This is a genomic window from [Leptolyngbya] sp. PCC 7376 (assembly GCF_000316605.1).
GTDB lineage: Bacteria > Cyanobacteriota > Cyanobacteriia > Cyanobacteriales > MRBY01 > MRBY01.
This window is the reverse complement of the sequence record NC_019683.1, coordinates 807,402-865,072: the sequence shown is the minus strand read 5'-3', so window position 1 is coordinate 865,072 and position 57,671 is coordinate 807,402. Positions and strand designations below refer to the sequence as shown.

Genomic DNA, 57,671 nt, shown 5'->3' with positions numbered 1-57,671 from the left:
TCTGGGACGCTTTGTGCGTATTGAATCAAAAACCAAAATTAACGAATGTCTTTTCTTTCTCCTCAAATAAATGCTGGGTTGATTATCCTAAGTCTGTCAGTGTTAACCCTTGGCTATAATGAACCCGCAACATCAACCGATATACAAGACTTGTCTCAAGGTGCGGCGACAGAAGAACTTGTAATGGCGGTGATCGCCACAGAAGAATTCCCTGCCGAGATGGATTCCACTTCTTCAGAGTCACCACCATCACAAACTTCCTCCTCTGAGCCAAAAGAGCAGCCCACAGAACTAGAGATAGAAGCTGCAATTGAGCAGCCTGCTGAAACTACTCCGATTACCATGGAGATTGATGAAGTTGGCATGATGCGTGATGAAGCCCTCAAAACCGCGATTAGCGACAACAATCTCACTCCTCTCACCGATTACTGTTACGAAGGGTTCTGTACTGAAATTTTTTATACGTTTGTTTCCCTTGAGCGAACAGTGCGAGAAGAGCGTCTTTACGATTTAGAAGTGGTTAAAAAAGTATTTCCTGAAGATGATCCGGCCGCTCTTCGCTGGGAAACAAACTTAAACCCAACTAAAGTGCTCTGCTCAACGGAAAGACCTCTCGTAATTGAGAAATCTGGTGAATATTTCTTACATCACATCAGTGGCGGTTCACCGCAAATCTCTGCTGCCACTGGTTTAGAAGAATCTGATGCTCTGTACTGGGATATTTGTCATGATCTGCAAAATCCAGATTCTGCCGAAATTCGTGCCCAAGCAGAACAGCTAGGATATGACTTAGAGCGTGAACCTTCTGGCAATCGTTCAAGTTTTATTGAACTTTTTGAAGAATAAATCTCGTACTAAAAAAGTTTGCGGATTTTCTCCAAATATTATGGTTGTTCACTCTTCTCTCATATCGATGCTAATTTTGGGAGTGCATGAGTCGCAATCACAATAAGCGTCTCAAGATCTTCGTTATTGCAAAAATCCCTTTTATTAATCCTCTCTACTTTTAATTCAGTCACCCTTTTTGTATTTGCTCTATGGATAAGTTTCGCGTTGAAGTCCTCCGGTCTACCCCGAACCCTCAACAAACGATTTGGAGCGCGATGCACCAAGACTATTGTGAAGAATTCGTTTGGGAACAACGGAATACTTTTCCTGATGAAAAAAAGGCTGGAGAGCTAGTAATTAAGCATCTTTTAGCTGGTGGAAGAGGCCATTATGGCCCAATTGAACATCCTCAAATTGTATTTAACGTGGGTTATTTTCCCCATTCTCTGATGCAGCAAATCCGCACCCATCGGGTCGGAGTGAGTTTTGATGTGCAGTGTTTAGCTGGGGAAACGGCGATCGCCCTGAAACATACAGAGAAAGGATTGCCTACGAGCCGCAGTATCAAAGCCTTATATGAGCTGGGCGCTGCAGACCCAGATATTTTTAAAACCCTTGAGATTATTGTTTTTGACGAAACACAGCAAGCTTTTACCACCGGCAAAATCCAGAGCGTTATTTGCAGTGGCGCCCAGCCGGTTTACCGTTTAACTCTGAGTAATGGCAGTTATCTTGATTGCACCACAGAACACCGAATTCTCACCACTGAAGGCTGGCACACAATGGCTGCAGCAGTGGGATTAGAAGGCTCTAGTCAAGCTAATAATGCCCAAGTCAAGATGACAAAATCTTGCCAGGTTATCATTTGTGATAAAACCCAGACAGCTTCGATCGCAACTGTTGAAGATGTGCAGTATTTGACCCAAGTGCTTACCTATGACATCGAAATGCAGGGACCTTGGCATAATTTTGTGGCGAATGGCACTGTTGTCCATAATTCCTTCCGGTACACTGGGCAACGCATTATTGATGCCGCTGAAGGGAAACGAGATGTCGAAGATGTCTTTTACTTGAGGCCTGTCGGTAACTACGATAATCGTCAAGGGAAAAAATATCTCTATTCTGAGAAGCAGCGTAATGAGGATAAAAAATGGTGTCTGGATGCCTGTGAGAGATATCGTCAGCGTATTGATGAAGGCCTAGCAGAAGAGCATGCTCGCAGCTTAATTCCTTTTGATGCACGGCAACATTTTGTGATGAGCTGTAATGTTCGCTCACTGATGCATCTACTTGATCTACGGTGGAAGAGAGACGCACAACTCGAAGCTCAAAAACTCTGTGAGCTGCTATATCAACATTTTGAGGCTTGGTGTCCAGAAATTTCAGCGTGGTACACAAAAAATAGAGCGAAGAAAGCGCGCCTTTCACCTTAAAAAAAACTAAAGATTCAAGCGGCTACCTGAGAGAGATTACACAAAAGTTAATATTCCTTCTCGTTTTGTGATTCTTTGCTTAATAGTCTGTGATGACCTAAAACCGTGGAAAATAGCTGATTTTAGTCGAATTTCATGGGTTTGTCTGGTCTTTTGCCAAAGTTTTTTGCGGGCAAGGCGTAACTTCCCCAATATTTACTTCTAAGATGGAGTGAGTAGCTTGGGTTTGGTGGTAATGCCTCGAATTTTAATTATTGATGATGATCCGGCGATCGCAGAATTAGTTGCGATTAATCTGGAGTTGGCAGGATATGACGTAAACCGTGCCGAGGATGGTCTGAAAGGGCAAGCTTTGGCTGTTCAATTGCAACCAGATTTGGTGATGTTGGATTTAATGTTGCCAAAAGTAGATGGTTTCACTGTCTGCCAACGTATTCGTCGTGATGAGCGAATTTCTGATATCCCAGTTTTGATGTTGACAGCATTGGGCCAGACTCAAGACAAAGTTGATGGCTTTAACGCAGGCGCAGATGACTATCTGACAAAGCCTTTCGAAGTAGAGGAAATGTTGGTGAGAGTGCGTGCTCTACTTCGTCGGAGTGATCGCATTCCCCAAGCTGCAAAACATTCAGAAATTTTAAATTATGGCCCTTTGACTCTTATCCCGGAACGGTTTGAGGTGATCTGGTTTGATGACACAGTCAAACTTACGCATTTAGAATTTGAGCTGCTGCACTGTTTATTGCAGCGTCACGGTCAGACAATTTCTCCCAGCGAAATTCTGAAAGAAGTGTGGGGCTACGATCCTTCGGATGATATTGAGACGATCCGTGTACATATTCGCCATCTCCGTACGAAGCTAGAACCCGACCCACGTCACCCGAAATTTATTAAAACGGTTTATGGTGCAGGTTACTGTTTAGAGCTACCATCTCGAGTCACTGTCTAGATTTAGTATCTATAGCAAGCAAGGAGTGGGTTAAGACACAGAGCGAAAAGCGACTCTGATGGCATCGAACAAATCCTCAGTCTCCTTGACGAGCTTACTTACCTCCTTCTTCTTCAATCTCCCCCAAAACTTCTCTATCTTGTTCAGGTGTGGTGAGTAGGGTGGCAAAAACATCACTTCACATCCTGCCTTCGCCACCAACGTTTGTATTCTTTCCTTTGGATGAACACTGGCATTATCCAGAATAATAATTTGACCCGGAATCAACTCTGGCACTAAGCAATCCTCTACCCATTGGCAAACTAAGGCGCTGTTGGCATAGCCCTCAAATACCATCGGTGCTATCTGCTCTCCCTCTCGCCATCCTCCAATCACGCTAACTCGTTCTGTACGATGACCTAACTTCTCTGCGATAAACCTCTCTGACTTATGGCAGTAGCCATACCCATAATCTAAGGTATTATCAAATCCACTTTCATCGATATATACGAGTCGTTCTTGGCCATACTGCTTCAGTTGTGCCACAAATGCTTTTTCTAATTCTTTATCTCTCTCTTGATATCGATAGGTCTTTTTTTTCGAGTAAATTCAATTTTCCGTAGAGCTTCACGTCTGGATGCATCACTAATAGACTCTGGCCATTTCTCCGCCATTTCCTTCTGGGTTAGATGCCCATATTCCTCTGCAAAAGCACGAAAAGCATCTAGATCATTAATCTTCGGTTGAGGGCCTCGACGGTAATCTGTCTTCGGAGCGACTGAACCGATTTTCTCTCGTCGTTTCAGCCACAGGTCTAGCGTATTTCGGCTAATACCAAAGAAGCGACAGATATCACTTTTTCGTTCACCTTTATCGAAGGCGGCAACAGCTTTTAGGCGTAAATCAAGACTATGGGGAGCAGGCATGGCATCTATGTTTATTGCTTCTATCCTATTCTGTCTTAACCCACTCCTTGCCTGCTATAGTTTGTACTTAGCTGCTAGCTAAGGTTCGGCGAATTTAGCCGATAAATATTTACCAGCAAATCAAATTCATCATTCTTAGAGCTGTGATATTGTCTTTGACTTTTAAAGTCGACGGAGATATCGCAGCCCTTTTTGTTGTTTGTGGCGATCGCCTGCCAAATGACCCCAGAGCATTTGCTTCACTAATAAACCTTGGATTTGCAGTAGTGAATGGCGAAGTAGCTTATCGAAAAGCCATTTTAAGATGCCAATGGCTAGCAATAGCGGTAAGAGCAATAGTGGCTGACTTAAGACTGTACCTGCATTAAGGAGTGCAAGAATGACAATCAAGGTGATCGCCGCCGACCAAGCTGCTGCATTAATCCATCGACCACGCGGACGACGTAGACCGAGTTTTCCGAGGAGCTGATCCATCATCCAAAGATGTACTTCTCTGAGCTGTTGATACAGAACTGGATGAGGCAAAATATCTGCGCAGATCTGATTTACGATTTCACCATCACGAGTGACTAATGTTTGTAATACGCCCTGTGATTCATAAGTCAAGGTAAAAGACCAAGCACGCTGCAAAACTCCAGAATTCTCTTGAAAAAGCGCATATTGTTGCCACGCTAGAACAAAGTTTCGCGAAAATTTTAACCGTCTTCCAACCGCTTTAATCTCTAATAACCTTGGTAAGGAATGTTGTGTCAAGTCAAACGCCACACCATAGACTAAATGATCGCCTTGCTCGCTCTCCTCGGACTCCAAAGAGATGTAGTTTTGGGCGAGAAAGTCAGACTGTTTAACTGGCATTAGCGGTGGCAAAGACTAGGAAAAATAGTGTGGCGATAGAAAAATAAAAATATTAAAGATGAGTTAGAGCAATGAAATGGCTACTTGTTTTTCTTTCGTGCTCGCCGTTTTTGACTACCGAGATTGCCCCGATTAATCGTGGACTGGATAATTTCAATAATAAAACCCATTAGTCCCCGCCATTGTTTTTCGCTGGTTTCAAGGCTAGCACGGTGAATTTCTAAAATGCTTTCTTTATAGGGATGACGGAATAATTCTTCGGCGTAGCGATTAACGATGTCACCATCGAGCTGGATAACAGTTTGGGCATAGATGACATCATTTAAAACAGTTTCAGTGCTTGTGGGATTGATGTCATCTTCAGCTTGGGAGGATGGGGTATTCGTTAGGGAAATAGCTTGGCGAATAAGACGACGATTACGATTGTCGAGAGCGGCTTTTAGTTCACTGATTTTGCGGAGGTGACAGAGAAAACTACCACTATTGAGCAGTTGGCGAACGCGTGTAACTTCTGCTGCATCGGTGGGATTAATCGGGTCGGGTAATCTCGTCGGCAAATCCATTGAGTCAATGGTCGGATCCGTCAGAATCGGCGACATTTCGCGGATATTTTCCAACACACTGGGGTCATAAAAAGCAGAACTTGGATCGGTCAGTAACAGGGAATATTGCAGTTCGAGTTGCGATCGCAGATCAAGATATGGCTTGTGAAGCGTTGGGTGATAACCTTGCTGTTCTAGATAAACGCGAGAAATGGGATAAATATCACGATAAACTTCCCAGGGAATAAATTTGTTGCCATTAATCTGTTCAACCACCATGGTGTTGACTTCGAGAGCCGAGACGTCAGCCAATACACTGCCGAGCGATCGCACAAACTCGTGGAGTTGTTGGGGTAACTGACGCGGGCTGGACTCAATGGAGCCTGAAGGCTTATTGGTTTGGGTTTGTAATCTTTCGAAGGCGGTAGTCATGGCAGGTATTTAGACAGGGAGTGACGCGGATATTTTAGGAGTTTTGATTATCTAAGAACGGGTTTAGGTCAGTGCCATCATCCTTATCATCTCCAAATAAGCTAAAGTCGCTGTCATCATCGCTGAGTTCTAGGGCATCAATGTTAAAGTTTCCGAGATTATCGAGATCATTATCGCTAAGATTTTCTAGATTATCGAGTCCTCCGATTTCCCAGTCTTTATCCTCTGATGTTGTTGTGTTATCTAGGGATTCTTCCGCTGCAGAGAGGGCTTCAACATCAAAGTTTTCGAGTCCACTAAGGTCGTTGTCGTTCAGATTTTCTAGGCCATCTAGCCCGGCGATCGCCCAATCATCAGATTTTTCTGTTGCTGTTTCAGATACTGCACCCGTCGCTAAACTTTCCCAGCCTGTTTCTTGAGTGCTGAGTCCGGCTGGAGAAGCCTGGTCATCAAGGTCTAGCTGTTGCCAATCTTCGGTTTCTACATCCATCCCTGCGAGAGGAGCTCCGTCGTCGGATGTCGAAATATCAGCATTTAGACCACCGAGATCAAATTCCAGGTCGATTGGCGTGTCTTCTAAATCATTGAGGTCGGTATTTGGTGCTTCTGCTAAGGTCCCATCTAACCCAATATCTAAATTTAGTTCTGCCCAATCGAGATCTGTGGATGGAGTTTCGAGAGAATCGTCTGTGGTTGTGGCGCTATCTTCCTGAAGACTAGAAAGAGCATCTGTTGTCTCTAAATCTAAGCCTAAATCTCCCCAATCACCTGAGTCTGTGAGTTCATTTTCAAGCCCACCCATATCAGCCATAGCCAAAGGATCGAGATTTAATTCCTCTTCGAGATTATCTGAGGGAGATACTATCGGAGCTTCACCTAAAATATCGTCATCATTTTGGCCACCAAAGTCGTCGAGTAAATTCCCTGAGTCTAAATTCGCTGTGGATTGATCCAGCTCTGCTAATGACTGGAGAACTTCTGAGTCTAATAGATCTGCCTCTGCTGTGATGGCGTCACTATCATCGGGCATGGATTCTAGAGCATCAATGTCGAGTAAACCCTCAAGTTCTAAGTCATCTGGGGAGGCGATCGCCTGCATCGGTTCATCACCTAGCCCTAAATCCTGTGCTGTATCTTCTAGGGAGAGTTCATCTAAATCTGCTGTACTCATCTCTAGGGAAAGGTCATCGCTGAGGTCTAGATTCTCTAAATCTAAATCCGTATCTAATAAGCTGGCGGCTTCTTCATCGTCTACGGCGAAGGGATCTTCAATTGTGCCTAAGTCGATATTTTCTAAGTCTGCTGTACCTAAATCATCTTCGCCCACATTAAGAGCTGCAAAGGGATCAGTCTCGATATCCATGGCGATCGCCGCATCGGATGGATCCATCTCAAGATCAACGCTACCAATTGAATCATCTCCCAAGCCAAACGGACTTGGACTTGCCAATTCACCTAGGCTACCAACGGATAGATCGAGGCTATCTTCTCCTAAACCTAGCTCTACATCATTCTCTAAATCATCCAAGTCTAGAGATGCTAAGTCTGATGATGTCAATGGATCAAAGTCTGAGTCTATGCCACTATCATCACTGACTTCACCAAAGGGGTCGGAGATAGTTTCAGCTGTAAAGTCTAGGTTTGTGATTGCTTCGTCGCTCAGCTCAGACAATGTTGAGGCATCCATGTCGGCGATCGCGGCCTCTTCTTCTTGGCTGTCACTAAGCGTTGCAAACTCTGTAATTTCATCAAGTGCTGCGGATTGAGCTTCCAGCTCAGCTAAAGAAGTATCTGTCTCTAAATCCAAATCCGCTATTTCTGATGGCCGATTAATACCAATATCTGCGGACATGTCCTCAAGATTAATATCATTGCCAGCATCTTTAGTTTCTCGCTCTAGATCCGTATCTATTTCGGGAATGTCTAAAGCTTCAGGACTTGCTGAAATCTCTTCCGAACCCAAATCCGCTATGGCTTCTGACGGTAAATTTGTCTCAAGATCTGCTGCGACATCTTCCAAATCAATGGCATCGATAGGATTCTCAATATCTAGCTCAGCTTCTATTTCTGGGATTTCTATGTCACTGAGAGCTGGGGAAACTGACTCTAAACTCTCTGCTGCTTCAGACACGAGTTCATCAGAAATATCTTCTTGAGTATCAGTTGCAAAGGGATCGATAATCTCAGATCCAGCCTCTGGCTCATCCATCTCTGGTACATCATCGAGACTTTCTGGCTCTATTGCAATCTCCTCAGTTTCTGTCGGAGGAGCTGCTACTTCGACAGTCTCTTCTTCTTCTTCTGCTTCTACTAGGGGAGTTTCTGGGGCGATCGCCTCGTCTTCTATTTCTTGTATTGGTAGAGGATCAAGAGCACTTTCACCTAAATCCAGATCGCCTAAATACACATCAATGGGTGAGAGTTCACTCGTTGCTGTTCCTGAATCAGTATTGGGAGTAACCTCCGCAATACTGCCCACTGCTTCCCAATTATCAAGACCTGAGGAATGTGCAACTTCTTCTCTTGCGTCACTATTGGGAGTAGCTCCCGAAGGTACTACTGATTGCTCGTCCTCATTGAGGATTAAGTCAAAGCTTTCTAAATTCTGAGTATGACTACTATCTATATTTAAAGGCTCCCAATCGTCGTCGATTGCAGAAGACAGTAAATCGATATCTTCATCAATATCTTCAAGTGCTTCTAATTCTTCCTCTGATAGAGGCTTCACCAAGACTGGCCCATCTTCTGGCATGTCGTCTAAAGAACTAATCTCAGCAACATCAGGGTGGAATTGCCAATCTTCACCGATGAAATTTAAGAGTTCCTCATCGTCAATTGGCTTCGCTGCAACTTGTGCGGCCTCTGCTTCTTGGACTGATGCGGTCTCTAGTTCTTTTTCTGGTTCAGTGTCAGTTGGTGCTTCAAGAGTTTCTTCTAAAAGTTTCTCTGTAACCTCTGGAGTAACGGCTGTTGCTGCTTCTAATAACTCATCAACTGGTGGTGCTTGGGGTTCTAAGGCGATCGCCTCATGAGACATTGTGTTGTCTTGGGGGATAGTTGCCGAAGAGCCTTCACTTTCCTCCTCTTCCGCGTCGGATTCTAAGGCAATGGCTGCCTCTTCTGGGATGTTGATATCACTTAAATCTACTGCCTCCGAGGTAGCTTCAATGTTTAGTTTCTCAGTGGACTCTACATCCGAAATATCATTTAACTCGCCTTCTTCCTCTATAGGCATATCCATTACTGGATCTGTATCGGGCAATAGATCATCTAAATCTTCAGCATCAGTATCTGGTGACTCGGAGAGTATGGATTTTGGCCCAAGAGAAATAGCTGTGATTTCACCATCTGGCTCTTCGGGCTCGTGGAGTAGATCGCCGAGGACTTCTTCTGGTAGATCCTCTTCAGAGATAGCCGCAAATTCATCAAACTCGACACTTGCTTCTTCCGACTCTGTAATCGCTTCGTTTTCGGCGATCGCCGCATCATCATTGTCATCAGCCAAAAGCTCATCAGGCTCAAGACTCTTTTCTTCTTCTAGTGCTACCGGGTCAACATCATTTTCTAACAGATCGTCTAAACCATCATCAAGTAAATCATCGAGTTCGTCAGTTGCCCCTTCATCATCCCGCTCAAAATCAGATAACGTCGGAATATAGGTTTCACTACTAGCGGCTTGGGAGAGACGCTGAGCAGGGCTCATTTCCTGTGGGGTTTCCCAGTCATCGATTTCGACATCGGAAAAGGGTGCAGGTGCGTCGTCTAAATCTAATGCGGCAAAACTATCGAGGAAATCTAAGGTTTCTCCATCGTCAGCATCTGCTTTTTTTGCACTAGAATCAATTGCTTGTTTCACTGCGGCAGCTGTTCCTGCAACACCCGTGGTGATCGCCGCATTTCTAAGCAGATTATTTTCTTCACTCTCTGGAGCTTCGCTAGCTTGTTCTGGAGTCGTAGGGCTCGTCGCTACTACTGACTCATGAGTCGTACTGGGTACTTGTTCTAGAGTCGTCGGTGCTACTTCCAGTTCTGATTTTGATTCTGGTGTCGCTACGGGAGGAGTTTCAGTTCTTACTGTGGTTGTCGTAGATTTCTCTTGAATTGTTTCGAGGATAGAAACTTGTTCTTGCAGCGTTGTGATTACCTTTTCGGGTGGCAATTGATATCGTGGCGCTTCAAGGAAAGTCAGATCTAGAGGCTGCTCAGCATTTGTGAGGCGGTTATATTGCTGAAGGGTAACGAGGAGTCGAAAGAGTTCCTGTAGACTTTGGAAATTTTCTTGGATTTTACGATTACCGAGGGCCACCTGCTGCTGGTGAAACTCCTGTAACTCGATATATTTGCCATTGCCAACAAATTCTTCGCCAACCAAATTTTCGATAGTGCCATTGAGGATATCGAGGCGTGTTTCTAAACATTGGGCAGGGTCGTAATCTTCGACAACGCTGCCATCAGCTTTCACAACTTTGGTTGTAATGTTTAGCTCGGTTGCTTTCCCCATCGCCATTACAAAAGCTTCGGGGAGATCTCCTGAACGCAAGGCTTTTTTAAATTCGTTGCTAGCAGGCATGTACTGTAATTCTCCTCTTGTTCACCTGAAAATCCTCAGTTGGAGTCAGTTTCAGGGGGACACCATTTTGATATTTCTCTTGTGGGTTGGCGATTTCTCTTCAGAGTAGCCCAAAAAAAAGGATCCTTCAGAAAAGTCGCAGTAAATGTAAACACTGATTTGGTGTTCAGCTCCATAGCTTGCTGATATCATGCCCTAATTCCACAAACATTTTGCGGAGTAGTGGCAGACTTAGGCCAATTACGTTGCTGTGACAGCCTTCTAGTTTTTCAATGAATAAACCACCTTTCCCTTCTAGGGCAAAGCAGCCAGCGCATTGAAGGGGTTCTTCACTCGCGACGTAAGCCTTAATGGTGGCATCATCGATCTTTGCAAAATGAACTTTAGTCATGCCATGACGAACGAGGGTCCGCTGTTGGTTTTGATCGACTAAAGCATGACCAGTATAGAGGACACCATAACTGCCACGCATGGACTGCCAACGGGCGATCGCCTCTGCGGGAGACTCTGGTTTCCCAAGAATCTCGCCTTGCACCAGTAATACAGAGTCACAGCCCAAAATCAGGGCATTTTGCCGTTGTTTGGCCACGGTTTCCGCTTTTGCTAGGGCTAAGGCTTCTACAAGTCGGGCGGGGTCAGACTCTTTAATTTGGTCTTCATCGAAGTTACTGACATGCACAATTGGATTAATACCGATTCCCTGCAATAGGCGACGGCGGGCCGGAGAGGCTGAGGCGAGGACTAATTCCATTGCTCTTTTCTAAATGTTTTCGTTAGCAGAGGGAGAGGTTGAGAAAGAAAAAGTGGGAGTAGTTTGCGAAAGCTGTTTACCTAATGGTTTGTCGCTGTTGGTTATAGATAATGTCAGATTCAATGGATATTAGAGTTTGAAGGATTTGATGATTGTATTAAACAGCCCATCTACGTCATCCCAACGTTCTTGTAAGGTCGAAAGATTAAAGCTATAGAGTTTGCCAAATTTTACGGCAACGGTGGCAAGGTCATGGCGGATTTGACCATTGGGTAGGGCAACTTGATATTCGAGGATGTAATAGGTTTGTCCCGCATCATCGGAACGTTCTTCCGCACGGATAAGTTCAGGTTGGCGATCGCTATTCTGACTCGCTTCTTGCATAAAGCGATAACCAACATCGGTAGGACTGCCCAGATCTGTGAGATTTTTTTCGACAGGTACATCACTAATAATGACGCTGAGATTTTCGGAATATTCGATTAAATCTCGAAATACAACGTCAACGCCCGTCTTTGCATTTTCGACATTGACTGGAATCCAACCATTGGGATACAAAAACTCATAGCCATAGGTTTCACTGCTATAGCTCTGTAAACTCCCTATGCCATCACCACAAGCGATTAGGCCTAAGCTACAACACAGCACTAATACTGCGGCGATCGCCTGTTTTCCGATTTGTCTCAAACGAGCTACTAACATTAACCACTCTCCGATTCACAATAAAAAAGCTGGAGCTTCCGTAGAATATGCTACCGAAAACCCCTAGCCTAATAAACCTTTCAATCCTGAAAATTCGGCGTGACTGTGCCCTTAAATGGGTCTAAACAGCCTCTTCTGTTTCGAGATTAAAGAGCATTTGGAGCGAATTCATACAAACCCGACGCGCCTCAATATCCTTCTGGGCACGGAGTTGAACCATCGGCTCGTGGAGAATTTTGTTGACGATACCGCGAGTCAAAGTTTCAATAACTTCTTGGTGCTTCTCTTCAAACTCAGACCCTAAGCGAGACAATGCTTTTTCGAGTTCCTGCTCTCGAATGCTCTCAACCTTACTGCGCAAAGAACTAATGGTTGGTACTGTTTCGAGAGATTGCCACCAGCTCATGTATTTCGAGACTTCTTCTTCAAGGAGAGTTTCTGCTTCTTCTGCCATTTTGCGGCGGGAGGCTTGGTTTTGCGCAACTACTTCTTTGAGCGCATCTACATTAAAGAGTTGTACTGTTTCTAACTCTTCAACGTCTGCTGCCACATTAAGCGGTACAGAAATATCGATGAGCATTAATTTTTCGAGGTCAAGAGTTTCCAGCTTTGCTTTATCGATAATGGGCTGAGTTGCACCTGTACTAGTAAAGACAATGTCAGATTTTTCAGTGATATTGAGCATTTCGGGGAGTAGCTCTAACTGAAGACTCGCGTTGGGGAATTTCTTCGCTAATTCTTTCGCGCCGCGCTCGGAACGGTTCACGATGGTGATATCCTCAGCACCTTTAGACAGGAGGTGCTGTACCAAAAGACGAGACATTTTACCTGCACCAACAATGGCAATCTTTTGAGTGGATAGATCTGGCACTTTCATTTGCGCCAACTCAACTGCTGCAGAACTGATTGAAACGGCACCTGTACCGATATTGGTTTCGCTGCGTACTCGCTTTCCAGCAGTGATGGACTGTTTAAACATCTTGTCGAGGAGCCGCCCTAGACCTTTGTGCTTTTGGCCAAGTTTATGGGCTTTTTTGACCTGCGCCAAAATTTGACCTTCGCCAAGTACAAGACTTTCTAGACCCGCAGCCACACGCATCAAGTGACGAATCGCGTCTTGGTGTAAGAGGGTGAATAGATAGGGACGGAGGTGATTGAGACGAAGTTGCCCTTGCTCGGCTAAAAATTGGCACACTTCCCGGATGCCCTGCTCAGTTTCCTGTACAACCGCGTAAATCTCTAGACGGTTACAGGTGCTAATAACTGAGATTTCTTCGACGTGGGGATAGGACTTCAGATGGGCGATCGCCTCGTCTATTTTGGCTTCTTGAATACTGAGCTTTTCTCTGATTTCAACGGGGGCTGTCTTGTGACTTAGACCAACAACAACAATATTCATGGGGAGTTCTCTAAAAAAAGTTGAGTCTCTGTGGTGCTTCAACTGCTGTGGGAAGCCAAGAGAGTTTTATTAAAAAAGTTTTTTATGTTCCTATGCAATGTAGTGCTCGGACAATTCGCAACAAAAGGTTTTGTAAAGAAAATTTATTTAACTTTATGACAATAGAAAAAGGCGATCGCCATTGGCGATCGCCTTTCTGATATCTAGTGAAATTGACTTTAAAATAATTCCGCTAGCTTATTTTCTAACTCACGATGATTTAGTGAAGTTCGATTTTCTGAGGCTCTTCCCACATGTGAACTGTGTCGACAAAGCGAGCAGTCATGGATTGGCTGGAGATAATGAGGGATTGGGTACGTGCACCACCATGGAACAAACGTACACCGTTCATCAAAGTACCGGGAGTGATACCACAACCAGCGAAGAGAACTTCCTCACCAGAAGCAAGCTCATCAGCTTCGTAGACCTTGTCAGGATCTGCAACGCCCATTTCCTTAAGACGAGCAGCGTTACCTTCTTTAGTCCATTTCTCACTTTCGGGAGTGTTAACTTCAGCAGGATCGTAGATGAGGCGACCTTGGAAGTGACCACCGAGACAACGCATTGCCGCTGCGGAGATAACACCTTCAGGAGCTGCACCAACACCCATAAGAGCGTGGATGTTAGTTCCTTCAAATGCACAACAGATAGCCGCAGAAACGTCACCATCGCTGATGAGACGAACGCGTGCGCCAGTTGCACGAATTTCTTTGATCAAGTCAGCGTGGCGAGGACGATCCATCACAACGATAACGAGTTCTTGAGGAGTACGGTTGAGGCACTCACAAAGAATTTTGATGTTTTCGGTCGCAGATTTACGGATATCTACTTTGCCCTTTGCCGCTGGGGGAGCTGCAAGCTTCTGCATGTAGAAGTCAGGCGCGTGGAAAAGTCCACCTTTCTCGGAAATAGCGAGAACAGCCATGGAACCGGGTTGACCGTTTGCAACGAGGTTAGTACCTTCGCAAGGGTCAACAGCGATGTCGATTTCGATGAGTTCTTCGAGGGTGCAAACTTCAGATGCATTCTCTTGAGTACAAATACCAACTTCTTCACCGATGTAAAGCATAGGCGCTTCGTCACGCTCACCTTCACCAATTACGATGCGACCACGCATGTGGATTTTGTTCATGCGCTCACGCATTGCTTCTACTGCTACTTCATCCGCAGTATCCTTTTCGCCTAAACCCATCCACTTGGATGATGCGATCGCCGCCTGTTCAACGACTTCAATGATTTCTAAACCGAGGGTGCTATCCACGCGTTAAATCCTCCAGATTGCTAACGTTCTGATTTATATCAGGTGTTAAGTTTTGTTGTAATCTCCCAAAGTCTATCAGACAAGGGCGATCGCCTTAGAGGATCTCTTCGAAAAACATCAGGTTTACTCATTGGGCAGATGGTCATCTATTGCCATAGGCATATATTTCTATTCTGAAAGTTAGAGAAATAAGCGGTATCAAACGCTAGCCTGCTTGCCACTAGATCATGAGCGTGTGTTGTAAGAAGTTGCGCATTGAAACCATTGCAGCTGTGGGAATTTCGTGACCACCCATAAATTCAAAGTACTCAGTTTCTACACCGATCTGAGTGAGTTCTTTTTTTGCTTTTTTCGCGGCGGTCAAGGGCACAACTGTATCTTGGGTACCGTGAATGAGAAGAGTTGGCGGAAAATTACCGCTACGTTCTAAGGGGTTGTAATGCAAATAACCACTGCAACTACAAACGGCAGCGAAATTGAACATTAAACCGACATCTAAGGTCATGGCCCCACCTTGGGAAAATCCCACCATTGCGGTGCGTTCTGGCGGAATACCGGTGAGAGCTGGGAGGGAGTCTAGCCATTTGCTAAGGCGATCACGACTTTCTTCAATACCCTGAAAATCCTGTCGCTCTAAGGCATACCATGCTCGCCCTGTTGGCATTTGAAAATGTTCAAAGGGGGCATTGGGAAAGAGAAAACGGCAATTCGGTAGATCTAAAACTTCCGCTAAAGGCTGTAAATCGTTATAGTTTGCGCCCCAGCCGTGCAACATTAACACCAGATATTCTACTGATGAGGTTTTAACCGCCTGATAGGACAAAGAATCGAGATAGGTGCTTTTCATCTCAGAACCCCCAATTGACAAAAATGCTTGCTGTTTAGCGTAGCGGTTTTGCCAAAGGTTTATTCAAGATTTTGGGGTTTGAATTTATTTTTCTGGTCAAAGCTACGGTCTAAATATTCACTGATGTTGAGCTGGAAAGCATCAAGGAAATGCACAATCCACTGGGATTTTGGGTTTTTGAGTTTGGCGTAATAGTTTTTCAACGCGGCGATCGCATCGGCAAAACATTGATAGCTTGGGCGACTCAGTAGCATTAACCGCAAAAGCATTAGACCAAAAACGTCGTATTGTTCCTGTACCGCCAGCATCGTAAACATTGGAGAAGGATAGGGATAGCCTTGGGTTGTCAGCAGGCTAATCAAACGATTACAAGTTCTCAGTTTGAGACGGAGATCAACTTTCTTTTTATCTTGTTCAACCCATAGTTGATTGAGGGTTTCTTCCATTCGCTGCTTGAGGGAGTCTAAGCCTGGCTCCTCGGCGATCGCCGTCCACAGATAGCGCATGAGAGCTTTTTTGTAGTCAGCGTATGTGACAGTCTCGGTTTGCTGTAAAAAAATATTCGCTAAATTCGCTGGTGCAAATGTGCCACGGCGTGACCAAATCTCCAGCATCACATCGAGAATACTCGCATCCAGCTCACTCAGTTTTTTGGATTTACTCAGGCGCTGTTGCGCACCTTTGAGACCCATCTGAGTCGCTTGTTGCTTTGCTTGGTGTAGTGCCCAATGATGCTTCAACTGAGTTTGGCGTTGCTGAAGCTGGCGCTTTTTTTTCTCGCGCTGCCGCCGAACCGAGCTGATTTGCGAATTACTCATAGCTCAAAAAATAGGTGGAACCCTAATCATTAATATTCCCGATTCATAGACGCACTACCACTACTATAGGGAATCTTGTTACGCATTAGTATCGCAAATAACACAAATGCACAAATGTGTACGTACGTATAGAAAGACTTGTCGTAACTTCATCCCCCTAAATAGCTCAGTGATTGCGATGTAGCAATGGGATGGTATTTCAACAAAAAAGGAGAGCTAAACAATTGAACTCTCCCACCCTGTTGGATTTTTTAGTTGAATTTAGATTGTTGGTGATCGCCTCACTCCCTTCGCTCTATAGAAAGCAAAAGAAGAGAAACTAGAAACAAGCTGAAATTATCGGTCTACAGAACCCATAATCACGTCGATACTACCCAGAATCGCCATAATGTCCGCAACCTTCACGCCCTTCAAGATGTGAGGCAAGATTTGGAGGTTGTTAAAATCGGCAGAACGAATCTTCCAGCGCCAAGGGAATACATCATTTGTTCCTTGAATGAAGATGCCGATTTCGCCTTTGCCGCTCTCCATCCGAACGTAATGTTCGCCTTCAGGAATTTTGAAAGTTGGTGCCACTTTCTTAGCGATGTACTGATAATCAAAGCCATTCCACTCAGATTTTTTGCCTTCGAGCATCCGCTTGGCTTCAAGGTTTTCGTAAGCTCCACCAGGCATTCCCTTGAGAGCTTGGCGAATAATTTTGACAGATTCGCGCATCTCACGAATACGGACGAGGTAACGGGCAAAACAGTCACCTGCTGTTTCCCACTGAACATCCCAATCAAAGTCGTCATAACATTCGTAGTGATCGACTTTGCGGAGATCCCACTTCACACCGGAACCTCGGAGCATCGGGCCTGATAAACCCCAATTGATCGCTTCATCACGGGTAACAGTGCCCACGCCTTCTACGCGGCGGCGGAAAATAGGGTTGTTGGTGATGAGTTTTTCGTACTCATCGATTTTCGGATCAAAATAATCACAGAAATCTAGACATTTATCATTCCAACCGTAGGGAAGATCAACTGCAACACCACCAATACGAAAATAGTTGTTATTGATCAAACGCATGCCGGAAGCGGCTTCCCATAAGTCATAAATCATCTCCCGCTCACGGAAGATGTAGAAAAATGGAGTTTGGGCACCAACGTCTGCGAGGAACGGGCCAAGCCATAGTAAATGGTTTGCAATACGGTTCAGTTCGAGCATCACCACACGAATATACTGAGCACGTTTGGGAACGGTGATGTCAGCAAGTTTTTCCGGTGCATTAACGGTGATCGCTTCGTTAAACATTCCTGCTGCATAATCCCAACGACTGACGTAGGGAACATACATGATGTTTGTACGGTTTTCGGCGATCTTTTCCATGCCCCGGTGCAGATAACCGATGACGGGTTCACAATCAACCACGTCTTCTCCATCTAGGGTGACAATCAGGCGTAAGACGCCGTGCATGGAGGGGTGGTGAGGCCCCATGTTGAGCACCATGGGTTCGGTTCTAGTTTCAATTTTTGACATTGATCCGCAGTGTTTCCCTTAGGCTTTTATATATTCTGGCGATGTGATGGATTTAGAACCCTATCTTTTGGCGATCGCCCCCGTAACGCGACTTGACGGTAAAAGTTGTCAGAGTGGTTGCTATGGGGAAACTGATACGCTAGGTTTATTTCCTTCTGAACATTATAAAGTTTAGGTTAACCATGACAAGCTTGCCGCGGTTCCGGGATGAAGGTCTGCTGACCCAAGCCCTGACCCATAGCTCTTATTGCAACGAACATCCTGAGGTGAAACAAGACAATGAACGGCTGGAATTTCTTGGGGATGCTGTTCTAAAGTTTGTGATGGGAAAGCTTTTGTATGAGCAGTTTCCGGAACTTCAGGAAGGGGAACTGAGCCGTCTGCGGGCAGGTTTAGAAAATAATCGTCATCAGTTAGCGACCTTTGCGATGGATCTGGGTTTGGATAGTCTATTGCGACTAGGTAAAGGGACAGAAAATATTGGGGCCAGGCAAAATCCAGAAATTCTTAGTGATGCTTTTGAGGCAATTGTCGGAGCTTATTTCCTAGATGCAGGTATCGATTTGGCGATCGCCTTTGTTGAGGAATTGGTTTTACCTATTGCAGTGAAGCTGGCTGCCCAGCCGGAATTAGTCACTGCTCAGAATGTCAAAGGCGCTTTACAGGAATGGGCTTTGGCAGAAATTGGGGCGCTCCCACAATATAAAACTCTTGCGGAATCGGGTGCTGATCATGTGAAGACTTTTACTGTGGCTGTCTATGTCAAAGACCATGAATATGGCAGAGGCACCGCAAAATCGAAAAAATTGGCTCAAAAAAAAGCTGCTCAAGCTGCTCTCAAGGCAATTAATCAAGACAACGATAAATCAAAGTCTCCTAACATTACTGCTGGCTCACCAGAAGGCGATCGCCTAACCCTTCTACAACAGTTAGCCCAGCAAAATAGCCTACAGAGCTGATATCGAGATAAATCCAAAATCAGCAGAGAATCTTAAACTTCGGTGGGGAAACTTAGTGATTCTGAAAAGTCCGATACAATATAGCTTGACTTTAGTTTACAAAAGCCAATATTTGTTTACGGTGAGATGCCTGTGACCCAGTATTCCTCTGTTTCTCCCGACTATCGACTCGGATCTACAACCCTCAAGCGATATGACCATCAGGCGATCGCCCACTACTATTTTTGGCGACCTTGGAAAGCATTATGGCGAACCTTCATTATAGTTTGGCTTTTCGGTGGATTTGCCCTGAGACTATGGCTAGATAAACGAAACGGAGAAACAGAACAAAGTCGCAACCGCCGTGCGAACGAATTACGAGAAATTCTGACTCGCTTAGGCCCTACATTCATTAAAGTCGGACAGGCACTCTCTACACGCCCTGATTTGATTAAAGTAGATTTCCTTGAAGAGTTGATCAAACTCCAAGACCAACTTCCTTCTTTTAGTAATGCGATCGCCTTTGCCATTATCGAAAAAGATTTAGGCTGTAGCATTAGCGATGTCTACAGCGAAATTTCTCCAGAACCTGTCGCTGCCGCAAGTCTAGCTCAGGTTTATCGTGCCCGTCTTTATAGCGGTGAAGAGGTTGCCGTTAAAGTACAGCGTCCCAAACTTCTACCGATTTTGACCCTCGATTTATATCTGATGCGGATTGGTGCGACTTTTCTTGCGCCTTATCTACCTCTCAATCTTGGTCATGATCTGACGCTGATTGTGGATGAATTTGGCCTTAAGCTTTTTGAGGAAATCGACTACATCAATGAAGGTCGTAACGCTGAAAAGTTTGCCACTAACTTTGCTGATGATCCACGCGTTAAAGTTCCCTCTATTTATTGGGATTACACCAGCTCTCGCTTGCTGACCCTTGAATGGATTAATGGTTACAAACTCAGTGAGTTAGATCGAATGCGCGCTGCTGGTTTAAACCCCGATGAAATTATTGAAATTGGTGTTACAACTGGACTTCGACAGCTACTAGAACATGGATTTTTTCATGCTGATCCCCACCCCGGCAATCTGTTTGCGACGTTTGACGGGAAGATGGCTTATATCGATTTTGGCATGATGGATCAGCTCGATAACAAGACAAAAGAAACCATTGCCAGCTCTGTCGTTCAGCTCATTAATCAAGACTATGAAGCCCTTGCGAGAGATTTTGTTGAACTCGGTTTCTTAGCGCCTCACACGGATATCCGCCCGATTATCCCTGCTCTGGAGAAAGTCTTGGGGAATGCCGTTGGTGAGAGCGTTGGGGACTTTAACTTTAAGACAATCACCGATGACTTTTCAGAGCTGATGTATGAGTATCCGTTCCGGGTGCCTGCTAAGTTTGCGTTGATTATTCGTTCTCTGGTTACCCAAGAAGGTTTGGCATTAAGTCTGAATCCGGATTTCAAAATTGTTGAGATTTCCTACCCTTACGTTTCGCGCCGTCTGCTCACTGCTGAAACGCCTGAGCTACGCCGTAAGCTTCTTGAAATACTCTTCAAAGATGGGAAATTTCAGTGGCAACGTCTTGAAAATATGTTGGCGATCGCCAGTGCGGATAGAAGCTTTGATATTTTGCCAACCGCGCAAATGGGCTTTCAATATTTAATGTCTGAGGAAGGGGGAGAAATCCGCCGGATGTTAATTCTTGCCTTGATCGAAGATGATCGTTTACATACTGCAGAAGTACAGCGTTTGTGGGATTTATTGAAGGATGAATTCCAGCCTCAAAAACTTTTAGGCATTGCATGGTCAGGTCTGCGGACTCTCTCTACCAATAGAATTGCTGCCGTCTTGCCAAGTTTCGCCCAAACTCGGTCATAATTGAAATCAATAAAATTTAAGATTTGTAAATACAGATGATGGAAGATTATTATTATTTCTATATGACGCAGCCACCTTTGGTGATGGTTGCACTCGGTTTCTTTATTGCTGTGACAAGTGGTGCAGCTTTTCAGGGCACGCTCAAGCTCAAAGCTCGTGAAATCGTCGCTAATGAAAATAGTATTCGTGAGCAGCTGTCTGTGATTGGCTTGCAACTGCCTCTGTTTGGTATCGGCACAGGCATGAGTATTTTCCTGGCGAGCGGCTTGCAAATCTTTTTTATTCCTGCATGGTTCGCTTATTCTTTGTCTTTACCTTTAACCCTCGCAACCGTCGGTTTGCTATGGAAGCAGTTAGGCCGTGTGATTCAGATTTTGCGTGAAGGTGGTTCTGCTGCTCTTGAAGAGGATTCTTTCAGTATTTTGTAAGCAGGTAGTTTTTCACACAACCAAATTTTTAAAGCGGGCTTGATTTTATTCAAGTCTCTTTTTTTGTGTGAATGAGCTTAAAGGTTTCGGATTGACCCAAAATTTCAAACTCAGGGAAATGCTGTTGGTTTGCTTCGAATGCGCCATGATCTACTAACCAATATTGTTCTGTTTGAATGTCATCTAGGTTTGCTGGGAGAATTTGGCGATCTCCATAAAAATCTAAACTCGGGCGACTATAGCCAAAGGTGGTAAAAAGTTTAGTGGTTTCAGGTGTTTGAGTCCGAATAATTTCGCCAGTTTGTTTTACGGGAAATGCCTCATTGACTTCCCAAAGCCACGACGTTGAGCAAAATAAAAGCCCAAGAGTTGCATACATTCCCACAATAAAAGTGGTTATAAAATTCTGGCTTTTGCGCTGCCAATACCAACCCGCAATACCAAACATCGCAGCGATCGCCAAAGACATGAGAATCAAGCTTGTCTGAGGATCGGTGAAGACAAAATAGATGGCACTAAGGGCAGTGAGAATTGAGAGGAAATAAAAGCAATACTGAAATGGGAAACGATAGTATTTTGTGGATCTTAGTTCGTCAAATCCTGAGAGATAATAGCCCACAGCTAAAGCCATAAAAGGATAAATCGGCATAATATACCATGGTAATTTTGTCCCCATCGTGGAGATGAGAAACCCATAAAACATGGATCCACCGAGGATTAATTGGCCATGCTTTTCATATTGTTCTTGCCAAATTAAGCGATAGCTCTGGGGCAAAAAAAATAGCCAAGGCGCAGTATATTTAGCGATTTCGAGAATATAAAACCATGGTGGATGTTGATGATTTTCTACAGTGTCAGAGACGCGATCAATGCCCTGTGATAGAAAATGCACATCGATAAATATTTGGCCGTAGTGATTAATTTGAGACCAGTACCACCAAATTACTGGTAGGAAGCCAATTAGACATCCCAACCAAAGGTAAAAGTTTTTGATGATCTGCCAACGCTTATCGCGCAAGCTAAATAACAAGGCGATCGCCACAATGGGAAGCACTAATAGTCCTTTCGTGAAGGTGATGATCCCGAAACCAACCCCAATCCCTAAGCCAAAAACTTTTTGTTTTTCCGCCTTGAGAAAACACCAAAAGCTCAAGATCATGGCAGTCAGCACTAAGCCATCCAACATAAGAAGGCGTCCATGGCGCACCACAGGCAAAAGCGTCAAATAAACCGAGGCACTCAGTAGGGCCGCCCGAATTGATTGTTGTTTTTCAGCAAACAGCTCTTTACCCAAGCAATACAGCAGAGGTACGCCCAGAGCACTGGCGATCGCCCCCGGTAAACGACTTGTCCATTCATTCACCCCACCGAGGCGGTAACTCAAAGTCACTAACCAATCCATGAGCGGTGGCTTATTTAGATATGGCTCTCCAAATTGAGTCGGATGGAGCCAATTACCTGTCCGAAAAATTTCCCGCGCGACTAAAGCTCTCGTCCCTTCATCCCAATCCCTGAGTGGCACATTGCCGAGATTGAAACAAAACAGACAGAGAGCCACGACCGTCAACCCCAAAATAATTTGGCGATCACCCCAGCCTTTGAATGTAGGCATCAAGATTATTCGTCGCTAGCAGCAGCTTTTTTCTTGGTAGTTGTTTTTTTCTTCGCTGTGGTGGTTTTCTTTTTAGCTGTAGTGGTCTTTTTCTTTGCCGTTGTTTTCTTTTTAGTGGTGGTCTTTTTCTTTGTGGTTTTCTTCTTGCCCTTAGATGCAGCCTTTTCGTCGATGAGTTCGAGTGCCTTGGCGAGAGTTATTGTTTCCACCGTTTCGCCTTCTGGCAAACCAGCATTGGTTTTCAGGTGATTCACATAAATGCCATAGGGGCCTTCGTAAACATTGACAGGCTCATTATCTGCTGGGTGCTTACCAAGCTCCTTGAGAGGTGTTTTTGTTTTGCCGCGACCACGACTCCGTTTCGGTTGCGCCAATAGTTCCATTGCGCGCTCGAAGCTAATGGTAAACAGATCATCTTCCTTTTTCAGGGAACGATAATCCTTGCCTTCTTTCCCTTGATCATGAACCACATAGGGGCCAAACCGACCTAAGCCAACTTTAACTGGCTTGCTCGACTCAGGATGTTCTCCCAATAAGCGCGGTAGTGACAAAAGCTGAATTGCCATCTCAAAGGTGAGATCCTCTGGCTTGACGTTTTTGGGAAGGGAAGCTCGTTTGGGTTTTTTCTTTTCCTCAGTTACCTGACCAAGTTGCACATAAGGCCCATAACTGCCGACAAGTAGATAAATTGGATCTCCCGTTTCGGGATGTTCACCCAATTGCTCTGGCCCTTCAGTTTTTTGCTTGAGGATGGTCTCCACTTGAGCAGGATCAAGATCCGATGGAGTGAGATCGGCAGGCAATGAAGCCGTAATTTTCTCTTCGCCTTGCTCTGACTCGATGTAAGGGCCAAATCGTCCAATTTTTACCTTGACCGGTAAATTTTCGATGGCGATCGCCTTAGCGACAGACGGATCAATATTCTCTTCTTGAACTTTAACCTGAGTGCCGAGACCTTCATCACCAAGGTAGAAATTTTTCAGATAGGGGAGCCATTGCGCTTTCCCTGTCGCAATCTCATCAAGAGTATGCTCCATGTGGGAAGTGAAATCAGTGTCCACCAAATTGGGGAAATGCTCTTCCAATAATGCCGTTACGGCGAAGGCTGTAAAGGTTGGTGTGAGGGCTTTATCTCGGATTTGTACATAGCCACGGTCAACAATGGTGCCGATAATTGTTGCATAGGTACTAGGACGACCGATACCTTTACCTTCAAGGCCTTTAACAAGACTTGCTTCGGTATAGCGAGCAGGAGGTTTTGTATTGTGCTCAATTTCATCGAGCTGTTTGCAGGTGGGCTTGTCGCCTTCTTTTAGATCGGGCAGTACAACCTCTTGATTTTCGAGCGCTGCATCGGGATCATCCGAACCCTCTACATATGCACGGAAGAAACCAGGGAAATCAATGCGCTTACCTGAAGACCGGAATTCGGCATCATCAACTTTCAAAGTGAGGGAGAGCTGAGTCAACTTTGCGTCAGCCATCTGACAGGCAACAGTACGTTTCCAAATCAATTCGTAAAGTTTGAACTCACGACCGCTTAAGCCCGTTTCCTTTGGTGTACGGAAACTGCTACCTGCCGGACGAATTGCTTCGTGGGCTTCCTGAGCACCTTTACTCTTTGTTTTGTAACGGCGTACTTGAGGGCTGAGGTAATCCTTCCCATATTTTTCTTCGACACAGCTACGGGCAGCAGTCACGGCTTGATCTGACAGGTGCACCGAGTCAGTACGCATGTAGGTGATATAGCCCTCTTCGTAAAGCTTTTGGGCTGTGCGCATCGTATCCCGCGCTGAAATGCCCAGCTTACGGTTCGATTCCTGCTGTAATGTCGAGGTTGTAAAAGGAGGTGAAGGACGGCGGGTGCTGGGTTTTTCTTCAGTTTTGCTGACAACCCATTCTTGATCTTTAATGCGCTCTTTGAGGGCGATCGCCTCCTCTTGAGACAGAAGAACAACTTTTTTTCCTTTCTTTAACTTGCCTGTGTCTGGATCAAAGTCGCTACCAATCGCAATCTTTTTGCCGTCGAGGGTAACCAGCTTTGCATCAAACTTGGAGCGCTTTTGTTGGAGCTGCGCTTTCAGATCCCAATATTGACCAGACTGGAATGCCTGTCTTTCCCGTTCCCGTTGTACCAAGAGACGTACAGAAACTGACTGTACTCGACCTGCCGATAAGCCCTTTGCAATTTTGCGCCAGAGCAGTGGCGACAGCGTGTAGCCAACTAATCTATCTAGAATTCGACGTGTTTCTTGAGCATGGACGAGGTTGACATCAATTTCTCGGCAATTAGTCAGCGCTTTTTGAATTGCTTCTTGGGTGATCTCATGGAACACCATCCGTTTGATGGGTACTTTCGGTTTAAGGACTTCGAGCAAATGCCAGCTAATACTTTCACCTTCGCGGTCTTCATCCGTTGCCAGAATCAGTTCATCTGCTTCCTTGAGGGCTTGTTTGAGTTCGGTGACAACTTTTTTCTTTTTCTTCGGCACGATGTAGAGCGGTGCGAAGTTTTCGTCCACATTTACCCCAAGCTGTGACCAAGGCTGTCCTTTTTTATCTTTAGGGACTTCGTCGGCAGAAGAAGGAAGGTCGCGGATATGCCCCATAGAGGCAGTCACATGATATTCCTGCGGTAGGTAATTCCGGATTGTACGGGCTTTGGTCGGTGATTCGACGATGACAAGGGTGGACATGGGTTGTCGATTTAAGAGTATTGGGGGAAAGGTTTGACGATGTATACCTTATATATTTAATCAATGTCTTACGAATATGCTATCCGTCAAGGCTTAAGAGTTTGTAAAAACCGAACTTGATGATGGTGGGTCGTCAATATTCGATGGGATCATGATTCTCAAGTCGTGAGGAAGCAGAGATAAGTCAGGATAGAACTGAGCTTGACTGATGAAGCCTTGCTACATAAAGGTTTAGTTTGTCATCATCGTTGGGATTTTGTGTGATTATTAGTGGCAATATTTGCAGCCAAAGGAAGGGATTATCCGTAAAGATTTCGTCCTTTCTGATTTTTTGCTGAAATTTATTGAGATTTTGACGAGTTTGGTGGCAAAGCTGGGTCTGAAATTCGGTGTTTGCCATTTCCAAGTTAGTTTGCGGTATTGTTAAATGTTAATTGGTTCACTAAGCCTGTAAGAGCAAAAATGGATTTTTCAAGTACCGTTGCGAGCCAGTTGTATACTGGGGCAATTTTGCCGGAAAGCATCGTAATTTTGACCCTCGTCGTCGTTCTTGTCGGGGATTTGATTGTGGGGCGTTCCCGTTCGGGTTGGATCCCCTATGTGGCGATCGCCGGACTATTGAGTTCGACTGTTGCCCTATATTTCGGTTGGGATAATCCGAATCCGGTGGCATTTCTCGGCGCGTTTAACAGCGATAACCTGAGTATTTTGTTCAGGGGTATTATCGTTCTGTCCACGGCATTCACTGTGATGATGTCGGTGCGTTACGTCGAACGATCTGGTACGGCACTTTCAGAATTTGTTTGTATTCTCCTTACGGCAACCCTCGGCGGGATGTTCCTTTCGGGAGCAAATGAGCTGGTGATGATTTTCGTCTCCCTTGAAATGCTCAGTATTTCTTCCTACCTGCTGACGGGTTACATGAAACGTGACCCCCGCTCTAACGAAGCTGCGCTCAAATATCTCCTCATTGGTGCAGCAAGTTCAGCAATTTTCCTTTACGGTGTTTCTCTGCTTTACGGTTTGTCTGGTGGCGAAACAATCCTCAGCGACATCGCCGCGAATATTACGGATGCCCAAGGTGGTCAATCCTTAGCGTTGGCGATCGCCCTAGTCTTTGCCATTGCAGGTATTGCCTTTAAGATTTCCGCGGTACCTTTCCACCAGTGGACACCTGATGTTTACGAAGGCTCTCCCACACCTGTTGTGGCCTTCCTTTCCGTTGGTTCGAAAGCGGCTGGTTTTGCCCTTGCAATTCGTTTACTTGTTACTGTTTTTAGCTCCGTTATCGACGAATGGCATTTGATTTTCACCGCCCTTGCCGTCCTCAGTATGGTGCTCGGTAACGTCGTGGCTCTCGCTCAAACCAGCATGAAGCGGATGCTTGCCTACTCTTCTATCGCGCAAGCTGGCTTTGTGATGATTGGCCTAGTGGCAAACACTGATGCAGGCTACTCCAGTGTTATTTTCTACTTGCTGATTTATCTCTTCATGAATCTCGGCGCGTTCACCTGTGTCATCCTCTTCTCCCTACGCACTGGTACCGACCAAATCGCTGAATATGCCGGTCTATATCAGAAAGATCCTTTGCTAACTTTGGGCTTGAGTGTATGTCTGTTGTCCCTTGGTGGTATTCCGCCATTGGCCGGCTTCTTCGGTAAAATCTATCTCTTCTGGGCAGGTTGGCAGGCAGGCCTCTATTGGCTTGTACTCCTCGGTCTTCTCACGAGTGTGGTTTCCATTTACTACTACATTCGTGTCATCAAGATGATGGTTGTAAAAGAGCCTCAGGAAATGTCGGACTCTGTTCGCAACTATCCCGCTGTCACTTGGACTGCAGTGGGCATGAGACCTCTACAAGTTGGTTTAGTGTTCGCGTTAGTGGTGACATCTCTGGCCGGTATTTTGTCCAACCCGCTCTTTGTGATTGCTGATAGCTCTGTAACCAGTACGCCTATGATTCAGGCGATTATCCATTCCCAAGAAACTGTTGCTGAACAGCAAGCTGATATCGTCGAAAAGGTGGCGATCGCCAACAACTAAATATTTTGTTTCAGTTGAGCGCAATAAAAAATTTCCCTCTTCATAATAGAAGGGGGTTTTTTATTGAATATTCGAAAAGCGTTGTAATGCTATGGCAAAAACAGTGTTGGTCTGCTGCCATCAAACCTGCCCAAAACAAGGGGCATTAGAGGTTTTACAGGAATTTCAGAAATACGAAGATGGGCAGATTACCGTGATCCGTAGTGGCTGTCTCGGAGAATGTGGCAGTGGCCCCATGGTGAAGGTGATGCCCGACAAAGCTTGGTACAACAATGTCCAAGTACGAAATGTGAAGGCGATCGCCACTCAACATCTCCAAGGCGGTAAACCCGTCAAAAAATTACTTTTCTGGAAATACCACGAACAGAAAAATTATGTGACTGTTTGGATCAGTATTTTTCTTGGTTTCTGGGCAACGATTATTCTCTTGTTTTGGGTTTTATCTAGCTACACCCATTTAAACTTTATTTTTTAGGCTTTAGAAACCTAATTATTTGGTTTGATCAACTTTAGGAATTTTTATCGAGAGCAATTAAGAAAATAAAAAATATAATAATGGAAATTCCTGTAATTATGCGGATCAATAAAAATGGTGATAGAAAGGCCCATGTGAATGGGAATACAAATACTGGTAAGACTAGAACAGGAATAAGTCCTCCTCTAATTCCCAATAGCTCTTTACCTATAATTTGTGGATACTGACTTTTTTGTTGTTGATCAAAATTTTTGTCCCAACTTTTTACTAGAGCATATATTGATCGGGATGCAGCAAGAATACCAATAGCTATAACAATAGATGATGTGATTCCGCTGATTGCAATACATTTTCTAACTAAATTCAAACGTTCTTCAAGCTCTTGAAAACTATTATGGTTTAATGCGATTGCTTCTGCTGAGATTGATATGCTATATGCAGAAAATAGGAATCCTTGAAGGACAAGTAGCCATGTTGTTCTGTTATTTAATAATTGATCTTCATGTTTGATTTGCTCTCTTGTTAATTCATAGAACTTCTGGGCTTTCATAGCTGACTTGTAAGCTAAAAATAAACTTATATATTTACGGTTTTAGCTCATCAAGGATAGTAAAGCGTACATGATTTAACGCTAATTCACCAATTGATGTTTCCTCTTTTTGGATCATTTCGCCATTGCGGTAGAGCTTTTCAAACTTCACACCCTTGGCCATTTCTGCGTGATACCAAGCTAATCCCATAAAGAAACGCGAGGGATAGGGCCCACCATCCTGAATATCGTCAGGGTTTGATTCCATCGGTAACCAACCATAGCCGGGCAGGTGAAATTCCATCCAAACGTGGTTGTAGTCTGGTTGGAGCGGAATATTTCGCTGGTGGGCATCCATCGGACATTTGTAGCGACCCACAGTACGACTCGCGATGCCATTTAAACGGGACAGAGCTAGTAACACCCCCAAGTACTCACCACAGGAGCCAACACCACGTCGCAGGGCAATATCCGGTGTATCGATGTGGGGTTTAATGCCATAAGACAAATGGTCATAAACGTAATTTCGGATCGAATACATTTGCCGTAAAAAGTTGGCTTCGTTGGTGATCGCCTCGGTGGCAGCTCGTTTGATAATGTCTGTTTCCATGGCGAGGTTGTCATTATCAACGAGGTATTTTGCTGCGAATTCTGGTGTTAACTCGGGAATATCTTCACAGTCGAGGGGGTTGAGCTGATATTTAATACCCCACACCTGAAGTTTGGCGCGCCATCCAAAGACATGACGTTGCGTGTTGGTGAGGTGATCGAACTTAAACACAGCAATGCGTTGCCCATCGACAATTTCTTCAGTAAAGGGAATACCAATGGGTTCCACTTCGACAATTTGCTGGCGGTGAGTTTCTGCAGGTAGAGCAATTTTCCATTCCAAATCCTTCAGTTCAAACGGATCAAGGGGCGATAACTCCTCGACGTAGCTCATCTCAATTAAAAAGCCATTGGACAGAGCAAACTTTTCATCTTCGTAATAACGGAAATGGAGCGGATGTAGAAAGGTGACCTCGCGATATTGCAGTTCGTAGTTTGGATCGGCATTCGGATTGTCGCGGATGTAGGGTTCTTGGTCAGCGTAGGCAACGTATAAAACTTCTTCGCTCGTGTCGGGGTCGATGTAGAGCGTTACGCCGGTGGGAGAGGCAAAGGGGGTAAGGAGACTGAGTTTGATTTCGCCAGTGGCACGGTCGAGACAATAAACTGTTTGTTCGAGATTATCCGAAACCCAGAGGTCTTCGTTGTGGATAAATAAGTTTTCGATGCCGATACCAGGGGCATAAAGTTGGGTGATTTCTTTGCCATTGACCGCGTTATAAACGGAAATTTCACCCCGTTTTTGGCAGCTCACGTAAACGCTATTGCCAGATACTGCGACACCGCTCGCGTTATCTCGTAGGCGAATAAAGAGTTCTGGATTCCATTGCCCATCGGTCATGGAGCATTTATAAACGTTTTCACCACTTGTAAACCAGAGGGTTTCGTCGGCGATCGCCAACCCTGTTGCTCCGATAAAAACTGACCATGTTTCTGTATTTAAAATTTCTGTGGCGTCAGTTTTGGGATCAATTCGGATGAGGTAGCCATTAATCGTCTCAATCGCCCAGAAATACCCCTCATGAAACGCAATGCCGTGGAGCGCATAGGTGGCAATCGGACGGATGGTACGGTGAGTAGTGGGGGTTGCAGTGTTCAATCTCTCTGGTTCCGGTCGAGTAACGTTTTGATCCAATTAGGATTATCTCCTACGGCACTGCCTCTTTTGAACTTTTTTCGGTGAGCATTTTATGAGATTTGCAGTCTGAACATAACGACATCTGAGGGGGAATCGATGGCAGATTTAATCAAAAACTTTGAACGACAACAGGCGATCGCCTGGCTAGACAAAAATGTCTCAGAGCATCGAGTGCAGCATATTCTCGGTGTTGAAACGATGGCAGGCGAACTTGCTGAAATCCATGGTGTGAAACAGCAACAGGCAAAAATCGCAGGCTTGCTCCATGATTTGGCAAAATTTTTTCCACCCCAAAAGCTATTAGATTTGGCAGCAGATGCGGCGATCGCCATTGATGATATTTGCGCGCAAGTGCCCCACCTCCTCCATGCTGATGTCAGCGCTGTGGTAGCAAAAAAAGAATTTGGGATCACTGACCCAGAAATCCTTGAGGCGATCGCCCTGCATACGTTAGGCGGTGCAGAGATGAGTGATCTGAGTTGCATTATTTTTATTGCCGATGCCCTAGAACCCGGTCGTGGAGACAATAAAAAACTGAATAAATTACGGGAACTCAGCAAGAAAAATCTTCGGAAAGCTGTCTGGAAAGTCTGCGATTACACCCTCAAATATCTCGTTAAACAGAACAAAACTATTCATCCTCGCGTGATTATTACCCGCAACTGGGCCCTACAATCCGTACGTGCTTAAACCAAAATTCATATACCAACCTGTAAATATTGCCGAACCCTTATACAGCTTTATTATCACGCTCTCAAAGAATCAAAAATCTTTGCCATAATTAGAGTCATCTTTGCAAATGTCATTGTTTTGAATACGGCTCAAACACCTGTGTTTTTAGGGAATAGGACGTGAGTTGCATTACTTATTGCAATCTCATCCGGCTTTATTACCTCCCCCAAGGAATAATAAAAAACACTCGCTCTCGACCTAATTTAGAGCAACAATATTTTGCAACTTCTACCACCTGCATCTTCGCCGCTCACTATTTATGCTTAGTCAATCTTTCCGTCAATGGGGCTTATATACGGGCTTGATCGTTATTGGATGCGGAATGGGTGTGGCGAGTCATGCCTATTGGACGCAGGGTCAGCTGAACGCAACGCTCAAATCCTATGAAGAATTTTATGGCAGTGATGCCCTTCTGAATAATCCCCGTGATGGCTCAGTGAATTTCATTGCGCAGGCGGTACAGGAAGTGGGATCGGCTGTGGTGCGTATCGATGCGACGAAGGATTTGTACAGTCAGGATATGTCGTCGCCGCTTTTTAAACGTTTCTTTGATCAGGATATTCCGAGTTTAGAACCCGATATTGAGCAGGGGACAGGTTCGGGTTTTATTCTCAGTAGTGATGGACAACTGATTACTAATGCCCATGTGGTCGAAGGGAGTTCGACGGTCAAAGTCACTCTCAAAGATGGTCAGGTTTTTAGTGGCAAAGTGATCGGGGTGGATGAGCTAACGGATATCGCTGTAATTAAAATTGAGGCGACGGATCTTCCCACGGCTAAGCTCGGTAATGCCGAATCATTAATTCCTGGTGAATGGGCGATCGCCATCGGAAATCCCTTGGGTTTCGACAATACGGTGACGATTGGCATTATTAGCGCTTTGGATCGACCGAGTGCGCAGGTGGGTATTCCGGATAAGCGGGTGCGATTTATTCAGACGGATGCGGCGATTAATCCCGGTAATTCTGGTGGCCCTTTGTTGAATGTGCGGGGTGAAGTGATTGGTTTAAATACGGCGATTCGCACGGATGCCCAGGGGCTAGGTTTTGCGATCCCCATCGAGACAGCCCAGCGCATTGCAGAGCAATTATTTGCGAAAGGCGAGGCGGATCATCCCTATCTTGGGATTCGGATGTTGACTCTCGATGGCGAAGGTAAGGAACGAGCTAAAGAATATTTTTCGGATTCGATTGGTGATGTCGGTAATGAGCATGGAGTGCTTGTGGTTGGGGTGGTTGATGATTCTCCAGCGGCGATCGCCGATCTGCGAGAGGGGGATATTATCCGCAAAGTGGGTGATCGGGTTGTGCATACAGCGATTGAAGTGCAAGAAGCTGTTGAAAATAGCGTGATTGGTCAGGTGCTCCTTGTTGAAGTAAAGCGGGAAGACAAAACCGAAGTTTTAAAAGTTCGTCCCACTAATTTCCCGGTGAACTACTAATCTTGGTTAAGGCTGCGTTACGACGATATCCATGACCAATGAAAATTTGACGGCGCTGATGATTGGCAATTCTCGCTATCACTGGGCAGAGATTCTTGATGGTAGAATCCAGCGGGTTTGGCATACCTCCCACAATGAAACGCTGCCAAATCTTGACTCCCCGCTCGTGTTTGCGTCTGTGGTTCCAGCTCAGGGCGATCGCCTCAAACGCCACTATCCGACAGCCACCAAAATTACCCTTGCCGATATTCCTCTCGGAAATTTGTACCCAACTCTAGGCATTGACCGTGCTTTAGCAATGTATGGTGCAGGTGAAATCTATGGTTATCCTTGTCTAGTGATCGATGGCGGCACGGCTCTAACCTTTTCAGGAGTGGATGGCGATCGCCGATTTGTAGGGGGCGCAATTTTACCGGGTCTACGGCTTCAATTCCAGATGCTTCCCCAAGGGACTGCAGCATTACCTTCTATCGAATTGCCCGAACAGTTGCCGACCCGCTGGGCACAGGAAACTAAAGAGGCGATCGCCAGTGGGATTTTACATACCGTTTCTGCTGGTCTAAATAGCTTTATCGATAATTGGTTAACGAAATATCCCACAAGTTCAATTTTGGTGACAGGAGGAGATGGAAACTTCCTCAAGCAATCTGTTCCGCATCCAGAACTGGTGCATATAGATGCTGATTTAGTTTTGCAAGGATTGGTGAAATTATGGCTTACGCAAAAATGGGTCAAAAAAAAGGAGAAAGACCTGTAAGCCTCTCTCCTACTTAAGATTGGAGAATACAACTGTTTAATGCATTAAGGATGCTGCCTAAGCCGGATCATTAAGCGTTTTCAGACTCATCACTCTTACGACGGGATGCTGCACCGAAAAGACCACCGAGAATTGGAAGCACAGCAGCAGGAGTAGGGACAGCTTCTGGAGGAGTTGTAGGAGGGGTGACCGGAGGAATAACTGGTGGAGTCACGGGAGGCTCAACTGGAGGTACAGGAGGTACAACCGGAGGAGTAGTCCCGCAATTACTGATTAAACATTCACCTGTATATAGGGTTAGGTGAGAGAGCCCAGGCTGGTTGCCGCCACCGTTGAGCAGTCCAAGAGTTGACCAATTAATCGTAGAGATATCATCAGTCTTGAAGAGCATATACCCGGGGCTTGCTTTAACAGAAAAGGCACCGAAACCATTTAAGCCAGTTTCCCAAATTCCTGATAATGCACCGTGAGCACCTGCAGTGAAGCTACCGAAGCCATCATCGGATTTGCCAGCAACTGACCAAGAGTAATCAGAAACTAGGTTATTTAGATTTTCAACTCCTGTGCCACGACGGCCAGTATCGTTTCCGTCGAAGGTTCCGAGCTGCATCACCATAGCGTTGGCACTGGGAGCAACCATAACAGCTGTTGCAGAGAGGACGGAGGTGGCGATCGCCCCTAAAAGTAATTTCTTGTTCATTCTTAACCTTGATTATCTGATTGGACTGAAGATGCAGAGAGAGATTAAAAGCAAGTAGAAACTAATAAAAAGTACAGAGAGAAAGTAATTATTGATTAATCCGACTTATTGCTTTTAGCACTCAAATATACGAATTAGATTGGCCGCTAATTGGCTATGTAAAAAGAATAGCAATTGGTTATTTTTGAATAAAGATCCTAAATATCTTAAAAGGCTCGAAAAAAAGACTTTGGAGATATTTTTCTTCATGGGAAATTCACACTTGACGTTTTGGTTGAATGTATTTTCCAAAACCGAATATTTCTTTTGTTACTTGCCATACAAGGCTTTTGTCGATCTGAAATCGTGAGAAAATAAGGTTTTGAAATTACTTAGTTATCCGTATATTTACATACAAAAAATCATCTTCTTATGTAAAGAAAACTTTTTAAAACAGTTTTGTTTTTTCTCTGAATAACCCATTTGAAATCAAAAAAAGGGATAAGCTGAACACTTATCCCCTTCTCTGAATTTTTAGTTATTGGTTATTCGATAGAGTCAAAAACTACATCGATTGAATACGACTAAGCGTTTTCTTCTTCTTTTTTACGACGAGAAGCTGCGCCAAACAAACCACCTAATACTGGAAGAACCGCTGCAGGTGTAGGAATTGGGTCACAACCATTTGGATCAGTACAACCACCACCACCTTGATTGGAGCCATAAAATGTGATGTGAGAAATTCCCTGTGCTTGTGTAATGCCAAGAGCACCCCACGGGTTTGTCCAAGCAAAGCCATCACTACCGTCTAATAAATAGCCAACTAGCGTTGTATTTTGACCGCTCTTGAACACCGCCATCACTGTGTCGTAAGTACCGTTGATACCAGCCAAACTAGTGGCACCAGCCTCACCAGGAGAATCGAGCTTATCTGCTTCAGTCCAATCTGTGATGCCAAAGAATCCTGTTGCAGGACCAGCAACTTCATTTACATTATTGACGTTTACAACTTTCTGTCCGGGTGGAGTGGAATTGGATAAGGTGCTTGAATCAAATGCTTTATCGTTTATTGAGCCAGACAATGGATTTGTAATGTAGCTACATTCCGTTGCTGTGGTGATCGGACTAAGACTAGGACAAGCTGTAAGATCAAAGGCCTTCGCTTCTTGTGCTGTTATTCCGAGCGTGGCGACAGACAAAGCCGTGGCTCCTAAAAGTAATTGTTTTTTCATGATTGACCTCACTAAGTCGATTGGGTTTTGAGCGTATCAGCGAAGTTTTAGACATGAGTTAAAGCCAAGGACTTATAGTCGAAGACAAAAAATTGTTGCTTAGTCAATAAAATTTATCTTTAGTAACTCATTACTAAGAAGATTACTCTTGTAACTTCTGCTCACTCAACTAGAAGTATAACTCTGGTCTACGTAAGTACAACATTGAGGAGAGACCTGCAAACCCTTCTGTATTAACCATGAGAGGAATTTGTCTTCACAGAATCTTCATGAAGTTAAGCTGAAGTTCTTCATGAAAAATCTTGTTATTTACCCAAACCTTTAATACTCAAGAGAAAGCCAGGAAATGCCGTCTTCATAAAAATCTTTTTGAAAAAATGGTGGGTCAGTAAAATGGCTGAGAAATCGCCAGAAATACTCCTTTTTAAAGATTATGTGAAGATCAAGGCTCAATTAATTCTTTTTAATGTTTAGCATTGACTAGAGTCGAGGAATTTTGTGCTGTTGGTGTTGTTTTAATGGAGATACTACAATATCTCGCTTTGTCTGAATGGGTTAGAGAGGACTTTTTGTATCTATCTAAAACAAAAAGTCCTCTCTAAACTTAGAGAAGACTTCTTGGAGGTTATTGGTGGTATGCGGATGGCGAGACTCGAACTCGCACAGCGTGAGCCACACGCCCCTCAAGCGTGCGTGTCTACCAATTCCACCACATCCGCTTGTTTTTGACCTTAACAAATCTAGCATGGGTCGATTGCCTTTGCCAAGGTTTATTTGCAAAAAAAGTCAAAAGTACTAGTTCTGGGATTAAGGCGATCGCCCAACTTTAACACTGAAAAGATTCCCAAAGTTTATTGATATTGCTCTTCTACTGACGTTTCAGGTGACTCTGAGCGGGCAGAAAGATTCGGTGTTGACAATTCTAATTCTGCTTGTGCTGGTTCGAGACGATTTGCGATTTGAATTTGTTCTTGGAGTTGGTCGGTAGAGGAAACAAGCTGACTGAGGCCATTGACGAGGTCAATCAAGTTTTTGCGGAACTCGGGATCTCCTGTAAGTTCATCGAGATCTGAGGTGATCTTTTGAGTATTTTCAAAGGTAGAACGAGCAGCATCCAAAGTCTTTTGCAAGATGGTGATATTCTCTGGGTCGTTGAAGGTCACAGAAATATCTTTTAGGTTTTCGGAGGCGATCGCCGCGTTTTCTGTCAGGATCGTAAGGTTTTCTGCCAACTGCCGTGTGTCTGCGGCGGCTAAACCATTATTGACTGTTTGGAGAGTGGTATCGAGGGTGGCGATCGCCTGTTGCATCTGGACACCTGTCTCGCTAATGCTGTTGAGGGTACTAACGAGGGTTTGACGATTTTCAACAACCAGGGAATTTAGATTCGTTGTGAGTTCATTAATCCCCGTCATTGTTTGACTCAGCTGGGCAGAACTGTTGATCGCTGCATCGGTTATAGATTGGGCATTCTCAGAGAAATTCCCCACTTCTCCCCGCACATCTTTCGAGAGCAAAGTTAATTCTGCTGTGAGGGCTGCTAATTGTTCCGCAGCACTACTCGAATTCTCTGCAAATTTTGAAATCAGAGCGACAAACTCTTCATCACTATAGGCTCGGCTAAATTGCTGAGTTAATCGGAGCGTCTCCTCAAAGCTCACGCCGATTACCCCTTCGAGTTGGTCATCATGGCAAATGATGTCGCCTGAATCTCCACAATCATTCGCTAAAGGACTTTGGGCGATCGCCGCTTCACTGAGCACTGCTTTGGGGATAATTTCGATATCTGGCTCTCCCACAAGACCTGCTTGATTTGTCTCGATAATCGAATTTTTCGGCATCACGAGATCGGCTGAATTGACTTCGATCTGCACATTTACACCGTTGCTGTTGGGGTTAACACTGACGACCCGACCAATTTCAAGGCCTCGGTAACGTGTGACGGCTCCTTCCCGAAGGCCATTCGCATCCGCAAAAGTCACATTAATGATGTAGGTCTTGCGACTAAAGGTTGCCCCAGTCAGCCAGATTAAGACCACCCCGAGGAGTGATAATCCACCGAAAATAAATAGACCGAGAGAACCTTCTTTAATCGTGCGAGAGCGCATTGGTAGTTGAGAGTGTTAAGTAAACTTAAGAGCTATTGTATTGGGGATCTTCCTGATTTAACCGATGACTTTAATCGGGCCTTCCACCGCAGCACTGAAAAACTGCCGCACTAGAGGGTTATCGGTACTATCGATTTCATCAACAGGACCTGACCATTGGATTTTGCCACCATAGAGAAAGATGACGCGATCAGCTGTCCGACGGATTGTGCTGTCCTGGTGACTGACCATCACATAAGTACCACAAACGCCTTGCATATCTTGTAGATGGCGAACCATATCCTCAATTACGGTTGAAGCAATCGGATCAAGACCTGCTGTTGGCTCGTCATACAAAATGACATCGGGATTATCTTTCGGATTATCAGGATTGGCCATAATCGCCCGTGCAAAACTGACGCGTTTCCGCATACCACCAGAGAGCTGAGCTGGATAGCGATCGCCAACCCCAGAGAGTCCGACCATATCGAGTCTTTCTTCTACCAGTCCGCGGATACGGCGACGGGAGAGCTTGGAATGCTGATAAAGTAAAAAGCCTACATTTTCAGCGACGGTTAAGGAGTCAAACAATGCCGCCTGTTGGAAGACCATGCTGATCCCAATCGGGTCGTTGCCATCTTCGATGAGACCAATGCGCTTTTGACCCTTAACGTAAACTTCCCCTTCATCTGCTTCTAATAGCCCAGCGATGATGCGGAGGATTGTGGATTTACCAGTACCGGAGGGGCCAATGATAACGAGGGCTTCTCCCCGATAGATTGTGAGGTCGATATTATCGACAATGACCGCAGAACCAAAGGATTTAGAAATGCCCCGTAGCTCGATCAGGGGTTCTGCTTGTGCCATAACTTAAAACTATTTGTAATTTGTATTGCTCGTGGCGTTAGCTTGAATATAGCGGATCACGGGGCAGCGCGGCGATCGCACAGCAATTTCTCAGGAAAAAGGTATGGAATAATACCCCAGTGGTCTCAGATGCGTTTTATTTAGCTCACAGGCAAGCGCTTATATTTCAAGAAATATCCGCCAAATAGGAATGCCACAATGGCCACGGCACCAAGGCCAACCCAACTAGGAACAAGAAAGGCCATTTCGAGATGATTAAGCTGTCCTGGCTCTAATGTCCAGATCAGGCGATCGCCCTCTTTTCGAGTAATCGCTTTATCCATATCATTCGAACTGACAACATTTGACCATAGCGGTGTTTTCAAACTGACATCGAGATCCAACAGAGAACCAGGACTGAGAATCAAACTACCCTGCTGCGACAAAACACCTAAAGCCCGCAAATCCACATCGAGAGTTGCACGATTATATTCAAACAACAGCCAATTGCGCTGCGCTAAAGCTAGAGAAGATTTTAGCTGTACCAAATCCAACTCATCAGACTGGATATTTTGTCCTTCTGGATTAAAAAAGCGATTGAACTTGTCCACCATGTCAGCGCCATTATGAAACGGAATTTTGACATCGAGCTCCTGCTTCGAAATCCGTTTAACTGATCCGTGGAGCGTTTTTGCACGCTTCTCTACACTACGGAGCCATTTCCGTGCTTCCTGCTGATTAAAGTTCGTAAAATCATCACCAAGTCGTAAATGTTGATGGATTTCACCATGATGCTGATGATCAAAAGCAATTTCGACATCATAGTCAACACAGCCACCGAGGAAAAACACACAGACTAGGCAAGTGAGTAAAAATCGCAGGACAGGTTTACGCTTAAAAGCAATCATGGCTCGCAGTGAAGAGAAAAAGTAGCAGTCTAGACCTCAAAATTCTAAACCTCGCGGGACGCAACCCCCAACTTCCCAAATAACATTGACGGCATCAGGGCACTGCCACCAACCCATTCGCAGCTATCACTAAGATCGATTAAGTGATCAAACGCTTCAAAAATACTGCCTGCCACCATCGTATTTTTGAGACGACCGACAATCTCACCATTCTCTACTTTGTAGCCGAGGTCGAGGTTAACGGAAAATTCGCCAGCTAGTTGATTAGACTGTCCAGCACCGAGAACTTGATCCACGATCACACCTTCTTTCATTCCCTTAATCAGTTCAGTCAGAGGCGTATTGCCAGCACCCATACAGAAATTCACCATGTCAGGGCCGGGACGAGACAAACCACCACGGAAGCCGTTTCCTTTTGCTTCGGCATGGCCGCGAGCTGCCCATTGTCGATCCCAATAAAATTGTTCAACGATACCTTTGTTGATAAATGTCTTTTTGCTGGTGGGTGTGCCTTCATCGTCAAAGGAACGAGCACCAACACCAATGCTTGGGTCTTCGTAAATAGTGAGGCGATCGCCGAAGAGTTTTTCGCCAAGTTTGCCTGCGAGAGGAGAGGCTTTTTGGACGACGACTTGGCCGGACAAAATAGTGTCGAACAGTCCGCCGATAGTGCTGAGTGCTGCGCGGGGCGTAAACAGTACGGGATATTTGCCGCTGCTGATCTTGGCCGTTTTTTCTGCGTTTGTATATTTTTCGATCAGAGTCGCTAAAATTTTGTCGTAATCGGGTTCAGCATTTTTTGCGACATCGTAACCATAAGCTTGTAGAAAGTCTTCGCCTTGGACGAGATTTCCACCGAGACTAGCACTGACAACTTTGCTGTTACGTTCGCCGTAAACACCGCTAGTCGTCGCAAGTTTTGTTTGACCGGAGCGAATATGGAAGCCTGCACTGACTAAGATTTCGTCGTTATAATCTCTTACTTTTTCGATAAGGTCTTCGCCAATTTTGACGAGCTTGGCTGTTTCGGGCAATTCGTAATCGCTTTCTGGGACGATTTCCTTGAAGTCTTTGGCAAATTCAAAGTCTACCGGGTCACCAATCTCTGCTGTGGCGATCGCCGCATCAACGACATCTTCGAGGCGCGTTAAATCCGTTGAGCTAGCAAAACCAAGCTTGCCGTCTACTACCACCCGCAATGCAACACCCTGAGTCGCTTTAGTTTCGAGAGATTTTAAACGGTTATTCTCAAAATCAATGGGAGTATCCCGACTGCTGCGGTAATACACTTCTGCTTCGATGCCTTTCTGCTTGGCGAGATCTAGAATTTGCTCGACGACCATATGTTTCTCAGTTCGGTGATATTGCCGTCAACTATTGTAAAAGATTCTGAAAATCTCGATGGCAGCACAACATTCTCTATAGGGATAAAGAGCCAACCTGCCGATAGTTTTATGGAGAGCAAATGAGCACAACGCTATTGAGCGATTTCTTCTGCACACTCAGTCAAGCTATACCAAGTACTAACATCGAGGCGACCTGTTACAGACACATTGAGTGTTCGTTGCAACTGTAATAAGGCCCGCTCTGTCGCAACATCGAACTCGCCATCAAGGGCACCACTATATAATTCCATTTCTTTCAAAATGATTTGCAAGCGCTGGACGTCGGAGCCAGAATCACTGAGCTTCAGATCACAATCCGGTTCGAGGGCTTCGATAGACATTAAGGCAATCGGTGAAAGTCGGAGCAGTTGCTTAGGCATCAGTGGTTTCCTGTATTCGAGAATTTTGCTGAACTGATTTAATTATCTGGCGATCGCCTGTATATCTCAGTGAGTTAAACCGAGTCTTTGTGTACTTTTGATCAATGCTGGATATTGGCCAAAACACTGCAAGAGCCAGACACAAAGCCCTACTGATAGTGATCTCGCGCACAAAGTACGAGTCCCACGTAAGGGAATTGTTGCTATTGGCAACCTATTCTCCAGTAATTCCGGCCATTTTCACAAAAAAATATCCTTCGATCTCCATGGAGGTCAAAGGATGGGCACTATGTTAAAAGCTAAAAACTAAATATGAATAAACTGTACTTCGAAATTTATCTTTGACGATTGTCGTGACGATATCGCCCAAAAAGCTTTATTCACCAAAAGCTCGCCATAATTCGCCTTGGTGGGGCACAACTGTATTTTCTGCTGCTGCATTATCCGAAGGGGTGGTTTGAGTCAGTACCATTCGACTCGCTGTGTAGCCTGCCACAAACATTACTAACGCTGCCATACAAGCCATCACAGCGCGATCGCCAGTAGAAATATCTTTAACTTGTTGCTGGGTGTTCAAGACTTAGTACCTCAGTAATATTGAAACGTACTTAAGTATTGTCCCAAGCTTATTCAGTAGCAATCGCTACGCTTTGCAAAAGTTTAGTCTTGGAAAGATGACTTAACTTGAAATGAATCGGCCATTTGCTCGGCGAGGGAGAGAGGAAGGTCTGCTTGGTGAGAAACAATGCCATGACCAATGCCTGCCATTAGTCCAAGAAACGCAGGTAGGGTAAGGGAAGCGAGAGTTTTCATAAGTCTTTCGTTAGGAATATAAGCAGTGTTATCGAAGTGGCGATCGCCTTCCGTGTGCTAGCCGACTGTTTTGATTGGGGTATTGCGTTTACGCATAGAAATAATGCGAATTGTAAATGTCGAGCTAATTTTGGCAAGGGATGCTTATGACTATTTTTCCCTCACTCAAGGCGATCGCTTGCTTATCCGGATACAGCGGCCAGAAAAATAATGGATTTACAATGGAGGATCAACCCCACTGCCCGGTATTCATTGACTATGCTCACAGAAATCAAAGCCCTTGCTGAAAAGCTCTCACCTCGTTTAATTGAAATTCGTCGCCACTTACATGCTCATCCAGAACTCAGTGGCGAAGAGTATCAAACGGCGGCTTATATTGCTGGGGTGCTTTCCTCCAGTGGCATCCATGTGACTGAATCTGTAGGCAAAACCGGGGTAATTGGGAATCTATTTTCGGCAACCGACTCCTCAAAAAAACTGGCCATTCGGGTGGATATGGATGCACTGCCAATTCAAGAATGTAATGAGATGGAGTTTGCGTCAGGGACACCAGGGGTGATGCATGCCTGTGGCCATGATGTGCATACGACGGTGGGGTTGGGGACGGCAATGGTGTTGTCGGAATTGCAGGAGGCGATCGCCAGTAATATTCGCTTTCTTTTTCAGCCTGCCGAAGAAATTGCCCTGGGAGCACGATGGATGGTTGAGGCTGGTGCTCTAGAAGATATTGATGACATTTTGAGCTTGCATGTCTTTCCGACGATTCCGGCTCAGTCTGTGGGGATTCGGTATGGTGCCTTGACTGCCGCTGCCGATGATCTCGAAATTTTTATTTATGGCGAAGCAGGTCATGGTGCTAGACCTCACCAAGCTAAAGATGCTATTTGGATCGCCTCGCAAGTGATTACTGCACTTCAACAATCCATTAGTCGTACCCAAAATCCCCTACGGCCGATTGTGTTGACTATTGGCAAAATCCAAGGAGGTCGAGCGCCCAATATCATTGCCGACCAAGTGCAAATGACTGGAACTGTGCGATCGCTCCATCCTGAGACCCGTACTGATCTCCCCGGCTGGATCGAAAATATTGTCGCCAGTATCTGCCAAACCTACGGTGCGAAATACAAAGTGAATTATCAGCGAGGTATTCCCTCAGTCCAAAATGATTTTCGTTTAACTCAAATTTTGGAACAGGCGAGCCGTGAAGCGTTGGGCGATCGCCATGTTCAGATTTTGCCGGAACCATCTCTGGGAGCAGAAGACTTTGCAGTTTATCTCGAACACAAACCTGGTGCAATGTTTCGTCTGGGAGTCGGTCACCAAAATCGCATTAACTATCCCCTTCATCACCCTTTATTCGATATCGATGAAAGTGCGATTCGGACGGGGGTAATTACATTGGCTTACAGTGCTTATAAATATTTCCAACAGTCTGTCGCAAATACTGATGGAGTATAGGGAATAGGGAAAAGATTGACCGTCGACTGTCAGGCAGAACGCACCACTATGGCTTTGAATAAAAGGTTTCTCCGTAAACTACATCGCAGTTTAGTGCCGATTATGGTGGCACCGTTATTGATTACTGTATTGTCTGGCACTCTATTTCAGCTTGCTGCATTATCGGGTCGAGGGATTGATTTTCTTTGGCTACTGAATCTCCATAAAGGGAACTTAGGCTTTATGAATTTGGAACGTATTTATCCCTTTCTAAATGGGTTGGGCTTGTTGCTATTGATTGTGAGTGGGGCAGTGATGTGGTGGACAACGCGCCCGAAAAAACGGCAGAGCACATGAAACTTGATAGGATTGTGACATTTGCGATTGATAGTAGGGTATGGTCATCAAAATCGCCCATTTAGGTCCAGCTGGGACAAACGCAGAAGCGGCAGCGTTTACGTATCAGGAATGGTTGCAGCGCGAACAGCCGCAGGATGTGATTCTGGCGCCCTGTCAGAATATTGCCCAAAGTTTGTATAGCTTGGCGCAGGACGATGTTGATTTAGCGGTTGTCCCGATTGAAAACTCGATTCAAGGGTCGGTGGCAATTTCTCTTGATCTCGTGTGGGAGCTGCATCCCCTCTCGATTTGTCATCAAATTATTCTGCCAATTTATCATTCGCTAATTTCGTTTGCGCCAGATTTTGAGCACATTAAAACGGTGCATTCCCATCCACAGGCGCTCGCGCAATGCCAACGTTGGTTAGAGACCCATATTCCCCATGCACCTTTAATTGAAGAAAATTCGACGACGAAAATTTTGCAACATCTCGAAGGGCAGCCAGATATTGCGGCGATCGCCTCCCCCCGGGCAGCACAACTCTACAAATTGCCGATGCTGGCGGAAACGATTAATGATTCCCCAGAAAATTGCACCCGCTTTTGGGTCTTAGGCAAAACGTCCCAGTCTGAGGGAGAAGTAATTTCCTTAGCTTTTACCCTGCCAGCCAAAATCCCCGGTGTTTTAGTCGATGCCCTTGAAGTTTTTGCTCGCCGAAAAATTAATCTCAGCCGAATTGAGTCTCGTCCCACCAAGAAATCGCTAGGAGAATACTTGTTTTTTGTTGATCTGGATGGTTGCCTTAGCGATCAAACGGTGAAAGATGCCCTTCAGGAATTGCAAGCCCATACAGAGATTCTGAAGATTTTTGGTAACTATCGCACTATCCCCCAAGCCATTCCTGCATAAAGGTTTTGTAAACTAAAACCTTAAAAACGTACCGTATAAATTCTGAGAGCTACAACATAAAGCCACAACATATACATAGTGGGAAGTAAGATGCTGTGAATATTGGCGATAATCTATGAATAATTCGGAGGAAGTTGTTGATAGCTTGAACCCTTTAAGTTGGATTTGCTTTGATAATCTGAGTTGAACTATATTTAGGTCGTATTTGATACAAAAATATAACCAATAAAATAACCGTATAAATTCCGAGATGTTTTATTTATAAACGCTTTGGCATACTTACTGATGTGAATAAAAACGTAGATTTAAAGTGAAAAATAGTGCTTTTGCTTTACAGATAAATTACGACATTACTGTCCTGTAAGTCATAAGATTTGGGGAAGGTAGTTGTGATAACAAAACCATGAAAAACTATCAAAAAACTGAAATTTTAACGATTTTGGGTTGATAAAAGCTTTTGTTATCAAGCTGAATTCGATGTTCTTTGCCATGATCTTTCTCCGTAAAATAGCAGCCTTGGCGATCGCCTTTTTTCTATTGACAAGCTGTACTCCAGAACCCCAAAAACAACAGCCAATGGTCACCATTATTCGACCTGCAGATTTTGTAAAACAGGAAGCGATTCCACTACCAGAAACAGAGCCTATACTAACGGTTACGGGTAAAATTCAAGCGACAAACCAAGACGAGGCACTGTATCTGGATCGCCAGACAATCGAGCAACTCCAGATTGTCGAATATAAAATCTTTGATCTTTTTGAAAATCAGCAAGTGACATTCGAAGGAGTATTATTCAATGACCTGATGGATCTTTGGCAAATTCAACCCGATGCAACTTTGTTAGAAATCAAAGCTCTGAACGATTACACTATTAGCGTACCTATCCAAACCACCCGAGAAATTCCCATCCTTTTTGCATTAAAGCAAGAGGGGAGATATATGGAGAGAAATTATCGAGGTCCTGCGATGCTCATTGTTCCGCCTTTCGAGAACAAACCAGAGATAGAAATCACACGACAGGCTTTTTGGATTAGGCAAATTGAATCAATCTCGGTTTCCTGAGCAAGACATCCACCACATTGTTTGATCCATGGCTCTCTATAATTCAGAAAAAACATGGATTTTTAAAACTAAAAATATTAGTACGATACTAATTGCCGGTTTTGGATTAGTTACGTCTTTTTCTGTCTTTATTCTTATTTTATTTGTGCGGAGGATAGATAAAGATAATCCGTTTTATAATTTTGCGCCTGGTGAGACGATTCATGCCATCGACCAATTAGGACGAGAAACATTAAAACTACAAGTCCTGTTAGCTTCTTTGCCTGAAAAATCCGAATTGGGTGAAATTGAAAAACAGTTTGATCTCCTCGAAAGTAGTATTCGAGTCGTTCAAAATCAAGTTCGTTATTATCCTTTGTCACCAAATTCAGAGGTAGAACTCTCTCGTTATACCTCTGACTGGATGCTGGTTCAGCAGTATAAACCAGAAATTCTGAGGCAATCGATTGCAAGGCAAGATTTAGTGAATATCACTAAGGATCTTGGTGAGATGGAGAAGATCGCTAATATTATCTTATTCAAGAATCAAAGGTATATGCAGCAGCAGCAAAAGGCTTCTGCTATTTTTAAAAAGCGACTAGTTATTGTCTTGGTTTTTGCCTATATTCTTTCTTTTCTTCTGGTTGTTATTTTTTGCTTAGTCATTATCCAATCGATTAAAGAACGCCAGAAAACCTTGGCTGCATTGAATTTTAGTGAAGAGCGCTATCAAAAGATTGTTGAGAATGCTGAGGAAGGGATTTGGATTTTAGATGCGGAATATAAAATTATTTTTGTTAATTCCAAGTTGTCTAGTAAGTTGCGAATGTCGAATGAGGCTCTATTAAACCAAAATGCTTTAGAGCTATGTAGTTCTGAAGAGTTCGCTGGTGTTTTGAAGGAGCAATTGGAGCAGCTTGATTATGAAAAATCTGTGAGTTTTGATATTGGTCTCCAGGATTGTGAGGGTCAAGAGTTATGGTTCTATGTGAATAATACGTTTGTTGATTTCTATGGCAAGGGCGATCGCCACGTCTTGAGTTTGCTAACGGATATCACAGAGCGTAAGCACATAGAGGAAGAGCTTAAGGCGGCGAATGAACGTTTAACGCACCAGGCCAATTTTGATGAACTGACACAAATCGCGAATCGTCGATATTTTAATCTTTACGCGATCAAGACTTGGAAGCGTGCAGTGCAGGATCAAATACCTTTATCTTTGGCGTTAATCGATATCGACTTTTTCAAAAAATATAATGATTATTATGGTCACTTGCAGGGAGATATTTGTTTATTTCAAGTGGCTCAGGTGATTAGTGCAGCAGCGCAGCGTGAACATGATCTGGCTGCACGTTATGGCGGCGAAGAATTTGTGTTGCTATTTCCGAATACGACGAAGCCGGAGGCCATGATCATTGTTGAAAATTTGCAGAATGAGCTGGCGAGGCTCAAGTTGGAACATCGGATGTCTACTGTTCAAGATTTGATTACGCTGAGTTTAGGCGTGGTGTCTGGCATCCCGAATGATGCTTGTTCTTTGGAGCAGGTGTTGAGCTTGGCGGATGAGGCGCTCTACCAATCCAAAAATAATGGTCGTAATCAATATTCGCTATTAGAATTTTGATCGGTTTGTGATGAAACACTTAATCTCGAAAACAACAAAATGGCTGATTCTTCCGGCGATCGCCTCTATTAGTTTTTTTGCGGGGTCGTATTTTAGTGCGGAAACATTGCCGATAGATGAAAGCCTCATTGATTTTCATACGACACAAGGCCGGGAATTATTGTTTTCTAGTGCTGCTCAACAGGATTATCTGCCCCTTAGTGAACAGTTTGTCACGCAAATAAATGGTGCTTATTGTGGTATTGCAAGTATGGTGATCGCCCTGAATGCTCTTGGGATTGAAGCGCCGTTTGCGCCGGAATTAGGGGAAAAATATTTTACCCAGACAAATATTTTTAATACTGAAATGGAAAACATTCACCCTGCTGACAAAATTCGTTGGCAGGGGATGACTCTCAGCCAACTAGGCCAACTACTCAGTACTTATCCGGTAGATGTGGAGGTGCATCATGGCAGCGATTTGTCTTTGTCGGAATTCCGTGAACTCGTCCGCCAAAATCTGCAAGAACCGAATAACTATATTTTGGTGAACTATCTACGTCGCGCGATTAATCAAGAATCTGGGGGCCATATTTCACCGATTGCAGCCTACAACGAAGAGAGCGATCGCCTGCTCATTCTGGATGTTGCAACTTATAAGTATCCGCCTGTGTGGGTGACGGTAGAGGATTTGTGGGCAGCAATTAACACGATAGATCCTTCTGTGGATCAAACCAGAGGTCTTGTCGCAATTTCAAAGCGTAATGAGTAAAGCTCTGACACGTCCCACTTTTTTAAGGTTGTTGCGATGGTGGAGCAATGGGTAATTCGATTTGAAATTTATTAGCCAGGGTATTGGCATTATCAACGAAGCTATTAAGGTTTTCGACTGCTTCATTTGCTGTCCCGAGAGAGGCGATCGCCACGGTTCCTGCGGTAGCGAGGGCTGTTAGACATTTTCTGATTTTTGCGATGCGGCGTTTGTCCTTGGGCTTTTTGACTTCGGTTTCCATATCGTCGAGGTCAATGGTTATGTCTTCTTGTTTGGCTTCTGGGAAAAACTGAACGGCTTCTTTCATCAGGGCAATGAGCTTCAGCAAATCTTCGAGGTCGTTGGATGCTTCGTTATATTGTCCGGCTACGATTGCTCCGCTCTCAATTGTGCCGCCGCTCATGCTTGCGATACCAATGTTGTCGGCATTGATAGAAATATTGGGTTGATCACCTGTCATTTTGCTACCTCCATAAAAATCAGCGTTGACATCACTATAAAAATTATATTGTTTGTCAATTCGAGCGGTTTTGTTTCTTGCTTGTTGTCGCTGCTGAATGGATTCGTAGCCATCAAGCAGTTTGCGGAGTTCGAGTTTGAGTCGTAGTTTGCCGATGGTAACCTCGGTTTCGCCCATTGCTTCGAGGCCGAGAAGTTCTTGGTAATCGAGGGGGGCATGTTCTGGATGGCCGGGAACTGGAACCCATTCAGAGATTTCGAGGTTGCCAAAGCTTTTGTGGAGTTTTTTGAATACGTCGCGGATTAAGCCTAAGAATGTGCGGCGAGTTTCGGGCTTGCCGCTAATCGCAATAAAGATTTTGTTATCTTCAGGGTCGGCTTTGACTCTGGCAATATTGCAAGTTTCGTTGCCTTCGCTATATGCCAGCATCACTCCACTACGCCAATAGGTTTCATTGTGGATTTTCTCGTGGGTATTAACGATGAACCGGGAAATGATGCTATTTGGCAAGACGCGATAATGGTATTGAAATTCGAGGGTCTCGCCTCTTAAATCGGTGGCCTCTGGTTCATCTTTTGGGAGGATGCTCGGAATCAGAAAGCGTGGCGGGTTGCAGTCGAGAGCAAAGGATAGTTCAAATTCTTTCATCAGCTCGATAAGGTACTGATGGCGTTCTTTGGGATAGCGGGCTGCATCGAGAATTCGGGTTAGGTCATCGCAACAAAATATGCCTTTAGATTTGGTTTTGAGGTGATCGTCGCTAAGCAATGCATAGATGCCTTCGGTTGCCCATTCAGGTTTGAGGACATTGGTTTGCTGGAGTAGGGGATGTTCGCGAAAATTAAGGACTAAGCCAAGGCGATGGAGCAGGTCAATGAGTTGTTCTTGGTTTTGTTCTTCGGGAATTTTATTTTCGTGGCAAATGCCGATGTAGCGGTTATAGGAAATGAAATCCTCGGTCATGGCTTCCAGTTGTTCTTTCACTTCAAACCACGACAGGGGTAATAGGTCATAGACTTCCTTGAGTTTGGCAACTTCCTGATGGATTGCCTCGCTGAGTTCTTTGATGCCGTCGCCGCTTTGGCAGGAAGTTTCGAGGATGGCGCGGATATTGGGGTATTTTTCTTGTAGAGCTTTACGGTTAATGTCGAGGGGCTGTTCGTCTTTTTTGTTGCCGACAATGATTACTGGGGAAGCATCGCCAAAGGTTTGAATGAGTTTGAGCCAATATTCAAGGCGGTTTTCTTCTTCGCTGGTGCGGCAGTTACACACGAGGAGATAGAGGCTACGTTTGGTCAGAAAAAACTGGTGGGTGGCATGGTAAATTTCTTGACCACCAAAATCCCAAACATTTAAGCGGATATCTTTGCTGTTGACGTTAATTGCCCAATCTTGAACATTGAGACCATCAGTTTGAGATTCGTCTTTATCAAATTCATCTCGGAGTAAACGATTAATTAAAGACGTTTTGCCAACACTACCTTGTCCTACCAAGATAAGTTTTGCCTCGTTAAGGGGACGAACTTTTCCACTTTTCAGTTGATGTAAATAGTTGAAAATATCTTTGACGGAACCCGGATTTTCATATAGCTCTTCTGACCCTAGAATCTCCGGAGAAACAGGTATAGGATTAAGCCGTAAATCTAGTTTTTGAAGAGCAGGTAAATTCTCTAAAAAAGAAGGGATTTTTGTGATTTGATTAGAGCAGAGGTAAAGTGCTTGGAGGCTGGCTAATTTGACGAAGGAATCGGGTATTTTTTTAATTTGATTAAAGCTGAGGTTGAGCTGTTGGAGATTAACTAAAGTGGAGAGAAAATCAGGGATCTCTGTTATTTGAGTAGAGCTGAGACCAAGATTTTGCAGATGGGTTAGAGCGGCAAGGGAATCGGGAATCTCTTTTATTTGATTAGAGCTGATGTCGAGCTGTTGGAGATTAACTAAAGTGGCGAGGGAATCGGGAATCTCTTTTATTTGATTAGAGCTGAAACCAAGCTGTTGGAGATTAACTAAAGTGGCGAGGGAGTCAGGCACTTCTTTGATTGGATTGTTGTAAAGATAGAGTTGTTGGAGATTAACTAAAGTGGCGAAGGAATCGGGAATCTCTTCTATTTTATTGTGGCTAAGATTGAGCTGTTGGAGACTGGCTAATTTGCCGAAGGAGTCAGGTATCTTTTTTATTTGGTTAGAGCCGAGATTAAGCTGTTGGAGACTGGCTAATTTGCCGAAGGAGTCAGGTATCTTTTTTATTTGGTTAGAGCCGAGATCAAGCTTTTGCAGATTCTTTAAAGTGGCGAAGGAATCGGGAATCTCGCTTATTTGATTGATGTTAAGATCAAGCTGTTGGAGACTGGCTAATTTGGCGAGGGAATCAGGTATCTTTTTTATTCGGTTGAAGTTTAGTTGAAGCCGTTGGAGATTGCTTAAAGCAGCGAGGGAATCGGGAATCTCTTTTATTTGGTTATTGTAAAGATAGAGCTGTTGGAGATTGACTAAAGCAGCGAGGGAATCAGGTATCTCTTTTATCCCGGTGTCGTTGAGGTGGAGTTGTTGGAGGCTGACTAATGTGGTGAGGACATAGGGAATCTCTTTTATAGGGTTTCCACCGAGTTGAAGCTGTTGGAGATTGACTAAAGCGGCGAGGGAATCGGGAATCTCTTTTATTTGATGGTTAGCGCTGAGGTCGAGTTGTTGGAGATTGATTAAAGCGGAGAGGGAATCGGGAATCTCTTTTATTTGATGGTTAGCGCTGAGGTCGAGTTGTTGGAGATTGATTAAAGCGGAGAGGGACTCGGGAATCTCTTTTATTTGATTAAAACTGAGGTTAAGCTGTTTGAGCTTCGGGAACTTTGTGATTATTACGGGAATTGCTTCAAGGTTATTGCAAGGCCATTCCAGTCTTTTTAGCTTTTGAAGTTGGGTGGTTTCAGGCGGTAATGTCTTTAAATTATTTTCTTGAGCTTCTCCATTCCATTTCCCAAGAATTAAAGTTTCGAGTTTTGCGAGTTTCCCGATTGCTGGTGGCAATGCATCGAGGTTCATCCCCGACAAATCAAGCTCTGTCCATTCTTCCGCTGCTGCCTGTTCGATGAGTTTTAGAGCTTCTGCCGCTGACATCGTTCACCACACACTTTCATCCGTTGCTGGCATTCTAACTAAAATTCTGAGCAGTTCCCTTGGTTCATGAAATGGTAGAGAATCCCTCCGCCTTCGGCACATCCCTTTGGAAGGGAGGCTATGGGTTGCGGTGATTTTAGAAGGGAAGATTTTCTTCGATGCTGGTGCAAACGGCTGAAAAATTTTGTAGTACTTCATCGTTGGTGAAGCGCAGGATTTTCAAACCATAACCCTGCAATATCTCACTTCTGACTCTGTCGTATTCCTGTGCTTCATCTATGAAATGTGTCTCGCCATCCACTTCAATTACGAGTTTTAGTTTGGGACAGAAAAAATCAACAATGTAATGATCGATAGGGCGTTGCCGATAAACCTTGAGCGGAAACTGCCGCAAATACTCAAACCATAATTTTCTTTCGGTTGAGGTCATATTTTTCCGTAGTATTTTCGCTCTCGCTACTAATGCCGGATTATACGGAAAATACAGCGAATCTCCTCGTAAACTCATAGCCACTCCCAAATACTTGTCACACCTAGCCTCCCTTTCAAAGGGAGGTGCCGAAGGCGGAGGGATTTTCAACAAAACTCCGCATCAATCACTATCATTTTTTGATGGAGCATTTTGGCTTTGAATGCGAATTTAGAGTCGTAGGATAAATGCTGAAAATTTTTTCTGAGACTCATTTAGAGGAGGCGCATTCCCCAGAGAATCCGGCAATACCAGAAAGGAATGAGGCTCGCCAATAGTAGCCAGTCCCATCGCCGGAAACGCAGTTGATGCCATTGCACTTGGTGGCGACCAGGACTCGTAAAACCACGAATATCCATCGCGGTTGATATTTGTTCGGCGCGCATGAGTAGGTTTTCGAGGAGCTTTTCCGAGACCATTAGCCAGAGCTGAAAACCTTGTTTTAAACCCAGTTTTTTCCAATTAATCGCGCGGGTGCGGACTGAGCGAATCAGATTTTGGATTTCCTCTAGTACCAACGGAATAAATCGTAGCGAGAGCGTTAGCGTTAAAAGCGTTTCGGTGATAGGCAAATTGAATTTTTTGAGTGGCGCAAAGACGTATTCTAGACCTGCTGTAATTTCTTCTGAGGCTGTGGTCAGCAAATATAAATTGGTGCTGTAGAGCAGCGTAAAGATTTGGCTGCTGAGTCGAATGCCTAAATCTAGTTTGAGGCGGGTAACCTTAATAAACTTGAATTGCCACATCACATATTCATACGGTTGGGCGATCGCCACCTCTTCGGCAGGTAAGCGGGGTTGATGATCGAGCACAAGACCATCCGGTGCAATCAGCGTCATGATGAAAAGCACCACACAGAAAAATAAGAGCAGTCCCATTTGCTGCTTCCAGACCCGCAAAGGGATCCGGGCTGTCAACGTAATTAGGATCAACAAACCGACTAATCCCATACGCCAAGGATTATTCGCCAAGATGGGCGCGATCAAAAATGTCATCAACCAAACCAACTTGGTGCGGGGATCGAGACGATGAAGCCAAGTGCGAGGCTGCTCCAAATACAACCCAATCGGTAGCGATCGCATTAAATCCATCGCAAATAAAACCCCTTAAAAAGACCGTTTCCATTATGTAATATCCTTTAAAATTTCCGACCGTCAGAACGGAGTATGCTGGATCCTAAGCATATAAAAGACCTTAAGAAATATTAAATAGCGTCCCATGATTAAGAAAATTCTTTTCGCAGACTCTGGCACAGGGCAAGTCCAAGACATGCTCAAAAACCTCCTCAGATTGCCAGCGTTTCGCGATACCAGCATCAATATTCTGCACGTCGTTAAGAGCAAAGTTACCCCTGATGCTGCACAAAAAGGCTATGAAGAAGGCGGAAAACTCCTTGCCCAAGCACTCCAAGATCTCAAGCTTGATCCAAGGAACGTCAACACTATTTTGCGACAGGGTGAGCCAAAAGACATTGTGCGGGCAGTGGCGGAAGAAATTGATGCAGACCTGATTTTGATGGGATCACGTGGTCTGAAGCGTCTCCAGTCGATTTTGTCTAACTCAGTCAGTCAGTATGTCTTTCAGCTCACAAATCGTCCGATGCTCCTCGTAAAAGACGATATCTTCGTGCGCACTCTCAAAAAAGTGATGGTGGCGATCGATAAGTCCGACGCTTCGATGTATGGCTTAGAGCTTGCTCTCCAAATGATGCGGGACTATAAAGGTTGCGAAATTATTTTGCTCCGAGTTAACCCTGATTTGCCTAGCAATTTACAGTTGTCTCAGGCTGATATGGATGCAAACCCAACCCTTGCCCGTGCGATTAAACGGGCCAAGCAAATGGGCGTAAAGCACCGTAATCTCGTTGTTGGTGGCCGTCCTGGTGCCACCATCTGTACAGTTGCCGAAGAGCAGAAAGCCGATTTATTGGTTTTGGGTTCACCTGATCGCCGGCCTTCTGTCGCGAAAAATCTACCCGATCTAGACCGTCTTCTTGGTACTTCCCTCTCGGATTATGTGCGCGTGAATGCCACTTGCCCGGTTCTTCTTGCTCGCACTGAGTCTCCTGAGTAGCTATTCCTTTGTGTCTAGGAATTTGGGGCGATCGCCGCATTGTGTGAACCCCAACAAAAAAGGTGGGTACGAAATGTACTCACCTTTACGGAAAATATAAAAGAATTTTAAACAAATTATTGCTTTAGGCAGTCTTATTGGTCTGGATATAAAGAATCAACAAGAAGACTGTTGGCACAAGAACAAATAGAATCGTTGCAATAAAGCCAAGATCGTTTACTTGCATTGAAAAATCGCCTCTCACAGAGCTAAATCAAGTTACATAAAGAATATCATCTATGGCTCATTTGAGTTCTTGGGTCTTAACACATCTCACTCAAAAGTTTTTCCGATAAACTTATCCCGAATTGATTCAACTGCTCAAATAGCCTAAGACTACTTATTCTTGCGTTTGGGCTTCGTTTTGACGACGACCCGACCATTCACGATGCTCTGGCAAGCAAGGCGATAATTATCAGGGCGTTTTTTGAGGCGACGCTCTTCAAAATCAGTTCTAGGAGAAAGGTTTTCCATACCTTCGACGACTTCAACCATGCAGGTTGCACATTGCCCAACGCCACCACAGTTCATTAACTTGGCACCAAATGTATAGATATCAACGCCATTCTGGAGTGCTTTCTCTCTGAGGTTGGAACCGAGGGATGCAATAACGATTGTATCGTCACCGTTTTCTTGGACAAAGGTGATATCAGACATGAATTCTCCTATTCGAACGCTAGTCGTATTTTATTTTAGCAAGGTAAAGTTTTTATAAGAAATTTTACAGGTTTGGCAGCTCTCCTCGTGATGACCAGCCATCTTTCGCTGAAACAAAGCGGGTATGATTATTCCTCAGAGCGATAATTGAAGTTTTTTGCCGTAATGTCCATGGAAGAACTGTTGTACCTTGAAGTCCCTACTCCTCACATTGACAAAGTTTGTGATTGGCTACAGCAGTCATGGCAGCCAACGATAGGTAAGACTGCTGCGACGCCTGATGGTGTTGTGGTTAATGTCGATGGGCTTGAGCTCTCAGTTTTTACTTGGTCTGTGCAACGGACGACTTACTTGAAGGTTTTTGCTTGGGGCGATCGCCGTCCTTCTGGGACAAAAGCTCTTTGTCAGAAATTAGAGTGGGATTTGCGCGAAGTTTTCCCAAATTGTTATCCAGCACCACCGGCATTAAAAGAAGGGCAATCGATTTTCGAAACATTGAAAGCTGATTATCCAAAAACGGTTCAATATTTTCAAAAATTTCCTCAGGGAGAATTTGATTTACAGCGAGCGTATTGGTGGGAAAAACGTTGGCGCGAAACGGTGAAAAATCCGAAAGAACCGAAGCAAGTGATTTTTGAGCAGGCGAGTGAACCGGATGCGAGTTTGCCAAGTTTCGATTTGGTTTATGTTGGTGGTGCGTTGGGCGTTATCCATGCGGCGGTGATGGCACGGTTGGGCTACAAAGTTCTTTTGATTGAGCGCTTACCGTTTGGCCGGATGAATCGGGAATGGAATATTTCTCGCAGTGAATTGCAGAGCCTAATTAATTTGGACTTATTTGATCAATCGGAAATCGAAGAGCTGATCGCGCGGGAATATAAGGACGGCTTTAACAAATTTTTTGACGGTAATAATCCGCCCAATCTCAAGGCAAATATTCTCTACACGCCTACTGTTCTCAATGTGGCGATCGCCTCTGAGCTGCTTCTAAAAAAATGTGGTGAAAAGTTATTGGCAGCAGGCGGTGAAATTTGGGATGAAACGGATTTTTTGCGGGCAGATGTGGGCGCTAGGCAGGCGAAAGTCTTTACGAAAAATATTGTGACCGGTGAAGAAAAGATTGCTCAATCACGATTGGTGATGGATGCAATGGGAACCGCTTCACCAATTGCAGCTCAACTAAATAAGGGTCGTCCTTTTGATAGCGTTTGTCCGACAGTAGGTGCTGTAATTAAAGGCTTTGATAAAGAAGTTTGGGATGCTGACTATGGTGATGTGTTGAATTCCCATGGCGATATTTCGCGTGGACGGCAACTGATTTGGGAGCTTTTCCCTGGTAAAGACGATGAGTTAACAATTTATCTCTTCCATTACCACGAAGTACATCCCGATAATCCCGGTTCGTTGCTGGAGATGTACGAGGATTTCTTTACGATTTTGCCGGAGTATCGTCGCTGCGAAATGGACAAGCTCAGCTTCGAGAAGGCCACCTTCGGGTATATTCCCGGTTACTTTAATGTCGGGTCGGGCGATCGCCAAGTGGCTTTTGAAAGAGTATTGGCGATTGGTGATGCCGCCTCGTTGCAATCTCCTCTCGTTTTCACTGGTTTTGGTTCCTTAGTTCGCAACCTCGATCGTCTCACGAACCTACTCGATATTGCTCTCAAACAAGACTTACTCGATACTCAAAATCTCAATAAAATCCGAGCCTACCAGAGCAATATTGCGGTGACATGGCTATTCTCGAAAGGGATGATGGTGCCGACTCATAGCAATTTGCCACCCCAACGCATTAATTCCATGCTCAATACCTTCTTTGGGTTATTGGCAGATTCCCCTCCAGAAGTGGCAGATACTTTTATTAAAGACCGCACCAGTTGGTTGATGTTTAATAAATTAGCGATCATGGCGGCGCGACAAAACCCTTTGCTGATCGTTTGGATTTGGGAGATGGCTGGCGCAAAAGACTTTATTCGGTGGGTTGGTGCTTATCTTGCGTTTACCTTCGACGCAATTTTGAGCTTTTTTATTATGGGCTGGCTGCCTCAATTTCTCGACAATTCCCAAGAGTGGCTCGAGGAAAAATATCCTAGTCTTTGGTTAACGCTACTTAGTTTGCGTTACCGCTTGACCGTTGGAACATAGCTCAAATAGCTGACTTGCAGCCTCTATACACTCAAAAAAGCGAGAGCTAACTCTCGCTTTTTTTGTATTCAAAATTGAAGTGGTGATGCTTCGTTAGATCACTTCGATTTCGTCTTCTCTTAGGTGTGCTGCGTACTTTTTCTCGAATCTAACTTTCACGGGTAAAGTTGCAGTGATAGGGCGACCGATAACCGCTTCGATATCGCCTTCGAGACCTTTTAGATCAAACGCTTCTTTGCGGTGTTGGGGGTGGTTATAAACAATTACCGATGTAGTGACACGGATGCGATCGCCGACGTTCATAAAACTTACTTTTCCTCTCTCGAAACTCAAAAAAATTTAGACGCTTGATAACCAGCGAATAACCTGACCATTGTACATAGGAGGGGGGACTCTCGTGTAGCTTTCCCCGATTTCCCGTCATGTTTATGGAATAGTGGCGATCGCTCAAAAATCTCTAATGGAGGAGGATGTAAATATTATTGCGAGGTTTCGTAAGGCAGAGGTCGATGAATGCACAATGAAAATATGACCGCATACAAGGATATTGATCATGAAGTTTTGGCTAACGTTTCTCCAGACACTGCCTGAGCTAACCGATTCGGAATTAAACGATATTCGCGAGAGTGACCTTTTTGCCCAGCGCCTAGAAACCAGCGAAACGGCGATCGCCACAGTGGGCTTGAATTCTACAACTCCTACATCTCCTGCATTTATTCCCCTTGGTGGTGCGGTCGTTTTTCCGGGGATTATCGTCACTCTGATTGTCCTCTTCCTGATGAGTGTCTGGGCTTATACCCGCGTCTATGTCATCACCCCAAACAACGAAGCCTTTGTGCGCACTGGTGGTGTCATTCGGAAAAAGAAAACTGTCATTCTCAACGGTGGTTGTATTGTTCTGCCCGGTTTCCATGAACTAACCCGTGTGCCTCTCCGAGAGATTTCCATCGATGTCGAGCGCACCGGAAATCTCGCTGTCAGAACTCAGGACTATCTCCGGGCCAATATGCGCGTCACATTCTATGTCTGCATTAATGCCAAAGAAGAAGATGTATTAGTCTCGGCCGCTAGACTCTCCAAACAAGGCCGCATTTCTGAGGATGATATTAAAGATGCCCTAGAGAAACGTGCTGATGATGCTATCCGCGCAGCTGCAA

At 44.7% G+C, this 57,671-nt stretch carries 50 protein-coding genes, 1 tRNA gene and 1 pseudogene (1 of these 52 only partly in view); 21 read left to right on the top strand and 31 right to left on the bottom strand.

Going from position 1 to position 57,671, the window contains the following annotated elements:
* Positions 1 to 45: 45 nt before the first annotated feature.
* From LEPTO7376_RS03925 to LEPTO7376_RS03915, 3 genes are all read left to right on the top strand, one after another.
* Entirely contained in the window at positions 46 to 846 is an 801-nt protein-coding gene (locus LEPTO7376_RS03925) for a hypothetical protein (RefSeq protein WP_015132952.1), read from the top strand.
* A 191-nt stretch (positions 847 to 1,037) separates the two neighbouring features.
* Positions 1,038 to 2,261 carry an FAD-dependent thymidylate synthase gene (gene thyX / locus LEPTO7376_RS03920; RefSeq protein WP_015132951.1) on the top strand — a complete coding sequence of 408 codons (1,224 nt, stop codon included), beginning with the start codon at positions 1,038 to 1,040 and terminating at the stop codon, positions 2,259 to 2,261.
* Positions 2,262 to 2,496: 235 nt separating this feature from the next.
* Positions 2,497 to 3,210: a response regulator transcription factor gene (locus LEPTO7376_RS03915; RefSeq protein WP_015132950.1), complete on the top strand. Its 714-nt coding sequence runs from the start codon at positions 2,497 to 2,499 to the stop codon at positions 3,208 to 3,210.
* A 30-nt stretch (positions 3,211 to 3,240) separates the two neighbouring features.
* On the opposite strand, the pseudogene LEPTO7376_RS28890 reads toward LEPTO7376_RS03915, so the two are convergent.
* From LEPTO7376_RS28890 to LEPTO7376_RS03855, 11 genes and pseudogenes are all read right to left on the bottom strand, one after another.
* Positions 3,241 to 4,115: pseudogene (locus tag LEPTO7376_RS28890) on the bottom strand (IS630 family transposase).
* Positions 4,116 to 4,277: 162 nt separating this feature from the next.
* Positions 4,278 to 4,970, bottom strand: coding sequence for a hypothetical protein (locus LEPTO7376_RS03900; RefSeq protein WP_015132948.1), 693 nt, complete (start codon positions 4,968 to 4,970; stop codon positions 4,278 to 4,280).
* Positions 4,971 to 5,050: 80 nt separating this feature from the next.
* Positions 5,051 to 5,944, bottom strand: a complete 894-nt coding sequence (locus LEPTO7376_RS03895) for a hypothetical protein (RefSeq protein ID WP_015132947.1) — start codon at positions 5,942 to 5,944, stop codon at positions 5,051 to 5,053.
* A 34-nt stretch (positions 5,945 to 5,978) separates the two neighbouring features.
* A complete protein-coding gene (locus tag LEPTO7376_RS03890; protein ID WP_015132946.1) occupies positions 5,979 to 10,514 on the bottom strand; it encodes a hypothetical protein in 4,536 nt (1,511 codons plus the stop codon).
* Positions 10,515 to 10,680: 166 nt separating this feature from the next.
* Positions 10,681 to 11,265, bottom strand: a complete 585-nt coding sequence (locus LEPTO7376_RS03885; protein ID WP_015132945.1) for a nucleoside triphosphate pyrophosphatase — start codon at positions 11,263 to 11,265, stop codon at positions 10,681 to 10,683.
* Positions 11,266 to 11,394: 129 nt separating this feature from the next.
* Positions 11,395 to 11,967 (bottom strand): photosystem II reaction center PsbP, encoded by a 573-nt coding sequence (psbP, locus tag LEPTO7376_RS03880; protein ID WP_015132944.1) that lies wholly within the window; start codon positions 11,965 to 11,967, stop codon positions 11,395 to 11,397.
* A 121-nt stretch (positions 11,968 to 12,088) separates the two neighbouring features.
* On the bottom strand, positions 12,089 to 13,366 hold the full coding sequence (locus LEPTO7376_RS03875) for a glutamyl-tRNA reductase (RefSeq protein WP_015132943.1): 1,278 nt from the start codon (positions 13,364 to 13,366) through the stop codon (positions 12,089 to 12,091).
* A gap of 259 nt (positions 13,367 to 13,625) precedes the next feature.
* Positions 13,626 to 14,666: a class II fructose-bisphosphatase gene (gene glpX, locus LEPTO7376_RS03870; RefSeq protein ID WP_015132942.1), complete on the bottom strand. Its 1,041-nt coding sequence runs from the start codon at positions 14,664 to 14,666 to the stop codon at positions 13,626 to 13,628.
* A 220-nt stretch (positions 14,667 to 14,886) separates the two neighbouring features.
* On the bottom strand, positions 14,887 to 15,513 hold the full coding sequence (locus tag LEPTO7376_RS03865; protein ID WP_015132941.1) for an alpha/beta hydrolase: 627 nt from the start codon (positions 15,511 to 15,513) through the stop codon (positions 14,887 to 14,889).
* Between the two features lie 59 nt (positions 15,514 to 15,572).
* Complete coding sequence (locus tag LEPTO7376_RS03860) at positions 15,573 to 16,331, bottom strand: hypothetical protein (protein WP_041763146.1); 759 nt, start codon at positions 16,329 to 16,331, stop codon at positions 15,573 to 15,575.
* 336 nt (positions 16,332 to 16,667) lie between these two features.
* Positions 16,668 to 17,852: an NAD(P)H-quinone oxidoreductase subunit H gene (locus LEPTO7376_RS03855; protein ID WP_015132940.1), complete on the bottom strand. Its 1,185-nt coding sequence runs from the start codon at positions 17,850 to 17,852 to the stop codon at positions 16,668 to 16,670.
* Positions 17,853 to 17,898: 46 nt separating this feature from the next.
* Between LEPTO7376_RS03855 and LEPTO7376_RS28245 the strand changes: the two genes are divergently transcribed.
* The 4 genes from LEPTO7376_RS28245 to LEPTO7376_RS03840 all read left to right on the top strand — a co-directional run bounded on the left by LEPTO7376_RS28245 (position 17,899) and on the right by LEPTO7376_RS03840 (position 21,093).
* The gene (locus LEPTO7376_RS28245; protein ID WP_015132939.1) at positions 17,899 to 18,027 is read left to right on the top strand and encodes a hypothetical protein; all 129 of its coding nucleotides are present in this window, start codon (positions 17,899 to 17,901) and stop codon (positions 18,025 to 18,027) included.
* A gap of 7 nt (positions 18,028 to 18,034) precedes the next feature.
* Positions 18,035 to 18,811, top strand: a complete 777-nt coding sequence (gene rnc / locus LEPTO7376_RS03850) for a ribonuclease III (RefSeq protein WP_015132938.1) — start codon at positions 18,035 to 18,037, stop codon at positions 18,809 to 18,811.
* Positions 18,812 to 18,937: 126 nt separating this feature from the next.
* A complete protein-coding gene (locus LEPTO7376_RS03845; RefSeq protein ID WP_015132937.1) occupies positions 18,938 to 20,665 on the top strand; it encodes an AarF/ABC1/UbiB kinase family protein in 1,728 nt (575 codons plus the stop codon).
* Positions 20,666 to 20,700: 35 nt separating this feature from the next.
* Positions 20,701 to 21,093, top strand: a complete 393-nt coding sequence (locus LEPTO7376_RS03840; RefSeq protein WP_041763145.1) for a hypothetical protein — start codon at positions 20,701 to 20,703, stop codon at positions 21,091 to 21,093.
* Between the two features lie 49 nt (positions 21,094 to 21,142).
* On the opposite strand, the gene LEPTO7376_RS03835 is transcribed toward LEPTO7376_RS03840, so the two are convergent.
* Positions 21,143 to 22,705: a glycosyltransferase family 39 protein gene (locus LEPTO7376_RS03835; RefSeq protein WP_015132935.1), complete on the bottom strand. Its 1,563-nt coding sequence runs from the start codon at positions 22,703 to 22,705 to the stop codon at positions 21,143 to 21,145.
* Between the two features lie 5 nt (positions 22,706 to 22,710).
* Positions 22,711 to 25,401, bottom strand: coding sequence for a type I DNA topoisomerase (gene topA, locus LEPTO7376_RS03830; RefSeq protein ID WP_015132934.1), 2,691 nt, complete (start codon positions 25,399 to 25,401; stop codon positions 22,711 to 22,713).
* 462 nt (positions 25,402 to 25,863) lie between these two features.
* Between topA and LEPTO7376_RS03820 the strand changes: the two genes are divergently transcribed.
* Both LEPTO7376_RS03820 and LEPTO7376_RS03815 read left to right on the top strand, forming a co-directional pair.
* Positions 25,864 to 27,444 (top strand): NAD(P)H-quinone oxidoreductase subunit N, encoded by a 1,581-nt coding sequence (locus LEPTO7376_RS03820; RefSeq protein WP_015132933.1) that lies wholly within the window; start codon positions 25,864 to 25,866, stop codon positions 27,442 to 27,444.
* A 91-nt stretch (positions 27,445 to 27,535) separates the two neighbouring features.
* On the top strand, positions 27,536 to 27,919 hold the full coding sequence (locus LEPTO7376_RS03815; protein ID WP_015132932.1) for a ferredoxin: 384 nt from the start codon (positions 27,536 to 27,538) through the stop codon (positions 27,917 to 27,919).
* A gap of 34 nt (positions 27,920 to 27,953) precedes the next feature.
* Here LEPTO7376_RS03815 and LEPTO7376_RS03810 read toward each other — a convergent pair whose 3' ends face one another.
* A complete protein-coding gene (locus LEPTO7376_RS03810; RefSeq protein ID WP_015132931.1) occupies positions 27,954 to 28,469 on the bottom strand; it encodes a hypothetical protein in 516 nt (171 codons plus the stop codon).
* Positions 28,470 to 28,503: 34 nt separating this feature from the next.
* Complete coding sequence (locus LEPTO7376_RS03805) at positions 28,504 to 30,156, bottom strand: transglutaminase domain-containing protein (RefSeq protein WP_041764890.1); 1,653 nt, start codon at positions 30,154 to 30,156, stop codon at positions 28,504 to 28,506.
* 135 nt (positions 30,157 to 30,291) lie between these two features.
* Here LEPTO7376_RS03805 and yqeK point away from each other — a divergent pair, with 135 nt between their 5' ends.
* From yqeK to LEPTO7376_RS03790, 3 genes are all read left to right on the top strand, one after another.
* Positions 30,292 to 30,885, top strand: a complete 594-nt coding sequence (gene yqeK, locus LEPTO7376_RS03800) for a bis(5'-nucleosyl)-tetraphosphatase (symmetrical) YqeK (RefSeq protein ID WP_015132929.1) — start codon at positions 30,292 to 30,294, stop codon at positions 30,883 to 30,885.
* 301 nt (positions 30,886 to 31,186) lie between these two features.
* Positions 31,187 to 32,368, top strand: a complete 1,182-nt coding sequence (locus tag LEPTO7376_RS03795; RefSeq protein WP_015132928.1) for an HhoA/HhoB/HtrA family serine endopeptidase — start codon at positions 31,187 to 31,189, stop codon at positions 32,366 to 32,368.
* Between the two features lie 31 nt (positions 32,369 to 32,399).
* Complete coding sequence (locus tag LEPTO7376_RS03790) at positions 32,400 to 33,125, top strand: pantothenate kinase (protein ID WP_015132927.1); 726 nt, start codon at positions 32,400 to 32,402, stop codon at positions 33,123 to 33,125.
* 70 nt (positions 33,126 to 33,195) lie between these two features.
* On the opposite strand, the gene LEPTO7376_RS26180 is transcribed toward LEPTO7376_RS03790, so the two are convergent.
* From LEPTO7376_RS26180 to LEPTO7376_RS26760, 10 genes are all read right to left on the bottom strand, one after another.
* Positions 33,196 to 33,825, bottom strand: a complete 630-nt coding sequence (locus LEPTO7376_RS26180; protein WP_015132926.1) for a PTPA-CTERM sorting domain-containing protein — start codon at positions 33,823 to 33,825, stop codon at positions 33,196 to 33,198.
* A gap of 563 nt (positions 33,826 to 34,388) precedes the next feature.
* Positions 34,389 to 35,036, bottom strand: a complete 648-nt coding sequence (locus LEPTO7376_RS03780) for a PTPA-CTERM sorting domain-containing protein (RefSeq protein ID WP_015132925.1) — start codon at positions 35,034 to 35,036, stop codon at positions 34,389 to 34,391.
* 637 nt (positions 35,037 to 35,673) lie between these two features.
* Positions 35,674 to 35,755: transfer RNA gene (locus LEPTO7376_RS03775), tRNA-Leu, on the bottom strand.
* A gap of 132 nt (positions 35,756 to 35,887) precedes the next feature.
* Complete coding sequence (locus LEPTO7376_RS03770; RefSeq protein ID WP_015132924.1) at positions 35,888 to 37,144, bottom strand: MlaD family protein; 1,257 nt, start codon at positions 37,142 to 37,144, stop codon at positions 35,888 to 35,890.
* A gap of 57 nt (positions 37,145 to 37,201) precedes the next feature.
* Positions 37,202 to 37,990, bottom strand: a complete 789-nt coding sequence (locus LEPTO7376_RS03765; protein WP_015132923.1) for an ABC transporter ATP-binding protein — start codon at positions 37,988 to 37,990, stop codon at positions 37,202 to 37,204.
* A gap of 140 nt (positions 37,991 to 38,130) precedes the next feature.
* Complete coding sequence (locus tag LEPTO7376_RS03760) at positions 38,131 to 38,877, bottom strand: DUF3153 domain-containing protein (protein WP_015132922.1); 747 nt, start codon at positions 38,875 to 38,877, stop codon at positions 38,131 to 38,133.
* Positions 38,878 to 38,921: 44 nt separating this feature from the next.
* Positions 38,922 to 40,220: a TldD/PmbA family protein gene (locus LEPTO7376_RS03755; RefSeq protein ID WP_015132921.1), complete on the bottom strand. Its 1,299-nt coding sequence runs from the start codon at positions 40,218 to 40,220 to the stop codon at positions 38,922 to 38,924.
* Between the two features lie 134 nt (positions 40,221 to 40,354).
* Positions 40,355 to 40,642, bottom strand: a complete 288-nt coding sequence (locus tag LEPTO7376_RS03750) for a peptidoglycan-binding protein (RefSeq protein ID WP_015132920.1) — start codon at positions 40,640 to 40,642, stop codon at positions 40,355 to 40,357.
* A 376-nt stretch (positions 40,643 to 41,018) separates the two neighbouring features.
* The gene (locus LEPTO7376_RS03745) at positions 41,019 to 41,219 is read right to left on the bottom strand and encodes a hypothetical protein (protein WP_015132919.1); all 201 of its coding nucleotides are present in this window, start codon (positions 41,217 to 41,219) and stop codon (positions 41,019 to 41,021) included.
* A gap of 83 nt (positions 41,220 to 41,302) precedes the next feature.
* On the bottom strand, positions 41,303 to 41,455 hold the full coding sequence (locus LEPTO7376_RS26760; RefSeq protein ID WP_015132918.1) for a hypothetical protein: 153 nt from the start codon (positions 41,453 to 41,455) through the stop codon (positions 41,303 to 41,305).
* Positions 41,456 to 41,713: 258 nt separating this feature from the next.
* Here LEPTO7376_RS26760 and LEPTO7376_RS03740 point away from each other — a divergent pair, with 258 nt between their 5' ends.
* The 6 genes from LEPTO7376_RS03740 to LEPTO7376_RS03715 all read left to right on the top strand — a co-directional run bounded on the left by LEPTO7376_RS03740 (position 41,714) and on the right by LEPTO7376_RS03715 (position 47,557).
* Positions 41,714 to 42,913 (top strand): M20 family metallopeptidase, encoded by a 1,200-nt coding sequence (locus tag LEPTO7376_RS03740; RefSeq protein WP_015132917.1) that lies wholly within the window; start codon positions 41,714 to 41,716, stop codon positions 42,911 to 42,913.
* Positions 42,914 to 42,928: 15 nt separating this feature from the next.
* A complete protein-coding gene (locus LEPTO7376_RS03735; RefSeq protein WP_264308970.1) occupies positions 42,929 to 43,249 on the top strand; it encodes a PepSY domain-containing protein in 321 nt (106 codons plus the stop codon).
* A 40-nt stretch (positions 43,250 to 43,289) separates the two neighbouring features.
* A complete protein-coding gene (pheA, locus tag LEPTO7376_RS03730; RefSeq protein ID WP_015132915.1) occupies positions 43,290 to 44,141 on the top strand; it encodes a prephenate dehydratase in 852 nt (283 codons plus the stop codon).
* A gap of 489 nt (positions 44,142 to 44,630) precedes the next feature.
* Complete coding sequence (locus tag LEPTO7376_RS03725) at positions 44,631 to 45,203, top strand: molybdopterin-dependent oxidoreductase (protein ID WP_015132914.1); 573 nt, start codon at positions 44,631 to 44,633, stop codon at positions 45,201 to 45,203.
* A 28-nt stretch (positions 45,204 to 45,231) separates the two neighbouring features.
* The gene (locus tag LEPTO7376_RS23165) at positions 45,232 to 46,806 is read left to right on the top strand and encodes a sensor domain-containing diguanylate cyclase (protein WP_015132913.1); all 1,575 of its coding nucleotides are present in this window, start codon (positions 45,232 to 45,234) and stop codon (positions 46,804 to 46,806) included.
* Between the two features lie 10 nt (positions 46,807 to 46,816).
* Positions 46,817 to 47,557, top strand: a complete 741-nt coding sequence (locus LEPTO7376_RS03715) for a phytochelatin synthase family protein (protein WP_015132912.1) — start codon at positions 46,817 to 46,819, stop codon at positions 47,555 to 47,557.
* A 22-nt stretch (positions 47,558 to 47,579) separates the two neighbouring features.
* Here the strand turns inward: LEPTO7376_RS03715 and LEPTO7376_RS03710 are convergent, their stop codons facing one another.
* The 3 genes from LEPTO7376_RS03710 to LEPTO7376_RS03700 all read right to left on the bottom strand — a co-directional run bounded on the left by LEPTO7376_RS03710 (position 47,580) and on the right by LEPTO7376_RS03700 (position 52,691).
* Positions 47,580 to 51,131: a leucine-rich repeat domain-containing protein gene (locus tag LEPTO7376_RS03710; RefSeq protein ID WP_015132911.1), complete on the bottom strand. Its 3,552-nt coding sequence runs from the start codon at positions 51,129 to 51,131 to the stop codon at positions 47,580 to 47,582.
* 136 nt (positions 51,132 to 51,267) lie between these two features.
* Positions 51,268 to 51,639: an endonuclease domain-containing protein gene (locus tag LEPTO7376_RS03705; RefSeq protein ID WP_015132910.1), complete on the bottom strand. Its 372-nt coding sequence runs from the start codon at positions 51,637 to 51,639 to the stop codon at positions 51,268 to 51,270.
* A gap of 176 nt (positions 51,640 to 51,815) precedes the next feature.
* Positions 51,816 to 52,691, bottom strand: coding sequence for an energy-coupling factor transporter transmembrane protein EcfT (locus tag LEPTO7376_RS03700; protein ID WP_015132909.1), 876 nt, complete (start codon positions 52,689 to 52,691; stop codon positions 51,816 to 51,818).
* A 127-nt stretch (positions 52,692 to 52,818) separates the two neighbouring features.
* Here LEPTO7376_RS03700 and LEPTO7376_RS03695 point away from each other — a divergent pair, with 127 nt between their 5' ends.
* Positions 52,819 to 53,673 (top strand): universal stress protein, encoded by an 855-nt coding sequence (locus tag LEPTO7376_RS03695; protein ID WP_015132908.1) that lies wholly within the window; start codon positions 52,819 to 52,821, stop codon positions 53,671 to 53,673.
* 124 nt (positions 53,674 to 53,797) lie between these two features.
* Here LEPTO7376_RS03695 and psbM read toward each other — a convergent pair whose 3' ends face one another.
* Positions 53,798 to 53,899: a photosystem II reaction center protein PsbM gene (gene psbM, locus LEPTO7376_RS03690; protein ID WP_015132907.1), complete on the bottom strand. Its 102-nt coding sequence runs from the start codon at positions 53,897 to 53,899 to the stop codon at positions 53,798 to 53,800.
* A gap of 149 nt (positions 53,900 to 54,048) precedes the next feature.
* A complete protein-coding gene (locus LEPTO7376_RS03685) occupies positions 54,049 to 54,369 on the bottom strand; it encodes a 2Fe-2S iron-sulfur cluster-binding protein (protein ID WP_015132906.1) in 321 nt (106 codons plus the stop codon).
* Between the two features lie 171 nt (positions 54,370 to 54,540).
* Between LEPTO7376_RS03685 and LEPTO7376_RS03680 the strand changes: the two genes are divergently transcribed.
* Positions 54,541 to 56,514, top strand: coding sequence for an NAD(P)/FAD-dependent oxidoreductase (locus LEPTO7376_RS03680; RefSeq protein ID WP_015132905.1), 1,974 nt, complete (start codon positions 54,541 to 54,543; stop codon positions 56,512 to 56,514).
* Between the two features lie 93 nt (positions 56,515 to 56,607).
* Here the strand turns inward: LEPTO7376_RS03680 and LEPTO7376_RS03675 are convergent, their stop codons facing one another.
* On the bottom strand, positions 56,608 to 56,817 hold the full coding sequence (locus tag LEPTO7376_RS03675) for a ferredoxin-thioredoxin reductase variable chain (protein WP_015132904.1): 210 nt from the start codon (positions 56,815 to 56,817) through the stop codon (positions 56,608 to 56,610).
* Positions 56,818 to 57,067: 250 nt separating this feature from the next.
* On the opposite strand from LEPTO7376_RS03675, the gene LEPTO7376_RS03670 reads away from it, so the two are divergent.
* Positions 57,068 to 57,671: the 5' portion of a flotillin family protein gene (locus tag LEPTO7376_RS03670; RefSeq protein ID WP_015132903.1), read on the top strand. 1,487 nt of this gene lie beyond the right edge of the window; 604 of the gene's 2,091 nt are visible here — the first part of the coding sequence; it begins with the start codon at positions 57,068 to 57,070; its stop codon lies beyond the right edge, outside the window.

Coding starts and splice junctions, on each gene's coding strand:
- LEPTO7376_RS03925 (WP_015132952.1), top strand. CDS start 46: ATGTCTTTTCTTTCTCCTCAAATAAATGCTGGGTTGATTATCCTAAGT.
- thyX (WP_015132951.1), top strand. CDS start 1,038: ATGGATAAGTTTCGCGTTGAAGTCCTCCGGTCTACCCCGAACCCTCAA.
- LEPTO7376_RS03915 (WP_015132950.1), top strand. CDS start 2,497: ATGCCTCGAATTTTAATTATTGATGATGATCCGGCGATCGCAGAATTA.
- LEPTO7376_RS03900 (WP_015132948.1), bottom strand. CDS start 4,970: ATGCCAGTTAAACAGTCTGACTTTCTCGCCCAAAACTACATCTCTTTG.
- LEPTO7376_RS03895 (WP_015132947.1), bottom strand. CDS start 5,944: ATGACTACCGCCTTCGAAAGATTACAAACCCAAACCAATAAGCCTTCA.
- LEPTO7376_RS03890 (WP_015132946.1), bottom strand. CDS start 10,514: ATGCCTGCTAGCAACGAATTTAAAAAAGCCTTGCGTTCAGGAGATCTC.
- LEPTO7376_RS03885 (WP_015132945.1), bottom strand. CDS start 11,265: ATGGAATTAGTCCTCGCCTCAGCCTCTCCGGCCCGCCGTCGCCTATTG.
- psbP (WP_015132944.1), bottom strand. CDS start 11,967: ATGTTAGTAGCTCGTTTGAGACAAATCGGAAAACAGGCGATCGCCGCA.
- LEPTO7376_RS03875 (WP_015132943.1), bottom strand. CDS start 13,366: ATGAATATTGTTGTTGTTGGTCTAAGTCACAAGACAGCCCCCGTTGAA.
- LEPTO7376_RS03865 (WP_015132941.1), bottom strand. CDS start 15,513: ATGAAAAGCACCTATCTCGATTCTTTGTCCTATCAGGCGGTTAAAACC.
- LEPTO7376_RS03860 (WP_041763146.1), bottom strand. CDS start 16,331: ATGAGTAATTCGCAAATCAGCTCGGTTCGGCGGCAGCGCGAGAAAAAA.
- LEPTO7376_RS03855 (WP_015132940.1), bottom strand. CDS start 17,852: ATGTCAAAAATTGAAACTAGAACCGAACCCATGGTGCTCAACATGGGG.
- LEPTO7376_RS28245 (WP_015132939.1), top strand. CDS start 17,899: ATGGATTTAGAACCCTATCTTTTGGCGATCGCCCCCGTAACGCGACTT.
- rnc (WP_015132938.1), top strand. CDS start 18,035: ATGACAAGCTTGCCGCGGTTCCGGGATGAAGGTCTGCTGACCCAAGCC.
- LEPTO7376_RS03845 (WP_015132937.1), top strand. CDS start 18,938: ATGCCTGTGACCCAGTATTCCTCTGTTTCTCCCGACTATCGACTCGGA.
- LEPTO7376_RS03840 (WP_041763145.1), top strand. CDS start 20,701: ATGATGGAAGATTATTATTATTTCTATATGACGCAGCCACCTTTGGTG.
- LEPTO7376_RS03835 (WP_015132935.1), bottom strand. CDS start 22,705: ATGCCTACATTCAAAGGCTGGGGTGATCGCCAAATTATTTTGGGGTTG.
- topA (WP_015132934.1), bottom strand. CDS start 25,401: ATGTCCACCCTTGTCATCGTCGAATCACCGACCAAAGCCCGTACAATC.
- LEPTO7376_RS03820 (WP_015132933.1), top strand. CDS start 25,864: ATGGATTTTTCAAGTACCGTTGCGAGCCAGTTGTATACTGGGGCAATT.
- LEPTO7376_RS03815 (WP_015132932.1), top strand. CDS start 27,536: ATGGCAAAAACAGTGTTGGTCTGCTGCCATCAAACCTGCCCAAAACAA.
- LEPTO7376_RS03810 (WP_015132931.1), bottom strand. CDS start 28,469: ATGAAAGCCCAGAAGTTCTATGAATTAACAAGAGAGCAAATCAAACAT.
- yqeK (WP_015132929.1), top strand. CDS start 30,292: ATGGCAGATTTAATCAAAAACTTTGAACGACAACAGGCGATCGCCTGG.
- LEPTO7376_RS03795 (WP_015132928.1), top strand. CDS start 31,187: ATGCTTAGTCAATCTTTCCGTCAATGGGGCTTATATACGGGCTTGATC.
- LEPTO7376_RS03790 (WP_015132927.1), top strand. CDS start 32,400: ATGACCAATGAAAATTTGACGGCGCTGATGATTGGCAATTCTCGCTAT.
- LEPTO7376_RS26180 (WP_015132926.1), bottom strand. CDS start 33,825: ATGAACAAGAAATTACTTTTAGGGGCGATCGCCACCTCCGTCCTCTCT.
- LEPTO7376_RS03780 (WP_015132925.1), bottom strand. CDS start 35,036: ATGAAAAAACAATTACTTTTAGGAGCCACGGCTTTGTCTGTCGCCACG.
- LEPTO7376_RS03770 (WP_015132924.1), bottom strand. CDS start 37,144: ATGCGCTCTCGCACGATTAAAGAAGGTTCTCTCGGTCTATTTATTTTC.
- LEPTO7376_RS03765 (WP_015132923.1), bottom strand. CDS start 37,990: ATGGCACAAGCAGAACCCCTGATCGAGCTACGGGGCATTTCTAAATCC.
- LEPTO7376_RS03760 (WP_015132922.1), bottom strand. CDS start 38,877: ATGATTGCTTTTAAGCGTAAACCTGTCCTGCGATTTTTACTCACTTGC.
- LEPTO7376_RS03755 (WP_015132921.1), bottom strand. CDS start 40,220: ATGGTCGTCGAGCAAATTCTAGATCTCGCCAAGCAGAAAGGCATCGAA.
- LEPTO7376_RS03750 (WP_015132920.1), bottom strand. CDS start 40,642: ATGCCTAAGCAACTGCTCCGACTTTCACCGATTGCCTTAATGTCTATC.
- LEPTO7376_RS26760 (WP_015132918.1), bottom strand. CDS start 41,455: ATGAAAACTCTCGCTTCCCTTACCCTACCTGCGTTTCTTGGACTAATG.
- LEPTO7376_RS03740 (WP_015132917.1), top strand. CDS start 41,714: ATGCTCACAGAAATCAAAGCCCTTGCTGAAAAGCTCTCACCTCGTTTA.
- pheA (WP_015132915.1), top strand. CDS start 43,290: ATGGTCATCAAAATCGCCCATTTAGGTCCAGCTGGGACAAACGCAGAA.
- LEPTO7376_RS03725 (WP_015132914.1), top strand. CDS start 44,631: ATGATCTTTCTCCGTAAAATAGCAGCCTTGGCGATCGCCTTTTTTCTA.
- LEPTO7376_RS23165 (WP_015132913.1), top strand. CDS start 45,232: ATGGCTCTCTATAATTCAGAAAAAACATGGATTTTTAAAACTAAAAAT.
- LEPTO7376_RS03715 (WP_015132912.1), top strand. CDS start 46,817: ATGAAACACTTAATCTCGAAAACAACAAAATGGCTGATTCTTCCGGCG.
- LEPTO7376_RS03710 (WP_015132911.1), bottom strand. CDS start 51,131: ATGTCAGCGGCAGAAGCTCTAAAACTCATCGAACAGGCAGCAGCGGAA.
- LEPTO7376_RS03705 (WP_015132910.1), bottom strand. CDS start 51,639: ATGAGTTTACGAGGAGATTCGCTGTATTTTCCGTATAATCCGGCATTA.
- LEPTO7376_RS03700 (WP_015132909.1), bottom strand. CDS start 52,691: ATGGATTTAATGCGATCGCTACCGATTGGGTTGTATTTGGAGCAGCCT.
- LEPTO7376_RS03695 (WP_015132908.1), top strand. CDS start 52,819: ATGATTAAGAAAATTCTTTTCGCAGACTCTGGCACAGGGCAAGTCCAA.
- psbM (WP_015132907.1), bottom strand. CDS start 53,899: ATGCAAGTAAACGATCTTGGCTTTATTGCAACGATTCTATTTGTTCTT.
- LEPTO7376_RS03685 (WP_015132906.1), bottom strand. CDS start 54,369: ATGTCTGATATCACCTTTGTCCAAGAAAACGGTGACGATACAATCGTT.
- LEPTO7376_RS03680 (WP_015132905.1), top strand. CDS start 54,541: ATGGAAGAACTGTTGTACCTTGAAGTCCCTACTCCTCACATTGACAAA.
- LEPTO7376_RS03675 (WP_015132904.1), bottom strand. CDS start 56,817: ATGAACGTCGGCGATCGCATCCGTGTCACTACATCGGTAATTGTTTAT.